The organism is Rufibacter roseolus (assembly GCF_017916365.1).
GTDB classification, from domain to species: domain Bacteria; phylum Bacteroidota; class Bacteroidia; order Cytophagales; family Hymenobacteraceae; genus Nibribacter; species Nibribacter roseolus.
On record NZ_JAFMSU010000002.1, the window covers coordinates 346,030 to 403,700 of the forward strand.

The 57,671-nt window shown below is 52.2% G+C and carries 49 protein-coding genes and 1 tRNA gene (2 of these 50 only partly in view); 21 read left to right on the plus strand and 29 right to left on the minus strand.

What is annotated here, in order from left to right:
* The 6 genes from J3P35_RS10390 to J3P35_RS22190 all read right to left on the minus strand — a co-directional run.
* Positions 1 to 486: the 5' portion of a bifunctional riboflavin kinase/FAD synthetase gene (locus J3P35_RS10390; protein WP_210464545.1), read on the minus strand. It extends 441 nt beyond the left edge of the window; 486 of the gene's 927 nt are visible here — the first part of the coding sequence; it begins with the start codon at positions 484 to 486; its stop codon lies off the left edge, out of view.
* Complete coding sequence (gene truB, locus J3P35_RS10395) at positions 464 to 1,174, minus strand: tRNA pseudouridine(55) synthase TruB (protein WP_210464546.1); 711 nt, start codon at positions 1,172 to 1,174, stop codon at positions 464 to 466. The genes J3P35_RS10390 and truB overlap by 23 nt, the downstream gene beginning before the upstream one ends.
* Before the next feature lie 2 nt (positions 1,175 to 1,176).
* The gene (locus J3P35_RS10400; protein ID WP_210464547.1) at positions 1,177 to 2,016 is read right to left on the minus strand and encodes an undecaprenyl-diphosphate phosphatase; all 840 of its coding nucleotides are present in this window, start codon (positions 2,014 to 2,016) and stop codon (positions 1,177 to 1,179) included.
* Entirely contained in the window at positions 2,017 to 2,232 is a 216-nt protein-coding gene (locus J3P35_RS10405) for a DUF3098 domain-containing protein (RefSeq protein WP_210464548.1), read from the minus strand. It abuts the gene before it with no gap.
* 14 nt (positions 2,233 to 2,246) lie between these two features.
* Positions 2,247 to 3,146 carry a cell division protein FtsX gene (locus J3P35_RS10410; protein WP_210464549.1) on the minus strand — a complete coding sequence of 300 codons (900 nt, stop codon included), beginning with the start codon at positions 3,144 to 3,146 and terminating at the stop codon, positions 2,247 to 2,249.
* 217 nt (positions 3,147 to 3,363) lie between these two features.
* Positions 3,364 to 7,923, minus strand: a complete 4,560-nt coding sequence (locus tag J3P35_RS22190; RefSeq protein ID WP_210464550.1) for a translocation/assembly module TamB domain-containing protein — start codon at positions 7,921 to 7,923, stop codon at positions 3,364 to 3,366.
* Positions 7,924 to 8,031: 108 nt separating this feature from the next.
* On the opposite strand from J3P35_RS22190, the gene tsaD reads away from it, so the two are divergent.
* The 5 genes from tsaD to J3P35_RS10440 all read left to right on the plus strand — a co-directional run bounded on the left by tsaD (position 8,032) and on the right by J3P35_RS10440 (position 14,682).
* Entirely contained in the window at positions 8,032 to 9,036 is a 1,005-nt protein-coding gene (gene tsaD / locus J3P35_RS10420) for a tRNA (adenosine(37)-N6)-threonylcarbamoyltransferase complex transferase subunit TsaD (protein WP_210464551.1), read from the plus strand.
* A gap of 421 nt (positions 9,037 to 9,457) precedes the next feature.
* The gene (locus J3P35_RS10425; protein WP_246850154.1) at positions 9,458 to 10,855 is read left to right on the plus strand and encodes a M14 family metallopeptidase; all 1,398 of its coding nucleotides are present in this window, start codon (positions 9,458 to 9,460) and stop codon (positions 10,853 to 10,855) included.
* Positions 10,856 to 10,946: 91 nt separating this feature from the next.
* On the plus strand, positions 10,947 to 12,020 hold the full coding sequence (locus tag J3P35_RS10430; RefSeq protein WP_210464552.1) for a DUF1611 domain-containing protein: 1,074 nt from the start codon (positions 10,947 to 10,949) through the stop codon (positions 12,018 to 12,020).
* Positions 12,017 to 13,084 carry a mandelate racemase/muconate lactonizing enzyme family protein gene (locus J3P35_RS10435; protein WP_210464553.1) on the plus strand — a complete coding sequence of 356 codons (1,068 nt, stop codon included), beginning with the start codon at positions 12,017 to 12,019 and terminating at the stop codon, positions 13,082 to 13,084. Before J3P35_RS10430 ends, J3P35_RS10435 begins: the two co-directional genes overlap by 4 nt.
* A 365-nt stretch (positions 13,085 to 13,449) precedes the next feature.
* Positions 13,450 to 14,682 carry a nucleoside recognition domain-containing protein gene (locus J3P35_RS10440; RefSeq protein WP_210464554.1) on the plus strand — a complete coding sequence of 411 codons (1,233 nt, stop codon included), beginning with the start codon at positions 13,450 to 13,452 and terminating at the stop codon, positions 14,680 to 14,682.
* Positions 14,683 to 14,873: 191 nt separating this feature from the next.
* On the opposite strand, the gene J3P35_RS10445 is transcribed toward J3P35_RS10440, so the two are convergent.
* The 3 genes from J3P35_RS10445 to J3P35_RS10455 are packed head-to-tail and all read right to left on the minus strand — an operon-like array spanning position 14,874 to position 20,697.
* Positions 14,874 to 16,106, minus strand: a complete 1,233-nt coding sequence (locus J3P35_RS10445) for a hypothetical protein (protein ID WP_210464555.1) — start codon at positions 16,104 to 16,106, stop codon at positions 14,874 to 14,876.
* Positions 16,107 to 16,126: 20 nt separating this feature from the next.
* Positions 16,127 to 17,587, minus strand: a complete 1,461-nt coding sequence (locus J3P35_RS10450; RefSeq protein WP_210464556.1) for a SusD/RagB family nutrient-binding outer membrane lipoprotein — start codon at positions 17,585 to 17,587, stop codon at positions 16,127 to 16,129.
* Between the two features lie 14 nt (positions 17,588 to 17,601).
* Positions 17,602 to 20,697, minus strand: coding sequence for a SusC/RagA family TonB-linked outer membrane protein (locus J3P35_RS10455; protein WP_210464557.1), 3,096 nt, complete (start codon positions 20,695 to 20,697; stop codon positions 17,602 to 17,604).
* 205 nt (positions 20,698 to 20,902) lie between these two features.
* On the opposite strand from J3P35_RS10455, the gene J3P35_RS10460 reads away from it, so the two are divergent.
* Together J3P35_RS10460 and J3P35_RS10465 are read left to right on the plus strand one after the other, a co-directional pair.
* Entirely contained in the window at positions 20,903 to 21,895 is a 993-nt protein-coding gene (locus tag J3P35_RS10460; RefSeq protein ID WP_210464558.1) for an MBL fold metallo-hydrolase, read from the plus strand.
* 231 nt (positions 21,896 to 22,126) lie between these two features.
* Positions 22,127 to 22,360 (plus strand): hypothetical protein, encoded by a 234-nt coding sequence (locus J3P35_RS10465; protein WP_210464559.1) that lies wholly within the window; start codon positions 22,127 to 22,129, stop codon positions 22,358 to 22,360.
* Positions 22,361 to 22,419: 59 nt separating this feature from the next.
* Here J3P35_RS10465 and J3P35_RS10470 read toward each other — a convergent pair whose 3' ends face one another.
* Positions 22,420 to 23,688 (minus strand): serine hydrolase, encoded by a 1,269-nt coding sequence (locus tag J3P35_RS10470; RefSeq protein ID WP_246850156.1) that lies wholly within the window; start codon positions 23,686 to 23,688, stop codon positions 22,420 to 22,422.
* Positions 23,689 to 23,766: 78 nt separating this feature from the next.
* Between J3P35_RS10470 and J3P35_RS10475 the strand changes: the two genes are divergently transcribed.
* From J3P35_RS10475 to cphA, 9 genes are all read left to right on the plus strand, one after another.
* On the plus strand, positions 23,767 to 24,162 hold the full coding sequence (locus J3P35_RS10475) for a thioesterase family protein (protein WP_210464560.1): 396 nt from the start codon (positions 23,767 to 23,769) through the stop codon (positions 24,160 to 24,162).
* Positions 24,163 to 24,636, plus strand: coding sequence for an SsrA-binding protein SmpB (gene smpB / locus J3P35_RS10480; RefSeq protein ID WP_210464561.1), 474 nt, complete (start codon positions 24,163 to 24,165; stop codon positions 24,634 to 24,636).
* A gap of 192 nt (positions 24,637 to 24,828) precedes the next feature.
* Positions 24,829 to 25,608, plus strand: coding sequence for a C40 family peptidase (locus J3P35_RS10485; protein ID WP_246850158.1), 780 nt, complete (start codon positions 24,829 to 24,831; stop codon positions 25,606 to 25,608).
* Between the two features lie 266 nt (positions 25,609 to 25,874).
* Complete coding sequence (locus J3P35_RS10490; protein WP_210464562.1) at positions 25,875 to 26,384, plus strand: HNH endonuclease; 510 nt, start codon at positions 25,875 to 25,877, stop codon at positions 26,382 to 26,384.
* A gap of 21 nt (positions 26,385 to 26,405) precedes the next feature.
* Positions 26,406 to 27,017 (plus strand): hypothetical protein, encoded by a 612-nt coding sequence (locus J3P35_RS10495; protein ID WP_210464563.1) that lies wholly within the window; start codon positions 26,406 to 26,408, stop codon positions 27,015 to 27,017.
* 402 nt (positions 27,018 to 27,419) lie between these two features.
* Positions 27,420 to 29,312, plus strand: coding sequence for a 30S ribosomal protein S1 (gene rpsA / locus J3P35_RS10500; protein ID WP_210464564.1), 1,893 nt, complete (start codon positions 27,420 to 27,422; stop codon positions 29,310 to 29,312).
* A 133-nt stretch (positions 29,313 to 29,445) separates the two neighbouring features.
* Positions 29,446 to 29,516 (plus strand) — tRNA-Cys (locus J3P35_RS10505).
* A 682-nt stretch (positions 29,517 to 30,198) separates the two neighbouring features.
* Complete coding sequence (locus tag J3P35_RS10510; RefSeq protein WP_210464565.1) at positions 30,199 to 31,098, plus strand: cyanophycinase; 900 nt, start codon at positions 30,199 to 30,201, stop codon at positions 31,096 to 31,098.
* A 40-nt stretch (positions 31,099 to 31,138) separates the two neighbouring features.
* Complete coding sequence (gene cphA / locus J3P35_RS10515) at positions 31,139 to 33,778, plus strand: cyanophycin synthetase (RefSeq protein ID WP_210464566.1); 2,640 nt, start codon at positions 31,139 to 31,141, stop codon at positions 33,776 to 33,778.
* Positions 33,779 to 33,970: 192 nt separating this feature from the next.
* Here the strand turns inward: cphA and J3P35_RS10520 are convergent, their stop codons facing one another.
* On the minus strand, positions 33,971 to 34,912 hold the full coding sequence (locus J3P35_RS10520) for a hypothetical protein (protein ID WP_210464567.1): 942 nt from the start codon (positions 34,910 to 34,912) through the stop codon (positions 33,971 to 33,973).
* A gap of 105 nt (positions 34,913 to 35,017) precedes the next feature.
* On the opposite strand from J3P35_RS10520, the gene J3P35_RS10525 reads away from it, so the two are divergent.
* Together J3P35_RS10525 and kdsA are read left to right on the plus strand one after the other, a co-directional pair.
* A complete protein-coding gene (locus tag J3P35_RS10525) occupies positions 35,018 to 35,635 on the plus strand; it encodes a methyltransferase domain-containing protein (RefSeq protein ID WP_210464568.1) in 618 nt (205 codons plus the stop codon).
* A gap of 170 nt (positions 35,636 to 35,805) precedes the next feature.
* Positions 35,806 to 36,618 (plus strand): 3-deoxy-8-phosphooctulonate synthase, encoded by an 813-nt coding sequence (gene kdsA, locus J3P35_RS10530; protein WP_210464569.1) that lies wholly within the window; start codon positions 35,806 to 35,808, stop codon positions 36,616 to 36,618.
* A 97-nt stretch (positions 36,619 to 36,715) separates the two neighbouring features.
* On the opposite strand, the gene J3P35_RS10535 is transcribed toward kdsA, so the two are convergent.
* Both J3P35_RS10535 and apaG read right to left on the minus strand, forming a co-directional pair.
* Positions 36,716 to 37,486 (minus strand): O-methyltransferase, encoded by a 771-nt coding sequence (locus J3P35_RS10535; protein WP_210464570.1) that lies wholly within the window; start codon positions 37,484 to 37,486, stop codon positions 36,716 to 36,718.
* 29 nt (positions 37,487 to 37,515) lie between these two features.
* Positions 37,516 to 37,902: a Co2+/Mg2+ efflux protein ApaG gene (apaG, locus tag J3P35_RS10540; RefSeq protein WP_149091575.1), complete on the minus strand. Its 387-nt coding sequence runs from the start codon at positions 37,900 to 37,902 to the stop codon at positions 37,516 to 37,518.
* Positions 37,903 to 38,008: 106 nt separating this feature from the next.
* On the opposite strand from apaG, the gene ung reads away from it, so the two are divergent.
* Positions 38,009 to 38,671: a uracil-DNA glycosylase gene (ung, locus tag J3P35_RS10545; RefSeq protein ID WP_210464571.1), complete on the plus strand. Its 663-nt coding sequence runs from the start codon at positions 38,009 to 38,011 to the stop codon at positions 38,669 to 38,671.
* Between the two features lie 124 nt (positions 38,672 to 38,795).
* Here ung and J3P35_RS10550 read toward each other — a convergent pair whose 3' ends face one another.
* The 14 genes from J3P35_RS10550 to J3P35_RS10615 form a co-directional block, all read right to left on the minus strand.
* Positions 38,796 to 39,518 (minus strand): class I SAM-dependent methyltransferase, encoded by a 723-nt coding sequence (locus J3P35_RS10550; protein WP_210464572.1) that lies wholly within the window; start codon positions 39,516 to 39,518, stop codon positions 38,796 to 38,798.
* Between the two features lie 276 nt (positions 39,519 to 39,794).
* Complete coding sequence (gene lepB, locus J3P35_RS10555; protein WP_210464573.1) at positions 39,795 to 40,901, minus strand: signal peptidase I; 1,107 nt, start codon at positions 40,899 to 40,901, stop codon at positions 39,795 to 39,797.
* Between the two features lie 10 nt (positions 40,902 to 40,911).
* Positions 40,912 to 41,631: a 4-hydroxy-tetrahydrodipicolinate reductase gene (dapB, locus tag J3P35_RS10560; protein ID WP_210464574.1), complete on the minus strand. Its 720-nt coding sequence runs from the start codon at positions 41,629 to 41,631 to the stop codon at positions 40,912 to 40,914.
* 3 nt (positions 41,632 to 41,634) lie between these two features.
* Entirely contained in the window at positions 41,635 to 42,288 is a 654-nt protein-coding gene (locus tag J3P35_RS10565) for a DUF5683 domain-containing protein (protein ID WP_210464575.1), read from the minus strand.
* A gap of 1 nt (position 42,289) precedes the next feature.
* Positions 42,290 to 43,219 carry a ParB/RepB/Spo0J family partition protein gene (locus J3P35_RS10570; RefSeq protein WP_210464576.1) on the minus strand — a complete coding sequence of 310 codons (930 nt, stop codon included), beginning with the start codon at positions 43,217 to 43,219 and terminating at the stop codon, positions 42,290 to 42,292.
* Positions 43,220 to 43,242: 23 nt separating this feature from the next.
* Positions 43,243 to 44,022, minus strand: coding sequence for a ParA family protein (locus J3P35_RS10575; RefSeq protein WP_149091568.1), 780 nt, complete (start codon positions 44,020 to 44,022; stop codon positions 43,243 to 43,245).
* A gap of 8 nt (positions 44,023 to 44,030) precedes the next feature.
* On the minus strand, positions 44,031 to 44,711 hold the full coding sequence (locus J3P35_RS10580; protein WP_210464577.1) for a metal-dependent hydrolase: 681 nt from the start codon (positions 44,709 to 44,711) through the stop codon (positions 44,031 to 44,033).
* An 841-nt stretch (positions 44,712 to 45,552) separates the two neighbouring features.
* Complete coding sequence (gene yidC / locus J3P35_RS10585) at positions 45,553 to 47,376, minus strand: membrane protein insertase YidC (protein WP_210464578.1); 1,824 nt, start codon at positions 47,374 to 47,376, stop codon at positions 45,553 to 45,555.
* Between the two features lie 15 nt (positions 47,377 to 47,391).
* Positions 47,392 to 49,014: a CTP synthase gene (locus tag J3P35_RS10590; RefSeq protein ID WP_210464579.1), complete on the minus strand. Its 1,623-nt coding sequence runs from the start codon at positions 49,012 to 49,014 to the stop codon at positions 47,392 to 47,394.
* 202 nt (positions 49,015 to 49,216) lie between these two features.
* A complete protein-coding gene (locus tag J3P35_RS10595; RefSeq protein WP_210464580.1) occupies positions 49,217 to 49,927 on the minus strand; it encodes a hypothetical protein in 711 nt (236 codons plus the stop codon).
* A gap of 69 nt (positions 49,928 to 49,996) precedes the next feature.
* Positions 49,997 to 51,478, minus strand: coding sequence for a glycogen-binding domain-containing protein (locus J3P35_RS10600; RefSeq protein WP_210464581.1), 1,482 nt, complete (start codon positions 51,476 to 51,478; stop codon positions 49,997 to 49,999).
* Positions 51,469 to 52,467 carry an aspartyl protease family protein gene (locus J3P35_RS10605; protein ID WP_210464582.1) on the minus strand — a complete coding sequence of 333 codons (999 nt, stop codon included), beginning with the start codon at positions 52,465 to 52,467 and terminating at the stop codon, positions 51,469 to 51,471. Before J3P35_RS10605 ends, J3P35_RS10600 begins: the two co-directional genes overlap by 10 nt.
* 406 nt (positions 52,468 to 52,873) lie before the next feature.
* Positions 52,874 to 53,455, minus strand: coding sequence for a hypothetical protein (locus J3P35_RS10610; RefSeq protein WP_210464583.1), 582 nt, complete (start codon positions 53,453 to 53,455; stop codon positions 52,874 to 52,876).
* 12 nt (positions 53,456 to 53,467) lie between these two features.
* A complete protein-coding gene (locus J3P35_RS10615) occupies positions 53,468 to 54,193 on the minus strand; it encodes a hypothetical protein (protein WP_210464584.1) in 726 nt (241 codons plus the stop codon).
* A gap of 202 nt (positions 54,194 to 54,395) precedes the next feature.
* On the opposite strand from J3P35_RS10615, the gene J3P35_RS10620 reads away from it, so the two are divergent.
* On the plus strand, positions 54,396 to 55,910 hold the full coding sequence (locus J3P35_RS10620) for a hypothetical protein (protein ID WP_210464585.1): 1,515 nt from the start codon (positions 54,396 to 54,398) through the stop codon (positions 55,908 to 55,910).
* Positions 55,911 to 55,982: 72 nt separating this feature from the next.
* Here J3P35_RS10620 and J3P35_RS10625 read toward each other — a convergent pair whose 3' ends face one another.
* Complete coding sequence (locus tag J3P35_RS10625) at positions 55,983 to 57,011, minus strand: threonine aldolase family protein (protein ID WP_210464586.1); 1,029 nt, start codon at positions 57,009 to 57,011, stop codon at positions 55,983 to 55,985.
* A gap of 76 nt (positions 57,012 to 57,087) precedes the next feature.
* Between J3P35_RS10625 and J3P35_RS10630 the strand changes: the two genes are divergently transcribed.
* The gene (locus J3P35_RS10630; RefSeq protein ID WP_210464587.1) at positions 57,088 to 57,267 is read left to right on the plus strand and encodes a hypothetical protein; all 180 of its coding nucleotides are present in this window, start codon (positions 57,088 to 57,090) and stop codon (positions 57,265 to 57,267) included.
* 101 nt (positions 57,268 to 57,368) lie between these two features.
* On the opposite strand, the gene J3P35_RS10635 is transcribed toward J3P35_RS10630, so the two are convergent.
* Positions 57,369 to 57,671 carry the 3' portion of a metallophosphoesterase family protein gene (locus J3P35_RS10635; protein ID WP_210464588.1) on the minus strand. Its footprint extends 195 nt past the window's final position, so the window shows 303 of its 498 coding nt (coding positions 196-498); its start codon lies beyond the right edge, outside the window — the gene reads right to left on this strand; the stop codon is at positions 57,369 to 57,371.

Sequence of the window (57,671 nt, forward strand, 5' to 3'; positions counted from 1 at the left end):
GCCCACGGCGTCAATGTCCTGGCGCGGAATCTCCTCTACGGTGAACCCGTACCGCTGGGCATTCTGCTGCAGGTAGTCAAAACCGCCTTCACGGTTCTTCCCGAAACGGTGGTCATAGCCAATCACCAGTTTCCTGGTCCCGATGGCCTGGATCAGAATCTGCTGGATGTATTCTTCTGAGGAAAGCTGCGCGAACTCACGGGTGAACGGCAGCAGTAATAGGTAATCTACCCCAAAAGCTCTCAGGGCCTCAATCCGTTCCTCAATGGTGGAAAGCAGATGCAGGGAACTGTCTTCGGGGTCCAGCACGGTGCGGGGATGGGGCCAATAGCTAATCACCACGCTCTGCCCATCGCACTGGCGGGCAGCCTCAATAAGCCTGGAAAGGATTTTCTGGTGGCCTATATGGACGCCATCAAACGTGCCGGAGGTGACTACGGCATGGGAAAGGGAAGGAAAGTCTTTAAGCTCCCGGATGACGATCATAGTGCGCCTGTTGTTTTTCGCGGAGCTCCTGAAGTTGATCTAAGCTCATGGCATCCTCCAAACGGTAATTACCTATGCGGGTCCGCACCAATTTGGAGAGGTAAGCCCCGCAGCCTAGTTTAAGACCAAAGTCCCGCGCCAAACTACGGATATAGGTTCCTTTGGAGCATACTACCTTAAAGTGCACTTGGTTGCCCTCCACGCCGGTAAGCGTAAACTCTTTGATGGTGATGCGCTTGGATTTGATCTCGGCTTCCTCGCCACGGCGGGCCAGGGCATAGGCTCGCTCGCCGTTCACCTTCACCGCCGAGTAAATAGGAGGGGTCTGGTCGATTTCGCCCAGGAAAGAAGTAGCGGCCTCTCTTAGCATTTCCTCGGTAAGGTGCTCAGTAGGAGCGGTGCTGTCTATTTCTGTTTCCAGATCGAAGGAAGGCGTAGTGTGGCCCAGGACGAACGTGCCGGTGTATTCTTTTTCCTGCGCCTGGATTTCTTCAATGCGCTTGGTGAATTTACCGGTGCACAGAATGAGCAGGCCGGTGGCCAATGGGTCCAACGTGCCGGCGTGACCTATTTTCTTTATGCGGAGCGCATACTTGGTTTTCTTGACCACGTCAAAGGAGGTCCAGGTAAGGGGCTTGTCAATTAAAAGAATGGCCCCGGCCTCAAAATCATAAGGAGTTTCCTGCATTACTATAACTGAATATCAACCCCCATGGACAATAACAACAGAATCACAAGGCCCACCAGAATGCGGTAGTAGCCAAACAGCTTAAAGCCGTGTTTGGTCAGGAAGCCTACAAAGAACTGGATGGCCGCCATGGCTACCAGAAACGCCACTATATTGCCAACCGCCAGCACCTGCCACTCCTGCGGGGTGATGGAGGCAAAGCCCGCCTGGATCTTGGGGAGGTTAAACTTTACTACGTCTGAAATCTCCAGGTGCAGCAGATCGGTGAGGACGGTGTAGGTAGCGGCGGCCAGCATGGTGGGAACGGCCATGAAAAACGAGAACTCGGCGGCTGATTTGCGAGTCATGTGTTGGGTAAGTCCCCCAATGATGGAAGAAGCCGACCGGGAAACCCCCGGAATCATGGCAATACACTGAAACAGGCCCACCACGAATGCATTCTTGTAGCTGGGGGTGGTCACGGGCCTTGGACCTGCTTTGAACCAACGGTCCACAAAGATGAGGATCAAGCCGCCCAGCAACAGACTGATGGCTACAATCTCCACCCGCTCCAGCATGGCGTTAATCACGTCCTTCAGCACAAAACCAATGGCTAGCGCCGGAATCACGGCCACCATGAGTTTTTTATAGAAGTCAAAGGAATTGATGAACCGTCTCCAGTACAGCACCACCACAGACAGGATAGCCCCAAACTGAATGGCCACGGTAAACATCTTGGTGAACTGAAAAGCACTGATGCCCATCAGGCTGGAGGCGATGACCATATGTCCGGTAGATGACACCGGTAAAAACTCCGTCAATCCTTCCACTATGGCCAGGATGATGGCTTGCCAAATACTCATTTAAACGTTTTTGCGGGGTTTTGCCAGAATGGCGAAGAATTGGATGATGAAACCTGCCACCAAAACGATAGGTCCTAGGGTGAGTCCCAGGAAACCGTAACCATACGGCTCAGTGTCCATTGCCATGAGAATGAACCCAATGGCCATCACCACTAAACCTAAAATCATAATCTGGTAATTGCGCCGACCGAAAGAAAAGGGGGTCTTGTTTTCCATAAAGGATATTGTCTTTAATATAAATCGTCTAGAGAAGCCCGGAGGTACTTTTTAACCGCCCGGTAAGAACTGAAAAAGCCCAGCACCCCGCCCAGAATCAGCAACGCGGCCATGAGCAGCAGCATCTGGCGCTCATCCCGGAGCAGGTAGAGTTCGCTGATCTCGTGGTAGGCGTACTGAAGCAAAGCGTAGAGCAGGATAGAGGCCAGGGCTCCGCTCACCAAGCCCTGAAAAGTGGCCCGATTCAAAAACGGCCGCTGGATGAAAAAGGAAGTGGCACCCACCAATTGCATGCTCCGGATAAGGAAGCGCTGGGAGAAAAGAGCCAGTTTAATGGTGTTGTTGATAAGGATGATGACCACCAACACCAGAATGCCCGCAAAGGCCAGCAGCACGATGCTCACCCGGCGTAGGTTGTGGTTGATGGAATCAATAAGGCTTTCCACGTAATCCACTTCGTACACACCCAGGGTGTTCTGCAGGTCCTGCTTTATCTTTTTGAGGTTTTCAGAGGTAGCAAACTCGGGATTGATGCGCAGGATAAAGGCATCGCGGAGCGGGTTTTCGCCCAGGAAGGTGAGGAAATCCTCGCCACTCTCGTCAATAAATTCTTTGGCGCCCTGCTCTTTGGACATGAACAGGACCTGGGGGTGGTTCTCCTCGTAGGCGATGTACTCTTTGCGGCCCAGCGTCTTTTTCAGCTTCTCCACCTCCAGCGGGGTGATGTCGCGGTCCAGGTACACCTGCACTTCTATATTCTGTTTCACCAGGTTAGAAAGCTTGCCGGCATGGATGAGCAGCAGCCCAAAGGAACCTATTACAAACAACGCCAACGTGATACTGAAGATCACCATGGTGTGCGGGTAATTGCCTAGCTTTTTCTTGCGGGTATGTTTGAGCGGTTTAGCAGCCATAAAAACGTGTGCCGGCAAAAATAGTAATTATTTAGAAGAAGAACGGCGCACCCGGCGTTTTTCCCCTGATTTCTGAAAAAGAGCCCTAAAACCGAGGCCTTGCCCAAGCCTCTGCCGATTCACTTTTTAACTTCCTAAAACCAGCTTCTTCTGTCCTCTGAAAGGTTTTTACGGTCTGATTTAGGGCCGATTTTTCAGAAACAGACCCTAAACCGCCTTACAGGTCCTGGATGCTGGTAGGTGTATCATCCTGGATCTGCAGGATGCGCTCACGCTCGGCGGCGCGTTGGGCTCGCTTGCTCAGCTTGCGGCGTCGGAAAAGCTCCCCGAAACGGTCAAAGTTGGCCTGGTGCAGCACGCTTACGGTCTGGCGGCTGGCGGTGGCGTTCGCCTCAAAGTCCCGCGGGGTAGTCTCGTAGGTAGCCCGCAGCCTCAGCTGGCCGCTCTGGCTCAGGTAATACTCGACTGACCAATCACCGGCGGCGGTGGAGCGGTTGTTGCCCAGGCGGTTGTTGTTTACGCTGCCCTCGCGGGTCACTTTAAGACGCCCCTCCAGGAAAGTATAGCTCAGCCGCAGCTGCACATCGTCCAGAACCTGGTTTCCGTTGCCGCTCACCCCAATGTCCACTTCCAGATTGCTGTCTATCTGTGAGAGCCAATAGCTGAGTTGGTTTGAGAAAAGCTCGCCCACGCTGCTGCCCAGATCCCCTACGCCCAGACCTACCTGTAACTCATCCCTGGCTGATAATCTTTTGAAAGCCAGCAGGGAGAAGACCTGGCGGTTCAATTCCTGTTCATCGTTTCTGATGTTGTTGAGGTAGCGGGTGATCTGGTCCTCCAGCAAACTGGGCGTATCATTGAACTCCAGGTTCAGCCTGATCTGCGGGGTGGTGAGCGGCCCGTCCAGGTCCATCACGGCCGTTACCGGGTAACGGGAACGCGCTGCCGCACTCTGCTGCTGCTGCTCACTCAGATCGGCCAGGATTGGGGCCAGGGAAACCCGTTGGGTGTACTCGGCGGTGATGTTGAGGAGCCCTTCCAGCGGGTCGCCGTTCCAGGTGACGGTGCCGCCGGGCCGTACGTTGAATTCCTTGTTGATTACTCCCAAGAGGGTAAAGTTGTAGCGGCCCTGCACGATCTCGTAGTTCCCGTACATGGCAAACTCCCCGCGGGTGTCAATCTCCATCCGGAGGTTGCCGCGGCCCCGGCCCCGGATAATATCTCCCGTACGCTCGTCAAAGATGAGTTCTATGTAGGCGTTCTCATTCACGTCCAGGTTGAAGTTAAGCCGGATGCCGCTCAGATCCACGCCTCTTTTCACCAGGGTGGTGTCTCGGGCAGTGGTGGTATCCTGGCGGGCAGGGTTGTTGTTCACGAACGTGATGAAGTTCTGCCGTTCCAGGGCGGTGGTGTTGTCCAGCGGAATGGCGATGTTGGTGCGTTCCTCGCTGCGGGCGGTCACGTTCACCTGCAGGTTAGAGGTGGCGCCCAGCGCGGTAACCTCGCCCGTGGCGAAGGCTGTTCCGTAGTACAGCGGGTTATCGGCGCGGGTGGTGTTCAAAACCATGAACTTGTTGAACCGGGCCCTGAGGTCCAGCACCATGTTCTGGAAGCCATCATGGAAAATGCCGCCGTTGAGCACGGCCACGTTGTTATAGATATCCCGCACGCGCACATTCTGGAAAGAGATGTCATTCTCAGTGAAATAGACGCGGTCAGAGAATGTGTACTTGGTTTTGAGGTAATTGAACACAAAAGAGCCATCAGTCACCATGACTGAGCCTTTGAGAATAGGGCCCGTGAGTTTCCCCGAGATCCGCACGCGGCCGTCCATGGTGCCGCCCAAGTCAGACATGATGGTCTTGAGCACGGGCTCCACCAGTTTCATCTGGGCATCGTCTAAGACGGCTAGCAGGTCCAGTTCCTCTTTGCCGCCCCTTGGGTCATAATTACCCGTGAGAGAGAGCACTTTCTTGTTATCTCTGCTGATGCCCAGATCCACGTTCATGCGGTGCAGGCGGTTCTCCCAGTTGGTAGTGCCGGCCACGTTGCCAATGAGCTGGTTCCCGATCATGAACGTGTCTACGGCCAGGTTGGAAGACAGCTGGATTTCATTGTAAAGGTCGCGGATCTGCAATTCTGCGTTTAGGCGGCCGTCTATTTTATCCGGGAGGAGAGGGTTCAGGTTCTCCAGCCGGAAATTGGCCAGGCTCACCGTGAGCAGGTCCTGCGGATTCCGGGACAACACCCCAAAGATGTTTACACTCTGTGGTCCGTTAGACAGGGTCACGTTATCAAAACGCACGGCCCCTCCGTCAAAAACAATGGTGTTGTTGGGCGAGATGTTCCAGACTTTGTCCAGCACGTTGATGTTGGACTGGTTGAAGACCACCTGGATCTGGTCCCGCTCAAATGACACGTTCCCGCTGATGTTGGCGCGGTTGGTGGTGCCCGTCTGCGCGATGTTGCTTGAGAACCTGATGAGGCGGTCGCTCCAGACGCCTTCCACGTATAGCTTCTCGGTGTCGCCGGCACTGCCCAGTTTCTGCCGCTCAGAGGTGATGAGGGTGTTGGCCAGGACATCGGGGCTGTTCCAGAGCTTGGAGGAGGTGACTTCCAGATTATTGCCGTAAAACTCATTTTTGCCATAGAAGATGGTATCAATCTGGCTTACAAGCGTTAACATGGTGGTGGGCCCGTTCCGGAAAGTACCTTTCATGGTAGAAAAGTCAGAGATGGAAACATTGGGCAAAAAGGCGTGCAACACCGGGTTGATACGCCGCAGGTGCACATCCAAATCCACTTCGTAATAAGCCGGGGGAATAGGGGACTTGCGGCGGTAGTAGTTGTCTATCCTTAAAGGGTTGTTCTCCAGGTTCAGGCGGTATTCTTCATAGAGCGTCTCCAGGTCCCGGAAAAAGGTGGAGTAGAGGAAATTACCGCCCAACTGCAGCGCCAGCACCTCAGAGCCCACGTGCAGCTCCCGGATACCATTATGAAAGTGCGACTCAATGGAAAGCGAGTCAATGGCTACCTGCTTACCGCTGTACTGAAGTTTGGTGTTTTTGAAGTTGGCCAGCCCGTAGATCTCGTCCAACTTGATGCCCGTGAAGTCCACATCGGCCACGGTGGAAACCACAATGCCCTGCTTGGTGAACCCCAGCGCCCGCAGGTCGGCGGTTCTGATGTTGGTTTTCAGGTCAAACACCTGGCGGTTGTTCTGCAGGTTGATCTGGCCCGTGGCAGAAAGTTTCAGGTTAGGGTCATTGATGCTGAGGTCTCCGTTGAAAGTCTGGCGGCTCAGATCAGCGTTCACCACAATATTCCGGAAGTTGTAGTTGTTGAGGTTGAGGGCGTTGATCTTGGCGTCCATGTTCAGGCGGGCGGTGGCCAGGCTGAACCCGCTGCCCTGCAATTTGCCATCCAGCGCCACTTTTTTAATCACGCTGCGGTCGCCCAGCAGGCCGCCCACGTCAAAACCGCTGGTGCGCAGGTAACCCCGGTACGCCGAGCGGTCAATGTTGTTCTTGTCGAACTTGAGGTTGATATCCGAGACCAGGTTCCCCAGCGGGGTCTTGAACGAGCCGTTGGCCACGAAGTCATTGTAGAAACCGGTGAATTCGCCTTCCAGCCGCACGGTGCCCGCCCGGGCCGCCATCTCATAGGCTTTGCGGGGAAGGAACTTCTTAATGTCCCTGGCATTGATGGAGCTGGGCCCCAGGTGCAGATCGGCGAAGGTGTTTTTGAAATTGGGCAAACCGTCGGCCGAGACATCGCCGGTGATGTGGGTGTACTGGCCGTAGCGCAGGTCTATGTCCCGGGCATCGAAGTTCCGCACCTTGCCTTTGACCTTGCCAGAGAGCAGTACCTTTTCGTTCACATCTTTCAAAACCGGGGCAAAAAGGGCGACATCGTCTGACGTGATGTAGGTACTGTCAAAGTCAGCGGTCACGTTCATGCTGTCGTTGAAATCCTTGAAGTTCCAGAACTGCCGGTAATCAAAGCGCACGTATTTGGCCAGGTGGCTGTTGTTCACGCGCAGGTTCAGGTTGTCCCACTCCCAGAAAGTAGGGGCGAACGTCATGCGGGTGTCCAAGTCTTTGAGGTAGGTTTTGGAATTCCGGTCCATGGTGGTGAGGCTGGTGACCACTGTATGGATGGTGTCTCCTTTGAGGTTGATTTCCGAAAAACGGCCATTAATCCGCTCCAGATCCATGTGCTGGTAGTCCAGGCCATAGTCGGTGCGGGGCGAGTTGTAGTTGTGGTAGGTGAAAAGTCCATCCTTCAAAACAATCTCATCAATCTTGAAATCGAAGGGCGTTTTAGCCTTGGTGGTGTCTTTGGTGATGAGGTTAGACAAAGCCGTAATGAACGTGCTCATGTTGAGCGTATCGGTGCCTTCGTATTTGATGAGGTTGGCCTCGGGCCGGGTAAGGGTGAGCGAGGCGATGTGCAGCCGGTCGGGCTGGAATTTCACGGTGGGGATGGCCAGAACTTTGTCCCTTCCTACCGGAATTCGCCACTTGTCAGCCTTGAAGAGCTGGAAAAAGCCGATGTTCGCATCCACTTCGCCCACGTAGAAGAGCGTCTTTTTCTGGCGGTCCAGCACCCGCACATCGTTGAGCAGCACGCTCTTGAAGAAACGGATGTCTACGCTCCCGATGGTGACCTGGTGATGGATGGTCTGGGAAAGGGTCTTTGCCGCTTTTTGGGCAACCTTGGTCTGAACCGACGGAAAACGCAGCGCCAGGACGAGGGTACCCGCCACTACTACCACCAGGATTAGCAGGCCCAGAATTATTTTTAACAGAGCTTTTGCTATAACTTGCGGGTAGTTTTTCTTTTTTTCTAGCGTCTCTTCTTGGTCTTGCGTCTCCAACGGATTATGAACCCTACAATTTTAGCAATAGAATCGTCCTGTGATGAAACCTCGGCCTCTGTCATTCAAAACGGCCACGTGTTGTCAAACATTGTAGCCACGCAGGCAATCCATGAGCAATACGGTGGCGTGGTGCCAGAGTTAGCCTCGCGGGCGCACCAGCAAAACATCATCCCCGTGGTTTCCCAGGCTTTGCAAAAAGCAAATATAGCAAAAAGCGAATTAGATGCGGTGGCTTTTACCCGCGGTCCCGGACTTTTAGGTGCCTTGCTCGTAGGCTGTTCCTTCGCCAAATCATTTGCCTTAGGCCTTGATTTACCGCTCATTGAGGTGAACCACATGCAGGCCCATATCCTGGCCCATTTCATTGACGACCCCAAGCCCAGTTTCCCGTTCCTGTGCCTCACCGTGAGCGGCGGCCACACCCAGATTGTGCTCGTGCGCAGCCACCTGGACATGGAAGTGCTGGGCCAGACCACCGATGACGCCGTGGGCGAGGCCTTCGATAAATCTGCCAAACTGTTGGGGCTTCCGTACCCTGGCGGACCCATGCTGGACAAACTGGCTTCCACCGGTGACCCTAACCGATTCCCGTTCCCCATCGTGAACATGGATGGCTACGATTTCTCTTTCAGCGGCATCAAGACTTCCATTCTCAACTTCGTGAAGAAGAACACCGCCGCCGATCCCGACTTCGTGGAGCATAACCTCGCGGATATCTGCGCCAGCATCCAGTGGGCTTTGATTCAGACGCTCATGAAGAAACTGGTGCTGGCCGCCAAAGAGCAGGGCATCAAAGAAATCGCCATTGCCGGGGGTGTCTCGGCGAACTCGGGTTTACGGGCTACTTTACAGGAATACGCCCCGAAACACGGTTGGAACGTCTACATTCCCGCCTTCGAGTACTGCACCGATAACGCCGCCATGATTGCCATGGCCGCCCACTACCAGTTCCTCGCCGGTGACTTCACCACCCAATACGCCAGCCCAGATCCAAGGCTGAAGGTGTAATCGCAAAGCCGTTTTATGGCTGATTTTTGAAAATCGGCCTCAAAACAGCTTCGTGCTTTCACCAAGTACTCTCCATTGACCTTGCGCTGTTTTTCAATACCATCCTGCAGGAAATGGGGTAGGAAGAAGGTGCATCTGGTGCACAGCGGGGCAATTTCTGCGGAAATCTTTTCATGAACCCGGAAATCGTACTTACATTAACGCCCTTAACTTTCTTGGCAGCCCACAGGTAAATCTCTTCCTTAGGCCTTGCCGAGTTGCCACCACTTAAACAGCTTGTGGTTCCATGCGAAAACTTCCTATCTATCTTTTATCTTTCATGACACTTTTGGGTACCCAGTGCCAAAGCAGTATGGTCTCCGGGAAGAGCAATCCTCCGTCCAAGGCCAGCAAAATCTCCGTAAGCAACCAACCAGCGGAAATGGCCCGACTAGTATTTGATGAACACGGGCGCTATAAAGAAGCCAGTATAACCCACCGCCGGTTCAAGCACAAAGACCTGGTGCCGCTGTTGGAGAAGCTTCGGCAGAACCCCTTGTTCCAGGTGCAGGTGGCGGGAAAATCCGTGGAGAAACGCGATATCTACCTGGTAAAGGCTGGTACGGGCAAAAACAAGGTCCTGCTTTGGTCACAGATGCACGGCGATGAGTCCACGGCCACCATGGCGCTACTGGACATCTTCAACTTCCTGCAAGCCTCTGATGAGCTAGACCCCATCCGGCAGGAGATCCTGAAGAACAACACGCTATATTTCGTGCCCATGCTCAACCCCGATGGTGCCGAGCGGTTCATCCGCCGCAACGCCCTGGAGATTGACCTGAACCGCGACGCGTTACGCCTGCAGAGCCCCGAGGCCAAACTCCTGAAATCCCTCCGCGATAGCATTAAGCCTGATTTCGGGTTCAACCTGCATGACCAAAGTCGCCTATATACCGTGGGCACCACCGGCAAACCGGCCACCATTTCTTTCCTGGCACCGGCCTTCAACCACGCCCAGACCGTGAACGAGGTGCGGGAACGGGCCATGAAGACCATTGTGGGCATGAACGAGAGCATCCAGCAGTTTATACCCGGGCAGGTGGCCAAGTACTCAGATGAGCATGAGCCCAGGGCCTTCGGTGACAATATCCAGAAGTGGGGCACCAGCCTCATCCTAATTGAATCCGGGGGATACCAGGGCGATCCGGAGAAGCAGTACATCCGGCAGCTGAACTTCGCGGCAATCCTTTCTGCGCTGCAAATCATTGGCGAGCAAGGCTACACCCGCTATGACAAGAAGGACTACTTCAAAATTCCGCAGAATGAGCGTTACCTGTTTGACGTGGTGCTGCGGAAAGTGCGCTACCGTGACCAGGGCCGCGACACGCTGCTAGACATAGGTATTCTGCGGAATGAGAGCAACGCCAACACGCCCCAAGGCTTTTTCCACCGCAGTTCGGTGGAGGAGATAGGCGACATGAGCGTGTTCTCCGGCTACGAGGAAGTCAACGCCGAGGGCTTGGTCCTGACGCCCGGCAAAGTCTACGAAACCCCACTGGACAACGTAGAGGTCCTCACCCCTGAACGAACCCGCGAGTTGCTGGCCTCTGGCTACACCACCGTAAGGCTTCAGAAAATTCCCGTGGAATACAACCCAGTGGATTTGCCCCTGAACGTGGTGGCAGTGAACGGAAAAGTAAACCACTCATTGGCTTTGGACCGGGGTGCCAACTTCACCCTCAGAACCCCAGACGGGCAGGTGCGCTACGCTATTGTCAACGGGTTCATCTATGACCTGAGCAAAGAGATGCCTGCGCTCTTCCACGGCCTGGTTTTATAATATCTTACTGTTTAGGGGCCGTTTTAGAGAAATCGGCCCCTAAACAAACCTTAAACTCCTTCATTATTCTCTCTCAAAGCACACCTTCACAATGGACGGAAATGCCATTATCCTTACCGATGGACTGCTCAGACAGTATCCTGCCAAAACCGCGCATGGCCTCATCAGGGGCACCGAACGGTTCCGCATCATTGGCGTCATTGACGTGGAATGCGCCGGCCAGGACGCCGGGGAAGTAGTAGACGGCCAGAACCGGAACATTCCGGTGTACGCAGATTTAGCCGATTTCTTGAAAAACAGCCCCGAAAAGGCGCAGTACTGCCTGGTGGGCATCGCCCCGAAGGGTGGGAAACTGCCGGCCAGCATGAAAGAGACCATCGCGCAGGCCATCAGGGAGAAGATGCACATTGTGAGCGGTTTGCATGAGTACATCAGTGACATGCCCGAACTGACCTCGCTGGCGCAGGAACACGGCGTGCAACTCCTTGACGTGCGCAAGCCCAAACCTAAAAGTGAGCTGCATTTCTGGACTGGTAAAATCAAAGACGTTCCGGCCCCACGCATAGCCGTTCTGGGCACCGATGTGCGCATGGGCAAGCGCACCACCACGCGGTTGCTCACCCAGGCCGCCGAAGCCGCCGGCCTCAAAGCCCAGATGATCTTCACCGGCCAGACCGGCTGGATGCAGGGGCGGGGCACCGGCTTTATCCTGGACTCTACTTATAACGATTTTGTCTCCGGCGAACTGGAGCACGCCATCCTGGCCAGTTACGAGCAACACCACCCCGATGTCTTTTTCATAGAAGGTCAGGCGGCGTTGCGGAATCCCAGCGGCCCCTGCGGGTCTGAGTACCTGGTCTCGGGGCAGGTGAAATACGTTGTGTTGCAGCACGCGCCCACCCGCGTGTACTTCGATGACAACGAGGAATGGGGCATCAAAATCCCGCCGGTTTCCACCGAGATCCAGTTGATAGAACTGTACGGCGCCAAAGTGCTGGCCCTTACCTTGAATACTGCCGGTCTTACTTTGGAAGAAGCCCGATCGTTCCAGAAGCAATACCAGGAAGAGCTCAAAATTCCAGTGGTGCTGCCGCTGGAAGACGGCGTGGGTCAGATCATTGACCTGGTGAAAGAAGTTCTGGAGAAAGAGGCCTCTGCGGTATGAAGATAAAGGAAATCAACGTCTGGAAAGCCGATCTGGCCTTGACCCGTCCGTATACCATTGCCTTTAAAACCGTATCGGCGGTAGAGAACGTGCTGGTGGAACTGGTGGCGGAAAACGGCCTCACGGGCATAGGCGCGGGGAACCCTAGCAAAGAGGTAGTGGGAGAGGAACTGTCCCAGACAATGGCCGTGCTGCAACCCGAGAGCCTGGACTGGCTCCTGGGCCGCGACCTGCGGGAATTCCAGGCCATCTGTGCTGAGTTGCCATTGCGCCTGCCCCACAACCCGGCAGCCCGCGCCGCCCTGGATATTGCCCTGCATGATCTTTTCACTAAATTCCTGGGCGTGCCGTTGGTGTCCTTCCTGGGTCAACGCCTGGATTCTCTGCCTACCTCTATCACCATCGGAATCAAATCTGTGGAGGAAACCCTGGCCGAGGCCGAGGAGTACGTGGGCCGCGGCTTTACGCACCTAAAGGTGAAAGTGGGCGAAAGCCTAGCGCTGGATCTGGAACGGCTGGTGAAACTGCGCGAAGCCCACGGCAATAAAGTCACCATCAGGATAGACGCGAACCAGGGCTGGACCACCTATGACCTGGCCAACTTCTGCACCCAGGCCCAACCGCTGGACATTGAACTGATAGAGCAGCCGCTGCCCGCCCCCATGATTGATGACCTGCGGGAATTGCCTGATGCCGTCAAAGATTTGGTGGCCGCTGATGAATCGTTGCTTTCTCCCCTGGATGCGTTTCAACTGGCCACGCCGCCGCGTGCCTGCGGCATCTATAACATCAAACTCATGAAATGCGGCGGCGTGTATGCGGCCCGGCAGATTGGGACCATCGCGCAGCAAGCCGGCATTGACCTTATGTGGGGTTGTAATGATGAAAGCATCGTGAGTATCTCGGCGGCTCTGCACGCGGCCTTCTCCTGCGCCAACACCCGCTACCTTGACCTGGACGGCAGCCTGGACCTGGCCCGCGATGTTGTCTCAGGTGGGTTTATCCTGGAGAACGGAATCATGCGCCCTAACGGCAAACCCGGTTTGGGCGTTGAGCGGATTTAGTGAGTGAGTGAGTGAGTGAGTGAGTGAGTGAGTGGATTTTCCTATGGATTTACCGGTGGCTTAAGCCTTGATGAACGGTTTTCAAGGCGTTTTCTGAAAATGGCCCTATAAACGATCTCGCAAGCAAGTCCCCCTCACGAGATGTAAAACAAGAACAGAAAGAATCCTAATATAAAACCGCAGGTTCGTCCAGGCGCGCTTGCGGTTTTTATTTTCCGGCTGTGTATCTTTCCGTCAGTTTTGCCTTGAATCTGAGCGAAGAAAAGTGCTGGCGCAACACTGAATAAAAAACAATCACTCATTCTCTCAATCTCGCATTCACTCATTCAATTTTACTCAATCACTCATTCAGTCATTCCTTTCGCATGGTTTTAAATTATCTGTGGGTTGCGTTCTTTTTGGTCGCTTTCTGCATTGCGCTGTTTAAACTTATATTCTTACAAGATACCGCCGTCTTTCAGCAACTGGTTGCCAGTACTTTTGACAACGCCAAATTGGGTTTTGAGATCTCCCTGGGCCTTACTGGGGTCATGACCCTTTGGCTGGGCCTGATGAAAGTGGGGGAGCGCGGAGGCATCATCGCCATTTTCGCGAAAGCCGTAGGGCCCTTTTTCAACCGCCTTTTCCCCGAGGTGCCCAAAAACCACCCGGTGTTCGGTTCCATCCTGATGAACTTCTCGGCCAACATGCTGGGCTTGGACAACGCCGCCACCCCGCTGGGGCTTAAAGCCATGAAAGAGCTGCAGGAGTTGAATCCCAGCGAAGACACCGCCTCCAATGCACAGATCATGTTCCTGGTGCTCAATACCGCCGGTCTTACCTTAATCCCCATCAGCGTGCTGGTGTTTCGGGCACAGATGGGCTCGGTAGATCCTTCCGCGGTGTTTATTCCTATTCTGCTGGGTACTTTTTTCTCTTTGCTGGGCGGTTTGCTGGCCGTGGCCATTTACCAGCGCATTAACCTGCTGGACAAGGTGATTTTGCTTTACCTGGGCACCATGGGACTTTTGATCGGAGGGCTAATCTATTATTTCAGTACCATCTCGCAGGAAAGAATTGCGTTAATTTCCTCGGTAGCCAGTAACATCATCCTGTTTTCGGTGATCATTTCCTTTATCGCGCTGGCTTTGGTGCGGAAGGTGAATGTTTACGAGGCCTTTATTGAAGGCGCGAAAGAAGGCTTCGGGGTGGCGATCTCCATTATCCCTTATCTCATTGCCATGCTGGTGGCCATCGGGGTGTTCCGGGCATCCGGGGCTTTGGATATCCTGGTGCAGGGAATTGGGGCCTTGGTGGGCTTCCTGGGGCTTAACACCGATTTCGTGCCGGCGCTTCCCGTGGCGCTTATGAAACCCCTGAGCGGCAGCGGTGCCCGTGGCCTGATGGTGGATGCCATGAAAACCTACGGCGTGGATTCTTTCGTTGGGAACGTAGCTGCCGTGATTCAGGGCTCTACTGAGACTACCTTCTACATCCTGGCTGTTTACTTTGGCTCCGTGGGCATCCGGAAAACCCGCTATGCCGTGATCTGCGGCCTTATCGCCGATTTGGTGGGTATTGTGGCGGCCATCTGGCTGGCGTACCTGTTCTTTCATTAATAGAAAATGTTTCAAGTCTGTTTTGCCGAAAGTACCCGCAAAATAGATTAGCTAAAGAGCCCGGGCCAGCAAAATACTCATGCTGGCCCGGGCTCTTTTCTTTTAGCAAAGTGAATGGCACGCCGCATAATTCACTTCGCTAAAAGAAAAGGCTCCCATTTGGGAGCCTTTTCTGTAAAACAGAGCTAAAACTACAGGTACTTCACGGTGAAACTCATAGAAGCCGGAGAGCCGGTGCCCGGGGCTTTGGTGATGCTGGTCACGGTGAAGATGGCAAATTGGTTCTGGCCTCTAAGCTTGGCAATGTACACGTCGCCCACGCTGGCGTTGGCAATGGTGGCACTGGCCGTGGCGCTGCCCCGCAGATACTGGTAGGCGATGGAGTTATGGTTGGCCGCATTGTAAACTGCCGCCGTGGATTTCACAAAACGCGTCTCGTTTTTGCTGCCCAAAGTAAAGGCGCTACCCGATGCCGAAGTGACCACCAGGTCCTTGTCTGCATCACTGCCGGTGGCCGGTACATTGGTGCGGGTCAACAAGTTGTAGGCGGCCGCATCCGGGGCCGCATTGTCAAAAGTCACCATGCCGGTAGTCTGGCCAGAGAGCGGGCTGGGATTGGTAACCTGCAGCGTAGAAGAAGCCGAGGCGGTCAGCTTGGGTCTCCGCGATACCACCACAAAACGGTAGGTGATGGATTTGCCTGCGGTGCCCGCCGGGATTTTCACTCCGAAGTTCCGGGTGAGGGTATTGCCCGTGAGCGCCTCCCGGCGGACCAACTGCTCTGCCTCGCCCTCCACGGTGGAATAAATCCTGAGGGAATCCAGCGGGCGGTACAGTTCCGTCGTGCTTTCGTTCAGGGCGATGTTGAAGACCACCGAGTCTCCCTCGGCGGTGACGCCGTTGGAAGGCACATTGAGAACACTCTTCACCGCGATGGTTGGTTGGGCCAGGCCCACCTGCACGTAGAACGTTCGGATGAGGTTCAGTCCGTTTTCGTTCAGGATCTCGGTCTCCACCTTGATCACTGATCTGCTGGGGGCCTGCGGCACAGTGTAGTTGATGATGAGCGTGTCCAGGCGGTCAGTAGCAGAAAAGGCAGGTTTGTAGGGAATGGTCTGCACTTTGGTGCGGGTGCCGGCGCCAATAGTCTCGTACACGTTGATCTCCTTCACCGGGCTCTCTGAGAAGAAGCCCAACTCAAAGGAAATCAGTTCACCGGAGGCGTAGCTGTTAGGGGCCGTGGCCGAGGTGGAGATGGTGATGCGGCCGTTGGCCAGATCTATGAGGTCATTGCCGCTCACCGGCACGCTGCCCTTGTCCGTGGGGGTGGTGTTATCCTTGATGAAATCGGGCTCGTCATAGCAGGAGGTGAGGGCTGTACAACCCAGGACCAGGAGGAAGATATAGCTGATGATTCTTTTCATGTCTTTAGGTTTTTGCGCTTTTATTGATCCCACCACATTCTTTCGGCCAGGCCTTTGGTGGCTTTCCCAACCTCATCGGCGTTGCGGGCAGCCTCAGACTCTGGGTAAAGTACCCGCCGGATGAACTGGCCGTTCAGCGCCGGGTTATGCTCGGCGGGCAGGGCCATGCCAGGGTAAATGTCCGGTGAGTAGTCGTACCGGCGCACATCCACCCAGGCCTCAGGGTTGAGGTAGAGCGCAATGAGCTTCTCCTTCATGATCAGGGACAGCGTAAGGTTGGCAGCCCCTACCGCCACACGGGGGTTGCTGAGGTAGGCCTCGCGGTCTGCGGTAGCCACACCGAGTTTGTCCATGTGCGACCTGATGCCCGCCAGATAGGCTTGGTAGGCTTCTTCGGTGCTGCCGGTGGAGGAACTGGTGCCTCCGTTGGCGATAAAGCGGGCCTCGGCCTCAATAAACTTCATCTCGCTGTACGTCACCATTAAAAGGGGAGAAGCAGGCTTGGCGTAGAAGGTGTTGGCGGTGATGTTGGTATTGCCGCCCGTGCCGGCGCCGTTCCGGTAACCGGTGTACGGAGCCGCGCTGGTGCCTCTGTCGGCCATTAGCGGCAAGCGTGGATCTACCAGACCCGGGATGGCGGTTCCGTTCAGTAGGTTCACCAAGGTCTGCGACGGGGCCACAATGAAGTTACCCGTGGTGGTGCCTATGGCGATGTTCCGGTTCCAGGGATTCAGGTTACGGTCGTTGAAGATCACCTGCATGTCATCGGCGTTGGAAGAAAAGGCCTTGGCCACGAAACCCAGTGCCGCATTGGCAGCAGAGGTGCCTTGTTTTTCTACCAAGTGAATGGTGTAGCGGGCTTTGAGTGCATTGGCGGCTTTGATCCATTTGGCGGTGCTGCCTGCGTAAATCAGGTCATCGGCGGCGGGCTTCAGGGTGGAGTTTGGTTTCTGGAGCTCTACAATGGCCTCGTCCAGTAAAGTCTGGATGGTGGTGTACAGCTGTTCCTGGGTGTCGTACTGGGGTGTCAGCTCGGCCGGACCCTGGAAGGCATTGGAAAAAGGTACGTCACCCCAGGTATCGGTGAGTAAACCCAGGTTCAGGGCCTGCAACACCTTTGAAATGCCCACATAGTAAGAAGAGCCTTCATCCGCGGCCTGCTGCACCAGCAAGTGCAGGTTGTTCAGGTTGTTCAGGTAAATGGTGTTCCAGGCGGTATTCACCCGGACATCAATGTGCCGGTCTGCGATCTGCGGGCCAGAGGTATAGGCGGCCAGCTGCTGCGAGAACAAACTGGTGTACTGGCCCAACTGGTAGTGCGCATCGGCGGTGGATACCTGGATGGGGGAGAGCAGCGCGTCTGAACTCACCGTATTCGCCCGGTTTGGATCATCGTTCACGTCCAGGAATGAGTCACACCCCGCCAGCGGGAGCAATGCCATCAACCCGATTCTTATGTATTTTCTGGAAATATGTAGCATAGTCTGTAGGGGGATTAAAGGGTTACATTCAGGCCAAAGGTGTAGCTTCTTACCGCCGGTATACCATAGCCGGTATAACCTAGGGCATTGCTGCCAGAGCCATAGGTGGGGGTTTCTGGGTCAAAGCCTTCAAATGGCGTAATCAGGAAAAGGTTGTTGCCGGTTACGTTCAGGCGGATGCTCTTGAACGGCGATTTACCAATCACACTGGCTGGCAGGGTGTAGGAAAGCTGGGCGTTCCGGAGGCGCACCCAGGAGGCATCCTGGAGCAGCACGTCTGAAGCATCATTGAAACTGTTCCCGTTGCGGTAGAAATTCTCATCCAGCACCACCGGAATGGTATTTGGCTCGCCGTTGGCATTTACCCCATTGAAGATGATCTGCTGGTAGCGGTTCTCCGTTCTAATGTCAATCCCGTTTCTGATGCGATTTCGCATACTTACGTCATAAACGTCACCGCCCTGGCGGATGTCAATGAGCGCTGTCAAACTCAGGCCTTTCCACGTGATGGTGTTGGTGATACCGCCTTGCCAATCTGGTAAAGCATTGCCCACCTTGATCAGCGGCGTGGCCGGACTCAAGGTAGGCAAGCCGTTGGTCCCGATAATGAGGCGGCCCTGGTCATCGCGCAGGAAAGGACGGCCGTACAGGTCGCCGGCCGATCCGCCCACTACCAGTTTGTTCATGATGCGGTCATCCTGGAAGATGATCTCCGGCACGGCAGGCGTAATGGAGAGCACCTTGCTTTTATTAGTAGACCAGTTCAGCACCACGTCCCAGGAAAATTCATTGATCTTCACCGGGGTACCCGATACCAGCAATTCTACCCCGGTGTTCTGGATCTCGCCGGCGTTGGTGGTATAGCTGAGCAGACCGGCCGTTACGCTGGTAGGCACCGGAATAATCTGGTCTTTACTTCTGGACCGGTAATAAGTGGCGTCCACGGTTAAGCGGCTCTGGAAAAAGTGCAGCTCAGACCCGAATTCAATGGAAGTGGTGGTTTCGGGTCTCAGTTCGGGGTCACCCACGGCGGTGCTTACCACAAAGCCGTTCCGGTTACCGAAGGGGAATCCTGTGGCCGCCCCAAAGTAAGTGCCCACCTGGTAAGGCTGGGTGTCTTTTCCTACCTCAGCCCAGGAGGCCCGCACTTTCCCGAAATTGAAGAACCGGTTATCCTCTAATCCCAGTAGTTCAGAGAAGATGAAGCTGGTGCTCACCGATGGGTAGAAGAACGAGCGGTTCTTTTTAGGCAGGGTAGAGGTCCAGTCATTCCTGCCGGTCACGTTCAGGAACAGCATGTTGCGGTAATCTAATTTGGCGTCAAAGAATGCCCCAATCAGGCGCCGGTCCCTGATGGCGTTGGTGGTAAAGATGTTGGCCGTATTGGACAAATGGTGGAACAAGGGAACCGTGAAGCGCTCACCCCGGGTGTTGAGGATATCTGAGGCCTGGTTCTCTATGCTGTTTCCCAGCATGAGGGAGGCATTGAGGTTCTCTGAGAATGAGTGCTCGGCGGTCAAAAAGGCGTTGGACGTAATCTCCCGGTAATTGACCCGTTCCTCAATGATAAAGCCCCCAGTGCCAGCCGCAATGTCCAGCGTAGGCGCTCCCTGGAAAATAGGACCCGGCACCAGGCGCGTGCGGTTATCGCTGTAAACGTCGGCGCCCAGTTTGTAGTTGAAGCGCAGCCAGGGCAGGAAATCATAGTTGAACCCTATGTTCCCAATGACCCGGTTCACATCGTCTTTCAGGGTGCTGTTCTCCGCGAGGTAACGTGGGTTATCAATAACGCCGGGCGAATACACCTTCATGGTACCATCGGGGTTAATGTAATCGTTCACGTCAAAAGTGGTGGTATGGTACGTGAGCGCCGACATGATGCCTTTGTCACCAGAGGCGGCTTTGTTCCCGCCCGACTGGCTGTAGCTGACGGTACCGTTCACCGCGAATTTCTCAGAGAAGTTCACGTTCCCGCCCACTTTTACCGTGGTCCGTTTCCAGTCTGAGTTGGGCACGATGCCCTCCTGGTTGTAATGCGAAGCCGAGGTATGGAAAGTGGCCTTCTCATTCCCGCCCGATACGCTGAGGTTGTTGTCAAAGCGAGTGCCGGTCTGGAAGAAGTTCTTGAAGTTGTCATAGAAGGGTTCATCTGTGATGAGCGGCCCGAAGGTCTGGAAACGATTAGGCGCACCGGCTGAGGTAACCCTGAGGCGGCCCCCCAAACCTTCGCGGTATTTGGTCTGGTATTCGGGCGTTTTATTGATTTCGTCTACCCCGAAGTTGGTGCTGAAGTTGACGGTGGTGGCGCCGGCGCGCCCCTTCTTGGTGGTGATGATGATGGCGCCGTTGGCTGCCCGCAAACCGTACAAGGCGGTGGCCGCGGCCCCTTTCAGCACCGTCATGCTTTCCACGTCTTCGGGGTTAATATCGGCGGCCCGGTTGGTAAACGCGAAGGATTGCTCATTTCCGCCGGCTTCGGCGGTGGCCACCGTACCCGCGCTGGGCAGCTGATTGCCCGCAATGGTCTCGTTGCTGATGGGAATACCGTCAATCACGAACAAAGGCTGGTTATTGGCTCCCGGCGAGAGGGAGTTGATGCCCCTGATCTGGATGCGGGAACCGGCCCCTGGCGTACCCCCGGTGCCCAGCACCTGCACCCCGGCCACCCGTCCCTGCAGTGAGTTTACCACGTTGGGGTTGCGGGTTTGGGCAATCTGCTCGGCGCCCACCTCCTGCACCGAGTAGCCCAAGGTTCTTTTCTCCTGCTCCCGCCCGAAGGCCGTCACTACCACTTCATTCAGTTGCTGCACGTCCGGCACCAGGGAAACGGTGATGGAGGTTCTGCCGTTGATGGGTACTTCCTGCGTGGTGAACCCAATAAAAGAAACCACCAGGGTAGTGGCGGCAGCGGTGGTAGACACGGTGTAATTACCGGAGGCATCGGTATTGGTGCCGCTGGTAGTGCCTTTCACCACCACACTAGCCCCAATCACGGGTGTGCCGTCGGCGGAAGACAGTACCCGGCCGGTAATCTGCCGTTCCTGGGCTGCCAGTTCCTCCATGCAGCAGAAAGCACAAAAGAACAAAAGCAATCTGTAGAGTTTTTTCATGTGCGTTGGGATTTGTAGTGAGGGAAATGATTTGGTTATAATTTAGAGATTCTGGCGTAGAATCCAATAGTTAGAATGGATTAATTGGCTGATCCATAAGTATGTAGGTACAATTAATTAGATGTTAATCTACTTTTTTAAGTTAATTTAGCCCCTATTAAGAAAGGGGTGCCGAGAGGGAAATCTTAGTTCAGTATAATTTGACATGACACAAAGCTTTTTATTGAATCCCGATCTAAGGGTCATCCGCGAAGACTGGAAAGGCAACCCACTTAATGATGGCCGCTTTGTAGGGGAATTCAAGCAGGGAAACCAGTCCATGCTGCTGGCCTTGCGTTGGAAACTGACCAAAAACCCGCAGAGAGCCGAGAAAAAATCTGATAACTGGCTACCTGGGGTAAGAGACCCAAGGGCTTTTTTGCAAGGAAAAGAAGACGGAATGGTGTGGCTGGGGCACGCTACGTTCTTCATCAGGCTGGGCGGCGTCACGTTTCTCACTGACCCGCTGTTTTACGGGGTTTCCATGCTCAAGCGCAAAGTGCCTTTCCCGGTGCAGCTCCATGAGTTGCCGCACATAGACTACGTGCTGCTGTCCCACGGCCACTTTGACCACTGCGACAAAGCCAGCCTCAAAACACTAGGCAAAACCCATTCCTTTACCGTGCTCACCTCCCTCAAAATGAAGAGCCTGATCCAGAGCTGGCTGCCATCTAACCCGGTGCAGGAAGCCGGTTGGTACCAAGAATTCCAAACTAAGGAGAACGGTCCCCGGGTGTTTTACCTGCCGGCCTACCACTGGCACAAGCGCGGCATGACAGATAACAACAAAATCCTGTGGGGCAGTTTTATGCTGCAAACCTCAACGCATACCCTGTATTTTGGCGCAGATTCTGGTTATGACCAGCACTACAAAGAAATCCAGAAGCTGTTCCCTAAGATCGACATCTGTATTCTGGGCGTGGGGGCATATAACCCGGCCTTCATCATGCAGCCCAGCCACACAAACCCCGCCGAGGCCGTGCAGGCGTTCAAAGACCTCAAAGGCGGTACCCTGGTGCCCATGCACTTCGGAACGTTTGATTTGTCTGATGAACCCATCGGGGAGCCAGTGCGCTGGCTTAAACGCCTTGAGGCCCAGGGGGAGATTTCGGGAAAACTCAGAATTCTGGACATCGGCGAAGCCATGCCTTTGAGCTGAAAGGGAATCCAAAGCCACTTGAGACTATCTGAGATCGGGCATTCATCTGATAAGGCAGAAATGGCAAATGCCTTGTTTTAGGCCTGTTTTTGGAAAAGGAGCTTAAAAATGGCGGTGGCTTTTTTAGCATTTAAATGCTGCCACATGCATTCCCATCTATAAAAAGGTATCTGTTCTGCTGCCATTCCGTATGAAATAAGGTATTGAGTAATCACTTTAATCTTAAAGAAGATGGCAAACGAAACGAATAAGAACCGAGACGATCGTAAAGATAAATTAGGCAACCCAAGCTCCGGCAAAACCAAGGCCCCCGGTGAAGGCGCTCCGCTGCGCGGCGATGTGCCTGCCACAAATCCGCATACCGGCGAAGCACCGGGCACTACGCCCAGCGGCACTGGCCGCAGAGGTAATATCAGCTCCGAGGACGGAGGCGATATAAGCGGTAACTCTGCCGGAAGCCACTAAGGACTTTCCTCCTTAAAGTAAGACGGCCCCACCTAGACTATCAGGTGGGGCCGTCTTACTTAGTTTTGGGCGGTTTTGTCATAAACGAGCCTGAAACGGCTCAGATCTGGCGCGTGCTTTCTTTTGCGCTGCAGTTCATGGTCATACACCACCTGGCCCAGGTCGCGCAGGAAAGGGAAGCCAATTTCATCGTACTCATACTTGCCGTCGTTGTAGATGCCGTCTTCGTTCACGTGTACGGTGGTGGTGAGCAGGAACTCCACGTTGTTTTTGAAATCAACCACGTAGGCATTATCCGTCAGGAACCCGAACGACTGGCCAATCTTGTTGAAGATGCGGATGTGGTCCGGGATTCTCTCGGTGCGGGGCGGCCCCCCGAAGAGCAGGTACTTCACAAAGGCATCGGGGTACTCTTTCTCGGGGTACTGCGGGTAAGTCGTCTCGCGGGGCAACTGCGACATGTACTGGTACAGGAACCGGTAATCGTCTGGGGTGAGGTTGAAACGGTTCTGGGCCGGTACCGACTCAGGGAACAGCAGGGCACGCAGCATCTGGTGCTGGTCTTCCAGGGCAAAGGTGTTTGAAAAGGCAAAATCACGGGGCTCCATCACCAGTTTGTCATCGTTGGTCATGTTGCCTTTGCCCAGGAGAATGGGGGTGGGGTTCTTGTAGTCTTTGCTGCTTTTCACCAGGCCCTGCTGGTAAATCACCTTTCCGTTCTGCATAAAACGCACCGGGTTGGTGTACTTGTCCAATTCAATAGGCAAAAACCTGGATAGCCTGATGGGCAGCCGGATGCTCTTATAGCCTTTCGCTTTGAGACCTTCGTTCAGGGGTTCCTGGCCTATGAACTCATAAAGCCGGTTATAGGCGTCATTGTCAGAGGTAACCAGGATCTTCTTAATGTAGTGCGCGATGGACGGAAAGCCCGTGGCTGAGGTGGAATCCTGTAACACTTTGGTTTGTCCCTGGTAGGCGCTGTCAGTGAGCATGGTGGTTTCCTTATTTAAGTCGGGCACCTTAAGCGTGTTGATCTTCTCCAGCGCCATGAGGGACGCGGGGAGTTTCACGGTGCTGGCCGGGTTGAAGTATTCCTGCGCGTTTACCCGGTAGCGGTAGGTTTTGAAAGAAGGTTTGTTGTTTTTGTCGCGGTCAATCTGGGTGTAGAGAATCTGGATTCTGTATTTCTCCGGATGGGCGAGCAGGGTCTTGAATTTTTCGGGGTGCTCTTCCAACAGGCGGCTCAGGGATTTGTCGGTTTTGGCCTGGCCCAGCGCCAGGGTAGCGCCCAGCAACAGCAGGGGCAGAGAGAGCAAATACATTTTCATGGTAAGCGTCGATATTTAGCCGGATGGGGTTGAATATGCGTAGAAAATCTTAATCTTCGTTCCCAGGAAAACGAAAATATGCAGAACCCTTTTCAAGAAGGAGATTCCAAAACGTACCACAAGCCCGTAACCGAGGCTGATTTTGCACAATTTGAAGCGGGGCTGGTGCACCCGGTCTGTTCCACCTTCGCGCTGGCGCAGGCCATGGAATGGGCCTCAAGGCTTTTTGTGCTGGAGATGAAGGATGAAGATGAGGAAGGCATTGGCACCATGGTACACATTGACCACCACAGCCCCGCTTTTGAAGGCGAGACCTTAATTGTGGAGGCCGTTTTCAAGACCTTGCAACAGAACGAACTACGCTGTGACATCACCGTAAAGGCTGGTCAGCGGCTGGTGGCCTCCGGGCAAACCGGCCAAAAAATTTTGAAAAAAGAGAAGATCCACCGACTTTTGAAGAACAGTAGAAACTAAATGGCGAAATCAAAAGAGAAAGACAGGCTGCAGAAAACGGTAAATATCTCTAACCGGCGGGCATCCTATGAATACCAGTTTCTAGTGAAGTATACCGCCGGCATCATGCTGCGCGGCACCGAGATCAAATCCATTAGGGAAGGAAAGGTGAACCTGTCTGACGGGTACTGCACCTTCCATGGCAATGAATTGTTTCTGCACCAGATCACCATCTCCAAATACACCGAGGGTACCCACTACAACCACGAGCCCACCCGCGATCGCAAGCTGCTCTTGAACAAACGCGAGCTGAAACAGCTGAAGGATGGCGCGCAGGAGCAAGGGGTAACCATCATCCCCACCCGGCTCTTCATCTCAGACCGCGGTTTCGCGAAGGTGGAGATCGCCCTGGCCAAAGGTAAAAAGCTCTATGACAAGCGCGAAGACATCAAAGAGCGCGATGTCAAACGTGAAATGGCCCGCGAACGGTATTAATTAAGAATTAAGAATTAAGAATTAAGAATTAAGAATTAAGAATTAAGAATTAAGAATTAAGAATTGGCTTTTCTCCATTTCGATTAAAATCCTGAAGAATCAGCTTTAAGGCTTCCTGTTTTTGCGCCTTAGCACATTCTCAAATCAGCATATTAGCACATCAGCACATTTTCAAATTAGCATATTAAAACATTGAACTTCGGGATTTGCAAATTGAGTCTGGTGCCGGTGCGCCGGGAGCCTTCTGATAAAAGCGAACAGATCACCCAATTGGTTTTTGGCGAGTGCTATGAGGTGCTGCAAACCCAGGAAAAGTGGATCCAGGTAAGGAATGCCGCCGATGACTACGAAGGTTGGATTGATTTCAAGCAGCATTTCCCCGTTTCTGATGCTTATTTTCAGGAATGGCGCAATACCAGCCATGCCCGTTCTATGGACCTTGTGCAGACTGTGAGCAGTGAGGAGGGAGTTACGCCTATTGGGATGGGAAGTGTGTTGCCTTTCTTTGACGGTATGAGCATTAGGGTAGGAGAGGAGCGCATGCTCTACAACGGCCGGGCCTCCAACCCCAACTTGCCTTACCGTGAGAATTTCCTGCAGAAAATAGCCCTCCAGTTCCTGCGCGCGCCTTACCTGTGGGGCGGCAAATCTATCTTCGGGATTGACTGCTCGGGTTTTGTGCAACAGGTGTACGGGGTGTGTGGCCACCAGCTCCGCCGCGATGCCTACCAGCAGGTTGTCCATGGGCAGGAAGTGCATTTCGTGGCCCAGACCCGCCCCGGTGATGTCGCTTTCTTTGACAACGAGGAAGGCCGCATTGTGCACGTGGGCATTGTGCTGGAAGACCAGCGCATCATCCATGCCTCCGGGGAGGTGCGCATTGACCAACTGGACCACCACGGCATCTATAACCGCGAGCGTAAGCGCTATTCCCACAAACTGCGCATCATCAAAAGAATTCTCCCTGACTAACTCCGGCTTCTCTTTTATTTCCGAGGATTATTTGCTGGTTTGTCAAGCAGGTTTCCGGTTGTGAGTCTGTAATCATTTATAGAATAAACTGGAACACCTTAGCCCGCAGACTTAAGGTACTGAGCCTCAAAAAAGTTAAAAATCAGCCTCAAATCAGGTGAGTTGAGTTAAAATTTGCAACACGAATCCCTGAAAATCAGTTAGTAAAATCTGTTGTTATGTTATTTTACGTAACTTACGGAAGGATCTACTGAGCAGGAATTCGTATGAATGATAAGGTACTCTTACTTAATCAAGATTACTCCGCCATTGCCACGTGCAGTCTGCACAAGGCATTTGTCTTGATTTATCTCCAGAAAGCAGAACTCATTGCGGAAGATCAGTTGAATGTGTTGCGCACGGTGCGCCAATCCTTTCCCCGGCCCCTGGTGATCCGGCTGCATCGCTACGTGCGCATGCCCTACAAAGGCATCTCACTTACGCGGCAGAACATCATGCGCCGTGACCGCAACCAGTGCCAGTACTGCGGCTCCACCAGAAATCTCACGCTAGACCACATGGTGCCCCGGTCCCGCGGCGGAGAGAGCACCTGGTACAACCTTATCACCGCCTGCGCCCGCTGCAACTCCAAAAAAGGAGATCGCACCCCAGAGGAGGTTTCCATGAAACTGTCCCGGAAACCTTACAAGCCCTCGTTGGTATCTTTTCTCAGGGACAGTATTCAGGACACAGACCACGTCTGGATCCCATTCCTGGCCGAACGCGCCAGAGCCTAGAAATTGACTAAAATTACCCCTATGTATAAACCTATTGTATTAAGCTTATTCTTGGCAGCCGGTTTGCTGCCCTTTGCCGCAGAAGCCCAGGTTGCCCCTGCCAAAGAGAAGGCTGCCAACGTGAAGGAAACCAAAGCAAGTCCCTTGTACTTCCTGAAAACTGACTCGGCCAACGTACCTCTTTCTGCTGCGGCCATCCAGGTAATGGATAAGGAGTGGATTGAATCCATCACGGTGCTGAAAGACAAGAATGCGGTAGAGCAGTTCGGGCCAAAGGGCAAGGACGGTGTAATCCTGATTGAGATAAAGCCAGCGCAGGAGCGCACTTTCCTGCAAACCTTAAAGGACCCCAAATACACAGCTGCTGCGGAGAAGAATATACGATTAGACGGTGGAGTAGGCAAAACCATGGCTGATCCTTTGTACTTTATCCAAACCAAAGCCGGGGAAGTGGCCGTGAGCAAAGAAGCCATCTCCAGCCTTAACCCAGAATGGATCAAATCTATTAATGTCTTGAAGGGGGCTGAGGCCGAAAAACGGTTTAAAAAGCAGGGAGAGAACGGGGTGATCTTAATCACCCTTGCTGCGGAGAAGGAACAGGATGTTCTCAACCAGCTTAGAAACAAAAACTAAAGTAGTTCACTTGAAAGCAGGAGGCGTTTAGCGCCTTTTTCTTTGAAAACAGGTCTAAAACCCTGAATTTAAGATCCTCTAACTGTTGGCAGTTTCTGCGGGATAGCTACCGCAAGTTGAATATTGTTTAAGGTTAACTAAAGCCGTTTTAGGCCTCCTTTTCTGAAAAGGGGCTTAAAACGGCTTTTCATTTATAGGGCTTTCTCAATGTATTTGGTTTTCAAAGAGATTTGCAGAAGTGTGGGCGCAAATCTTGGATAGCGGAAGAGGTTTTTGTACCTTTGCGCCGCGTTCAAGGTGAATGCCCCTGGCCCAATGTCTGGGAAAGGGATGTAAAATAAGCTGCGGCTTGGCAAGTGGTTCTGTGTCATGTCGTTATATTTTGTGAACCAGCATAGCAATATGGCAAATTTAGAAGATTTTGACTGGGGCAAATTTGAGTCTCAGGGTTTCGGCGGCGCGTACTCTCCTGCAGAGCGTGCTGAGATGGAACAAATGTATGCCGACACCCTGAACACCGTTCAGGAAGAGGAAGTGATCAAAGGTACCGTTGTTGGTATCACCGATCGCGACGTGATCCTGAACATCGGCTTCAAGTCTGATGGTCTGGTACCGGTTTCAGAATTCCGCGACATGCCGGACCTGAAAATCGGGGACGAGGTGGAGGTATTCATTGAGGACCAGGAAGACCCTAATGGCCAATTGATCCTGTCCCGCAAGAAAGCCAAAATCGTGAAAGCGTGGGAGATGATCTACGGCGCTTTGGAGAACGACACTGTACTGGAAGGCGTAGTGAAACGCAGAACCAAAGGTGGTCTGATCACCGACCTGTATGGCGTAGAAGCCTTCTTACCAGGTTCACAAATTGATGTGAAGCCTATCCGCGACTTCGACATTTATGTAGGTCGTAAGATGGAAGTGAAAGTGGTGAAAATCAACGCCGCTTTTGATAACGTAGTAGTATCGCACAAAGTCCTGATCGAAAAAGATTTGGAGCAGCAGCGCGCCGCTATCCTGAACAACCTGGAAAAAGGTCAGGTTCTGGAAGGTGTGATCAAAAACATGACCAACTTCGGTGTGTTCATCGACCTGGGTGGTGTAGATGGTCTGTTGCACATCACCGATATTTCATGGGGACGCATCAACCACCCGCAAGAGGTGTTGGAGCTAGACCAGAAAGTAAACGTGGTAGTGTTGGATTTCGACGACGACAAGAAACGTATTTCTTTGGGTATGAAGCAATTGACTGCTCACCCTTGGGATGCTCTTCCTGCCGAAGTGGAAGTTGGCTCACGCGTACGTGGCAAGATTGTGAACGTAGCAGATTACGGTGCGTTCTTAGAACTGATGCCAGGCGTAGAAGGCTTGATTCACGTATCAGAAATGTCATGGTCTCAGCACCTGCGCAACCCACAAGACTTCATCAAGCAAGGTGACGAGATTGAGGCTGTTGTGTTGACAATGGACCGCAATGACCGCAAAATGTCTCTGGGCATTAAGCAATTGACCGAAGATCCTTGGACCAAAGAAGATGTATTGACCAAATATGCAGTTGGAACTAAGCACACTGGTGTGGTTAGAAACCTGACAAACTTTGGTCTGTTCATTGAACTGGAAGAAGGTGTAGACGGTCTGGTTCACGTGTCTGACCTGTCCTGGACTAAGAAAATCAAACACCCATCTGAGTTCGTGAAAGTTGGTGACAGATTAGACGTAGTGGTTCTGGAGCTTGATGCTGCTGCCCGTCGTCTGGCCCTTGGTCACAAACAACTGGAAGAGAACCCATGGGATACTTTCGCTACCGTATTCAACGTAGGTTCTACGCACAAAGCAACCGTGTTGGAGAAATCTGACCGTGGTGCTACCCTGGAACTGCCTTACGGTATTGAAGGATTCGCCTTCCCTAAAGGTCTGGTGAAAGAAGACGGTTCTCCGGTTGAAGCTGGTGAGCAAGTAGAATTCAAAGTAACTGAGTTCTCTAAAGAAGATCGTAAGATCATCTTGTCGCACACTGCCGTTCACACTGCCCAGCCAGAAGACGCCAAGCGTAAGAAGTTTGAGAAGAAAGATGCTCCTGCTGCCGGCGCCCCTAAAGCTGCCGCAGCCCCAGCTATTCCTAAGAAAGAAGAAGTACGTTCTACTTTAGGTGACCTGGACGCCCTTTCTGCTCTGAAAGACCAGATGATGGAAAGCGAAAAAGAAGCCGGTGAGAAGAAATTAGCCGCTGCCGCTCAGGCCCGTGCTAGCAAGTCTACCGATGCTGCTGACGCTGACACAACTGAATCTGCTGAGTAATTCATAGGTAGGAAACTACCAGATTTGGAAAGAGCCTCCGCAAGGAGGCTCTTTTTTTTACACCTTTTTTGAAAAAAGTTGCCTCAGGGTTGTGACCGTATTAATTCCTGTCTATATTTGCACTCCCAATCACGGTAACGTGGCCGAGTGGCTAGGCAGAGCTCTGCAAAAGCTCGTACAGCGGTTCGAATCCGCTCGTTACCTCTCCTGAAAAAGCCTGCTCATTTTGAGCAGGCTTTTCTGTTTTCAGGCCCAAAACGTCTCTTCTATAAACCAGCCTATTTCTCCAACTCAGTCTCCGGCAAAACAATTCAGACCATACAATCCGGAACACCCTTCTAATTCATCCCCTATTTATTTGCCTTTATTTTTTGCCTCTTCCTTTAATAGAGATATTCTGTATTTTGTTTTATCCTTCTATATAAATTTATATAGCTCGCTTTTAAGTGCACCTAATTACAGTAAGTAACTCATTATCAATTACCCTTGATTTACTTCGCAAATCAAAGCCAATAAAAGACAGAATTACCTAACCATACCAGCAAGTGCCGGTTTGGGTGTAAAGTATAGTTATATAACAAATTGTGAATCTTGTCGCATTTTAGCCGGAGTTTATTACACATTTTTTAAACTTATACGTATAATTTAGTATATACTTTATTTTTGAGCTGTACTTAACCTTCATCTAAGTAGTTTCCGCAGCTTTTTTTACGGTAAATCCTATATATTCTAATTCTGTAATCTTTTGGCTTGGTTATGCGTATGCCGAGACATCCGCCAGGACCATATTAGGTTAAAAAGCTTTCAATTTCCCTTTAAAAAGAAATAGGTAAAACAGAAATAAAAGCTGAGACTTTTGGCTCTGGCAATTGATAATTGCAGGAACATGAGCAAAAAACAAACAGAAAAGGCAGGGTCTAAAAGCGATAATTTAAGGCAAGCTATTGAGGGTAAGGTGCCTAGTGGAACATTGATTGCCATAGGTGGTGCAGAAAACAAAGGAGACGAGCCAGAGGATGACTCCATGAACTCAGAGAATGCCAACTTTGAGAAGACTGAGATTCTCAGTCGGTTTGTAAAAGAGTTAAAAGGAAGAAATCCTTTGGTGCTGGTTATTCCTACGGCATCGTCTTTACCAGAAGAGTTGGGGCCTTCTTATGTGAAGGTTTTCCATGATCTCAAGGTGAAAAACGTGGAAGTGGTGGATATCCGCAACCGGGAAGATGCCTGTAAAGAAGAATACATAGAGTTGGTAAGGAAAGCGGCCGGAATCATGTTCACAGGCGGCGACCAACTCAAGCTTACTTCTATTCTGGGTGGAACGGATTTCATGCGCCTGATCAAAGAACGGTATTACAACGATTCTTTGGTGGTGGGCGGCACCAGCGCAGGAGCGGCCGCCATGTCAACCCAGATGATCTACCAGGGTATGAGCGGGGCTGGCTTCATCAAAGGATCGGTGAGTATTACGGCTGGTCTGGAGCTTTTGAATGATGTGGCCATTGACACCCATTTTATAACCCGGGGCCGTATAGTACGTATGGCGCAGATGCTGGCCACCAACCCAACTTTTATTGGGGTGGGGCTTGAGGAAGACACCGGAATAGTAGTGAAAGAAGGAAAAGAACTTGAAGTAATAGGAAGTGGCCTGGTGGTAATTGTAGATGGCCGCGGCAGTACGCATACCAATATATATGAGGTGGAGGAAGGTGTTCCTGTCACCATGAGAGACCTAAAGGTGCATCTTCTGGGAAAAGGAGATACGTACACGCTGGAAATTTTTTAACTATTCAACATCGCCGCATTCATATTAGATTAAACAATCTATGAAAATCGCTGAACTACGCATTATGCGAGGACCAAACTATTGGTCTGTAAAACACCCCAAAATTGTAGTGCTCAAACTGGACATGGATGAATTTGCCGGGGTGCTCACCACCGATATCCCCGGTTTCCCTGACAGGCTGGAAACCATGTTCCCCGGAATGGTCCTGCACCGTAGCACCGAAGGCCAGGAGGGAGGCTACCTGAGAAGAGTAAGAGAAGAAGGCGTACCGCTGAGCAATGTAGTGGAGCACGTGGCATTGGAGCTGCAAACCCTGGGCGGCATGAACTCAGGCTTCGGCCGTACTTACCCCGCCCCACAGCCAGGTTTTGAATACGTGGTATTTTCTTACCAGGAAGAGAAAGCAGGGGAGTATGCGGCGGAGGCAGCCATCAGGGTCACCACGGCCCTCGCCAGAAATGAACCATATGACATTACCCCGGATGTAGAGGAACTGCACGAAATCCGCGAAGATGAACACATCGGGCCCAGTACTTATTCCATCGTCTCTGAGGCGGTGGCGCGGGGCATTCCTTATATCCGCCTGAACAAAAGCTCTCTTATTCAATTAGGCTACGGCGTGCACCAGAAGCGCATCCAGGCCACTATGACCTGCCGCACGGCTGCTTTTGCCGTGGAGATCGCCGGCGATAAGAGCGCCACCAAAGACATGCTGGCCGAGGCTGGCGTACCGGTGCCCAAAGGAGAGATCGTGTACACCGTAGAAGAACTCAGGGACGCTATCCAGTGGCTTGGGTACCCCATTGTGACCAAACCCCTGGACGGAAATCATGGCAAAGGCGCCGGTATCAATATCCGGAACTGGGAAGATGCCGTGGCTGGCTTTGAGGTAGCCCTGCAGTACTGCAAGGCTGACAAAGCCGTCATCGTAGAACAGTTCATCGAAGGCTATGACTTCCGGTTACTGGTGGTGAACAAGAAGTTTGTGGCGGCGGCTAAGCGCACTCCTGCCATGGTGGTGGGCGACGGCGCCTCTACCGTGCAGCAACTCATTGACCAGGTCAACAGCGATCCTCGCCGCGGGGTAGGCCACGAAAAGGTGCTCACCCGCATCAACGTGGACAAAGACACCTACGGCATGCTGGAGAAGAAAGGCTACACCTTGGATACCGTTGTGCCCGCAGGGGAGCAGCTCTTCCTGAAAAGCACCGCCAACCTCTCTACCGGAGGTACCGCCACCGACGTGACCGACCTGATTGACCCCTACAACGTACTGATGGCCGAGCGAATTGCCGGCACCATTGGCCTGGATATCTGCGGGATTGACGTGGTGACCTCAGATATTGCCATTCCGTTACCCGAGGCCCGCGGTGCTGTGATTGAGGTGAATGCCGCGCCCGGCTTCCGGATGCACGTATCACCTACTGAGGGCTTGCCCCGCAACGTGGCAGATCCGGTGATTGAGATGCTCTTCCCGGACAATTGCCCTTCCCGTATTCCGATCATCGCTATCACAGGTACCAACGGTAAAACCACGACTACGCGCCTCATCGCGCATATGGTGAAATCGGTGGGCTACCAGGTTGGTTTCACTACCACAGACGGCATCTACATACAGGATACACTTTTGGAGAAAGGCGACACCACGGGCTCTAAAAGCGCCGAGTTTGTGTTGCGGGACCCTACCGTAAACTTCGCGGTATTAGAGTGCGCCCGGGGCGGGATGCTGCGCTCAGGCTTAGGCTTCCAGCAGTGCGACATTGGCATTGTAACCAACGTGGCCGAAGACCACATGGGCCTCCGTGATATCAATACCCTGGAAGACATGGCCCGCGTGAAAGCCGTGGTGCCCAAAAGTGTAAGCAAAACCGGCTACGCCATCCTCAACGCCGATGATGACAACGTCTTCAACATGGCCAAGGAACTGGAATGTAAGGTGGCTTTCTTCAGTATGGACGAGAATAATCCGCGTATCCTGAAGCATGTGGCCGAGGGTGGTTTGGCGGCCGTGTTTGAGAATGGTTTTATCTCTATTTTCAAAAACACCTACAAAATACGGGTAGACCGCGTAGCAGATATTCCGCTTACTTTTGGAGGGCGCGCCAAGTTCAATATTGAGAACGTATTGGCTGCTACGCTGGCCGGTTATGTTTCCCGCTTTGAGATATCAGAGATCAAAACGGCGCTGCGTACGTTCCTGCCATCGGCCACCAAGACACCGGGCAGAATGAACATGTTCAAGTTCCCAACCTTTGAGGTGCTCGTAGACTATGCTCACAACCCGGCCGGTATGAAAGGGGTGGCTGACTTCCTGCAGAACGTGGATGCCCGCAAGCGCGTGGGTATTGTGGCTGGCGTAGGTGACCGCCGCAACGAGGACATGGTGGAACTGGGTAAAATGGCGGCGCAGATGTTTGATGAGATCATCATCAGGTCAGACAAAGACCTGCGGGGCCGCACCGCCGAGGAAATCAACCATTACGTGATCCAGGGCATTGAGCAGGTTGACCCTAACAAACCTTATAAGGTAATCGGTCAGGAAATGGTGGCCATCGCCTACGCCCTGGAGCACGCAGAACGCAACTCCTTCATCACTATCTTCTCAGAGGATATTCCGGAGGCCATCAGAATGATTGAGAACTTCAAAGTAATCCAGGACCGGAGAGTGATGGTAGACTAGTCTTTAATGTGGAGATTTGGAGATGTGAAAATTTGGAGATGATTGAATTAGCCATTTACAAATTTCCACATCTTCAAATCTCCTAATCACTTAATCTCTCAATCACTCAATCATTCATTCACTCAATCATAAAAATAGCCCCGAAACGTACCAACGTTTCGGGGCTATTTTTATGATCTGAAGTAGAAGCGGCTATTTCAACGTGAAAGATGTGGTGCCGATGAGGTAACCGTCGGCGTAGATCTCAATTAGGTGCTTGCCGGTTTTGTATGGGGTGCCTTTGGAGTAGATGAAGGAAACCTGCTGTTGGGTGTTGTCAAACACGATGTCGCGCTTGGCGGTGTAGAACTGCTCTTTGCCCTCAAACTCAAAGGTGCCGGAACCGGTAGCCAGGTTGTACAGCGCCGATCCGTCTGGCTCAATAAGGCGCATAAGGATCTCTTTGCTTTCTTTGGGGGCCACTTCGTTCTTGCCTAACCGGAACGAAAGCTTGATTTTGTCTACGCGCTTGGCTTTGTATTCTTCTTCGGTGTCTTCTTTCTCTTTGCCCTTGGCGTTAATGACAGAAACCATGATGTTCTGGGCTTCCAGTTTAGAGGCCAAGCTCACTTTTTCCTCCAGGGCTTTTTTGTCGGTGGCCAGGGTGGTGATGGAATCGGTGAGTTTGTTTTGGGTGGTTTTCAGGCCTTTTACCTCGGTGAACAGCTCTTCATTGTCATCGTGGAGTTTGGCCACTTCTTCATCTTTCTTTTTAAGCGCCAGTTCCAGGCTTTGGGCCTTCTGCTGGAAGCGTCTCTGGTCGGCTACGGTGAAAGAGCTGTTTCTGAACGAGCGGAGCTGCGCCAGGTCTGCGTTGATGGCCGCGATCCTTGACTCCAGGGAGTCGTTGGTGATGCCCATGGCGCTCAGTTCGGCGCTTTGCTTCTCATAGCTAGCCTTCAGGTCTTCGTAGACTTTGATCTGGTTCTCCAGCTCTGTGCTCTTTACTTTGATAATTTCCTTCTGCTCCTCGTTTTCCTGGGTTTTCTGTTGCTGCATGTAAATAAGGATACCGTTAATGCTGAGCAGCACAATGATGAGGCCTACTACTAACAGTTTGCGGTTGCTATCCTTTTCGGGTGTTTCAGTCGACATAGCGGATGAAGGTGGTTTAGGGTTTTTAAGGCACTACCTATTCTTACAAAAATACGTTTTCATCTATCCTTTGCAAATAAGAGGGTAAAATACTTACTTCCGGGCATGAGTGAAAAAGACAATTTAGACCACGCGTATTGGGAGCAAAGGTATAGGCAGAATAACACCCAATGGGATGTAGGCGATATCACCCCGCCAATAAAGTCCTATATTGACCAACTGCCGGATAAGGGTATCCGTATCCTGGTGCCGGGCGGCGGCAACGGCTACGAAGCCGAGTACCTGCACCAGAAGGGTTTCTCCAATGTCTTCCTCCTTGATTTCGCGGCATCACCGCTGGCCAACTTTCAGGCTCGGGTACCGTCTTTTCCTTCAGACCATTTACTGCAGGAGGATTTCTTTCATTTAACGCCGGGCCAGTATGATCTGGTATTGGAGCAGACGTTCTTTTGCGCCCTGCCCAGAGAAATGCGCGCCAGTTATGCCCGCCAGGTTTTCGATGTGCTTAAGCCGCAGGGCAGGTTGGCTGGGGTCCTTTTCTCCGAGGAATTCCAGAACCCTGGTCCGCCGTTCGGGGGCTCGGCCATGGAGTACCAGGCGTACTTTGAGCCGTATTTCCAGTTCCTACGCTTTGAGCCTTGCCTCAATTCCATCAAGCCACGGCAGGGAAGGGAGTTGTTTATAGAATTGGAGCGCCGACCCAGGCCGCAGTTTATCGCGTAGAATTCTGTACTTTTGAGCCGAATGGATCATCAGGCCGTAGCATCCAGATAGTTGGCGAAACTATCTAATATGTTTTGGGCCCGATTTTATTAAATCAACCCCAAAAGGATCTTTCTGTATTTGTTGAGTACTTCTAGAAGCTAATTCTCAAGACCTATTCTTTTTACCATATGACGATTAACATTCCCAAACTAAAGCATACAGAGTCGGGCAACTTCTTTTTAATGGCCGGCCCTTGCGCCATTGAAGGCGAGGAAATGGCCATGGGCATTGCCGAGGAGCTGGTCCGGATCTCTGACCGCCTGCAGATTCCCCTGATTTTCAAGGGATCTTACCGCAAGGCTAACCGCTCCAGAAAAGACTCTTTCACCGGCATCGGTGACGAGAAAGCCCTGAAGATCCTGGCCAAAGTGGGCGAAACTTTCGGTATCCCCACGGTAACGGATATCCACGAGACCCACGAGGCTGCCATGGCCGCCGAGTACGTAGATGTGCTGCAGATCCCGGCTTTCCTGTGCCGCCAGACCGATCTGCTCATCGCGGCGGCCCAGACCGGCAAAGTGGTGAACATCAAGAAAGGTCAGTTCCTGTCAGGGGAGTCCATGAAGTTTGCCGTGGAGAAGATCCAGGAATCCGGCAATCCCAATGTGATCCTGACGGATCGGGGCAATTCCTTCGGGTATTCAGACTTGGTAGTGGATTTCCGCAACATCACCATCATGCGTGGAAACCAGGTGCCGGTGGTAATGGACGTGACCCATTCGTTGCAGCAACCCAACCAGTCCTCAGGGGTAACCGGCGGCCGCCCAGCCTTGATTGAGACTATCGCCAAAGCCGCCATTGCGGTAGGCGCCGATGGTCTGTTCATTGAGACCCACCCAGAGCCGCTCACTGCCCGCTCAGACGGAGCTAACATGCTGCCTCTAGCCGAGTTGGAAGGCCTGATGCGCCAGCTTATCAGAATTAGAGAAGCTATTCGTTAGAAAAGAGGATACCCCCGGCGAGAATAAGAAAACCTGTTTAGGGCTGTTTTGCAGAAATCAGCTTCTAAACGGGTTTTTGATTTTTATAATAAGCGAATCAGAACCTTAAGGTGAAATGCTGTTTGGGTTGGTTTGTCCGGAAGAAAACCAAGCCTAGGTAAAAAAGGTCTACAGTGACCAGTACCTGCGGGTGCTGCTTTATTTTTTGCCAGGCCTGAGCCATCTCGCCTGACCAGTAGATGTCATCCAGGACAAAGACGCTGCCTTCGTGGGCTTTGGCAAGGCAATCTTCAAAGTACCGCACGGTAGGCTCGTACCGATGATTTCCGTCAAAGAATACAAAATCCACTTTGTCCAGGCTGGCTAAGGTTTGGGAAAGCGTCACATCCAAATTGCCCTCTACCAGTTTTACCTTCTCCAGTCCAAGCTTTTTGAAGTTTTTCCGGGCCTCCGCGGCAATGGCAGGGCAGCCCTCAAAGGTATACAGGTCAGCAGTTTTACGGGCCAGGCCCAGATAGCTGGTAGTCAGCCCCAAAGAAGTGCCCAGCTCCAGAATGGTGGCGGGTTTGAAGTGGTTGGCCAGCCGGAACAGCAACTGCCCTAGCCGCGCAGGCTTGGCGGCGGTGCGGGCAATATCGGCTATCTTCCGCTGGCGGGTAGCGCTGGTGTGGGAACCGGCGCCAAAGTCGGTGACCTGCAGCACCGTCTGGTTTTGCAGCAAATCCTCGCGCAGGCTTTCCACGGCGTCATAGGCAGGGAAATGCCCCTCGTGATGGATGATGTGACAATAGAGGTTGAAAACGAAAGGGGAGTGCAGACCATGCGCATTCCCTGAACGCCACCAGAAGGAGGCGTACCTGTAGATCATGGCGGCGTGCTGCAAAGCCAGAAGCGGGATTAGTTTAACTTATAAGGAATAATGAGGGTGAACTCCGGGATGGTCACGTAGAACTGCCGGCCGTCTACCAGCCGCTCCATGAGGTAAGTACCCGCCATTTTCCCGATGCTGGTTTTGAGGTTACAGCCCGAAACGTATTGGTGGCTCTCGCCGGGTTCCAGCACCGGTTGCTGGCCTACCACACCTTCACCCTCCACCTCGCGTACCTCGTTGTTGGAATCAAATATGTGCCAGTGGCGGCGTAATAACTTTACCGTAAATTCGCTGTTGTTCTGGATAGTGATCCTGTAGGCGAAGACAAAGTGCTGCTGGGCCGGACTGGAATAGTCAGGGAGATAATTTGTCGTGACGTTGACAGTGACTCCTTGGGTTGTTTTCGTATCCATGCGTGCCTTATTTTGGTATATTGGGAACAGGCTTTCTGGCCATTTAGTTTGACCAGCCGGATTCTAAAGTAAAAATACGCAAAAACCGTTAACCTATACCTCCCTTATGCAGGTAAAAATTGAAAGTAGCTGGCAACAGGTACTCCATGATGAGTTTGAGAAACCCTATTTCCAGAACCTGATTGAGTTTGTGAAATCGGAATATAGTACTACAGAAGTATATCCGCCGGGCAAGCAGATTTTCCATGCCTTTGACGAATGCCCCTTCGACCAGGTGCGCGTGGTCATCCTGGGCCAGGACCCGTACCATGGCCCGCGGCAAGCCAACGGACTTGCTTTCTCAGTGGCTGAAGGAATCAGAACGCCACCTTCTTTATTGAACATATTTAAAGAGATAGAGGCAGACCTTGGTAAACCCATTCCGCGCTCGGGGAATCTGGAGCGCTGGGCAGAGCAGGGGGTATTGCTGCTGAACGCCACGCTCACGGTACGTGCGCACCAGGCCGGGTCCCACCAGAAGAAAGGCTGGGAAGAGTTCACCGATGCCGTTATCAAGAAAGTCTCTGACTTGAAAGAAAATGTGGTGTTCCTGTTGTGGGGCGCCTACGCGCAAAAGAAAGGTCTCATCATTGATGAGAAAAAGCACCTGGTGTTAAAGGCAGCCCACCCATCACCTTTCGCCGCTGACAAGGGTTTCTTTGGGACGAGCCATTTTAGTAAAGCCAACGCCTATCTGCGGGAGCACGGCCTACCTGAGATTGACTGGTAAAAGCTAAGCCTGTTTTCAGGCTGATTTTTGCAAATCAGCCTGAAAACAGGCTTTTGAGTTTGATCCAAACTGGTCTCTCGCAAACACCTCAGACCCCAAACTTTGACCGCAGCTTTAGGGTCTGCTACTTGATAGCGCCAAAAGCTGCAAAGCAAGCGTTTTTGTGCAGAATCTCGGTGTGTTTGAATCCTACTCTGCGTAAGAGGTCAAGTTGAAAGGTGACTGAGCGCGGGGAATCTTCTTTTTCAATGTAGGCCAGCACATGGTCTCTGTAGTCTTCTCCGCCTACACCCGTTAAGTAATCTGCATAGCGGCTCCAGAAAAGTTGGTGGATACCAGGATCATCATGCACTACCAGGTCTGAAATCCAGAAGGAGCCACCGGGGGTGAGCAAGTTGTAGAGTTTCTGGAATACAGCTTCCCACTCGGCCTCCTCCCTCAGGTGATGGAGTACGGCCCCAGCCAGAATGATGTCAAAACGTTCCTCTTGCAGGTTTACTTCTCTGATATCTCCCTGAATCGTTGTTATTTCCCCCTTTGTTTCTGGCTTAACCCGTTGTTGTGCCCTTTCCAGCATTGGGTAACTGAGGTCCAGCAGCGTACAGTTGAGATCTGGTATTCTGGAGAGCATTTTCAGGGTGAAATTACCGGCGCCGCAACCAAGGTCCAGCAGATGGGTTGCCTTTGGGGTGGCATACTGGGCAGCGGCCGTCATTAGTTCCAGACAGAGCGGGGCGTCAATGGTGGAGAGTTGCCCCGTGTCTAAGTTGGAGAAGCGATCTACATCCTGGTTGAATCTTTCCTCTATCTCTTTCGGGGAGGATTTTTCATGTAATGCTATGGTCATCGCAGAAGATTTGAATGGTACAGCTGATTATAGTATACCAGTACAATCTACAATTTTCAAGCTATAAAGAGCACCGTTTCTCTCCTTGTTTCTAAAAATCAGCCCTAAAACGGAATGCCCAACTTAGGTGAACCGCCAATGAGGGAAAAGTTGGATAAACCAGTAAGAAAGGTGCCAAAGAAAAACCCCTCCTTAAGCACTCAATTGTTGAGATCACTTTAGGAGGGGTTTTCAATTCAGGGTTACTTTATTTCAATAATCCCAAAGGTTAATGAGTTATTCAATGCCTTTGAAGATGCGGCTCCAGCGGATTTTGTTGAACAGGGTCTCTGTAGGGTCAGCAGACATCCAGATCAGGACGGCCTTTCCTACCACGTGGTCCTCGGGCACAAAACCCCAGTAGCGGGAGTCTTCAGAGTTGTGGCGGTTATCGCCCATCATCCAGTAGTAATTCTGCTGGAAGGTGTATTTTTTGATCTCTTGGCCTTTGATCAGGATTTTGTCATCTGAGACAGTCACTTCATCTTTGCCAAAACCTTCGTATTTCCTGATGGCCATCTCGTAAAAAGGAATGGTCTGAGGGGTGATGTTCACCGTCATGCCTTTCTTGGGGATGATAAAAGGGCCGAAGTTGTCTTTGTTGTAAGGGTACATAGACGGCTTGAACGGGAAAACATCTGCCCGCACAGAGCCAATGCTGTCTTTGTACAAAACCACTTCTTTGATGAAGTCAAAGCCTTTGAGTTTGGCCGCCGTTGCCGGGGTGGTATGCACAACGTAACCCACGCCCCCGAAAGCCTCCTGCACATCTGTGATGTCGTTCTCCTTGAAAAACTTCTCGTTGATGGGCGTGGTGGTAAGCAGACCGTAGGCGTACTGCACTCTTTCCGGCTCAGGTACCAGTTGGTCATTAATGTACACCTGCATGTCCTTCATCTGGATCTTATCGCCGGCAATACCAATGCAGCGTTTAATGTAATTCATCCGGAGGTCAGTGGGGTGGGCCACATCGGCAGGCCAGTTGAACACCACCACGTCATTGTTCTTCACGGTGGAAAAACCGGGCAGGCGGTAAGATTTCAGCTGGATGGCATCTGAGTAGGAGGGAATGTTGGTGCCCCAGATGGTTTGGTGCGTCAAGGGCACCTGCAACGGTGTGATAGGCGTGCGAGGCCCGTAGTGCAGTTTGCTCACGAAGAGATAGTCTCCCACCAGCAAAGACTTCTCCATGGACGGCGTAGGAATGGTGTAGGCCTCAAAGGTAGCCCACCTGATTAAGGTGGCCGCTACAACGGCAAAAAGAATGGCGTCTCCCCATTCTCTAAAAAAGCCTTTCTTCTGTTTGGGCTTGGTTTCTTTCTTGGTCCAGAATCGGATACTCATGTAATCAAGGTTAGAGTTGTAGCAGATCAGTCATGCCGTAAATACCTGGCTGGCGACCGGGCAACCACTCAGCGGCCAAAAGAGCGCCAGAGGCAAATCCTTCCCTGCTGTGGGCAATGTGGTGTAACTCAAAGGTATCGTTTTCTGAGGTGTATTGCACAATATGTGTTCCTACAACTTCACCTTCGCGTTCAGAGACCACACCCAATAAGTTAGGTTCCTGTGACACGTCATTGATCCAACCCTGTTTCTCTGGAAAGTGCTTCAGAATACCATCGGCAATGGAAAGCGCGGTTCCGCTGGGTTTGTCCAGCTTGTGCACGTGGTGAATCTCCTTTACCTGTACGTTATACTCTGGGTACTGCTGCATTTTCTGGGCCACGTACTCGTTGAAGTGGAAGAAAAGGTTCACGCCCACGCTGAAGTTGGAGGCGTAGAAAAGCGTACCCTGCAGTTCCTGGCATTTGGCTTTCACCTGTGGCAGATGCTGCAACCAACCGGTGGTGCCTACTACCACCGGAATTTTTTTCTCAAAGCAAGTGAGGATATTGCCCAAGGCCGCGTCTGGGCTGGTGAATTCAATAGCCACGTCTACCTGGTCTGCGGTATAGCCAGAAAGTTTATCGGCGTCATGTACGGTGAGAGCTCCTACTATTTCATGGCCTTTGGCTACAGCAAGGCGCTCAATAGTTTGGCCCATTTTGCCGTAGCCAATGAGTAATATGCGCATAGTTTATTTAAGGTTCAGTTGGAGGGTAAGGCCTGCCGAGTAGGAGGTGGTACCGCCCATGTGCTGAAGATTGGGTTTTAATTGAAGGGAAAGCTCCTCGCTTACGTCAAAGGCTTTGAGGTGGGCATCTACGTGCGCCTCCATAATGTTCAGGCCCCAGGCCACAACCCCCAGGATGATGTCCAGGTCACGGTACTTCCGGAAGAAATCGCGGGAGCGACGCAGGTTAAGGGTGCCCTGGTTATTGGCCAAGTCTGCCGAATACACACCGGTGGTGTTGGCGTAAGCATCTACGGTGGTGGAGTCACCGTCCAGCCTTATCCGCAGTGCCTTGGCAAAGTCCTGGTACTTGCGGTTGTTGTCATAGATGAAGAACCCAATGACCCCACCGGCGGCGTACACCAAAGGAATTTTCCAGTAACTTTTATTGTAGGCCTGGCCCAGGCCGGGCAGCACCGCAGAATAGAATGCGGCTTTGGCAGGGCGGCTCCATTGGCTGATGGGTTTCCATTTCCGGGTGGTATCTGGCGCCTCCACCGCTGCCGGGGTAGCCACCCGGGCGGAGTCTGCCCCGGTGGTCACCACCTGCGCGGTGCTGGTGAGGCTAGTGCCTAAAGAAATACCCACAAAGAGAAACAGGGCCGCGAGCTGCCGCATGTTAGGCGTAGTTTAAGATTTCCAGAATACGGTTGAGCTCATCTACAGACACAAACGGGATTTTAATTTCCCCTTTGCCTTCAGCAGAGGCTTTCACGTGGATGCGGGTGCCAAAATAGGAAGACAACCTGGATTCCACACGTTTCACTTCATTCTCAAACGGATGCAGGTCTAATTTCGTCTGTGGGTCTGGTTTTTTGTTCGCCAGGTTGATATTGCGCACCAGTTCCTCCACTTTCCGCACAGACAGTTCTTCGTTTACAATCTTGCGGTATACCTCCAACTGCTTGTCCACGTCCTCAATGTTGATGACGGCGCGGGCGTGGCCCATGGAGATGAGGTTGTCCCTGATCCCGATCTGGATATCTGGCGGTAATTTGAGCAGACGCAGGTAGTTGGTAACGGTGGTCCGTTTCTTGCCTACACGCTCGCCCAGTTCCTCCTGTTTCAGGCTACACTCAGAAAGCAGGCGCTGGTAACTCAAGGCAATCTCAATAGCGTTGAGGTTTTCCCGCTGGATGTTCTCAATCAGGGCCATCTCCAGCATCTGCTGGTCATCGGCTTTGCGGATGTACGCCGGAATGGTTTCCAGACCAGCCATTTTGGCGGCCTGGTAGCGGCGCTCCCCAGAGATCAACTGGTAAGCATCGGCGCTTAGCTGACGAACCGTGATGGGCTGGATAATGCCTTGGATGCGGATAGACTCAGCCAATTCTTCCAGGGCCACTTGGTCAAAGTGGGTACGCGGCTGGAAGGGGTTGGTCTCAATCTGGTTTAAGCTGATATCTGCGATGGTGTTGGCAGCGTTAGGGGTGGATGATGTTGATTCTGGTTGTTCTGCTGGGGCTTTACGATCATATTGCCCCGTGATAAGGGCATTGAGGCCTCTTCCAAGGCCCCCTGCTTTCTTCTTGGCTGAATTATCAGACATGTAAATATTTTAGACTAATGGTACTATTGGGCAACTGCCACACCGTTCTTCTCCACAATTTCACGCGCCAGGTTCAGGTAGCTGATGGCTCCCTTACTTTCCGCGTCGTGGAGAATGGCCGGCACTCCAAAACTAGGAGATTCACTCAACTTCACGTTTCTAGGGATGATGGTGTCAAACACCATCTGCTGGAAGTGCATCTTCACTTCCTCTACCACCTGGTTAGACAGGCGCAGACGCACATCGTACATGGTCAGCAGCAGACCTTCAATCTCCAGGTCTGGGTTCAGCCTTGACTGGATGATCTTGATGGTGTTCAGCAGCTTGCCCAGACCTTCTAGGGCGAAGTACTCACACTGCACCGGAATAATCACCGAGTCTGCAGCAGTCAAAGAGTTCACCGTGATAAGGCCCAGGGAAGGAGAGCAGTCAATGATGATGAAATCATATTTCTCCTTCAGCGGCACCAACACCTGCTTCATCTTCTCCTCGCGGTTAGGCAGGTTAATCATCTCTACCTCAGCGCCTACCAGGTCAATGTGGGAAGGGATGAGGTCCAGAAAATCAATAGGAGAGGTCAGGATGATGTCCTCGGTTTTCACGCCGTCCACCATGCACTCATAGATGCTGTTCTCAATGTCTTTCGGGTCAAACCCGATGCCAGAGGTGGCATTGGCCTGCGGATCAGCATCTACCAGCAGGGTTTTGTACTCTAATGCGGCTAAGCTGGCTGCCAGGTTAATGGCCGAAGTGGTTTTTCCCACCCCGCCTTTCTGGTTAGCAACGGCAATTATCTTTCCCATTCTTCAGGTTACAGTTCTAAAGTTTGACCAATCTCCATCAAAATCAACTCCTTCTGCTGGCGCCGGGCAAGTTCCAACGCCTCCACATGATCAATTTCTATGTACGGGAAGGTGTCATAATGCATCCCGATGATTTTTTTCACATTCACGTAGTTGGCGGCTATCAGCGCATCTTCCACATCCATGGTAAAGTTGTCCCCAATGGGCATCAGCGCGAAATCCAGGTGGTAGCGGTCCCCGATGAGTTTCATATCCATGTGCAGGGCCGTGTCACCGGCAAAGTAGAAGGATTTCTCGGCGCTCTCCACCACAAAGCCTGCTGCTGATCCGGCGTAGGAACCGTCTGGCAGGGAACTTGAGTGGATGGCGTTCACCATTTTAACCGTCCCGAAGGGCAGATGCACCTTACCGCCGGTGTTCATAGGGTGAACGTTTTCAATGCCCTTTTTCTGATACCAGCTCACAATCTCAAACGTGGCCACCAGGGTGGCACCGGTTTTATTGAGCAGGTACTCTGCGTCTGCCACGTGGTCTGTGTGCCCGTGGGAGAGCAGGATGTAATCGCATTCTATGGAATCAATATCAATCTCCGAAGCCAAAGGGTTGGGGGTGATGAAAGGGTCAAACAGAACCTTGGTACCACCCATGTCAAAGAGAAAGCAGGATTGTCCGTAATAAGTGATTTTCATCTGTGTAAAGGCAAGGTAGACGATTAACTACAAGATCGAGCATACGCTTTTACAAAGATAAGGTAAAATGGAGAGAGACTTATTAACACTTTTAAGTTATTTATCCCCATTTTAGGTTAAAATCTGGCTTGGCAATCAGGTTGAATCAAATCAGCATAGTTGCTTGATCTTTATCTTCTTAGGTGCGCTGGCAAACGGTGTTAGTGAGACTATTTCTTGAGGTGGCAGGCACCTGTTTCCTTGATGTTCCACGGCTTTACAGGCTTTCTTGCTACGGGTACAGGCACCTGCCAAATTGGGTGCTGGATAATCGTTTCGGGCTCACTTTAGGGCATTCTTACATGGGAAGACAAGAGATCAGCTAAACAGGTCTGTGCTGGCTTCCCCCTTTGCAAAGCATTGCCCTAAATGCCGTTTTAAGCCCATTTACGGCAAAATAAGCTCAAAACGGTTGTCTATGCATTCTCGCTTGGAATCCGTGTTTTAGACCGCCTGAATGGCTTTCAAAATGGGTTCGTCTAGATTGGGATAGTGCGAAACCGGGAAAGTAGGGATTCCCCTCTTTGGAGTAGATAGGGGTGGTTTTTTGATCTTGGCAGAAGCCCGGCTAGAGGCTGATCTGTTTCAATGGCTTACAAGTTGATCGAGCCTTAAACAGCCCAAAACAACTCAACCACAAATCAAAATGATTGCCTTGAAGTGGGTGATTGAGTTAAAGTTGTTTTAAGTCCGTTGTCTTGTAAACAGTTGTAAAACAGGAAGGTATCGATTGGGTGTAAAGGCGTATAAAACAAAAAAAGCCCGGTACAAACCGGGCTTTTTCTCATTGGTGAAGTTGATCTTATTTGGTGCCTTTCTTGCGTTTGGCTTCTTGTTCTGCGGCTACTTTCATGGCTTCCTGAAGGCGTTTCTGGAAGCCTCCTTTTGGCTCCTTGCCTTTGTTTTTCTCCTGGTAATCCTCCAGGTTCTTCCGGATCTTGGCGTCGTCTACGAAGCGTCTGATCAAGGCCTGCTGCCCGAAGGTAACGATGTTAGAAACGAAGTAATAGAAGCTCAAACCGGCCGGGAAACTGTTCAGCACGAACATGAAGATCACCGGCATGAGGTAAGAGTAAAACTTCATTGGGCCCTGCACGGTGCTCACCTGGTTGTTAGACCATGTGTACAGAATGGTAGAGGCAGTCATCAGAAGCGTGAACATACTCACATGGTTTCCATAGAACGGGATAGTGAACGGCAGCATAGCGAATACATCGTAGGTGCTTAGGTCGTGCGCCCACAGGAACGGCTCCTGGCGTAACTCAATAGAGTTAGGGAAGAAGTTGAACATCGCGAACAAGATAGGCATCTGCAGCAACATAGGAATACAGCCGCTCATGGGGTTCACGCCCATCTTGGAGTACAGAGACATGGTCTCGGCCTGCGTCTTCTGCATGTCGCCGTCGTTCTTCTCTTTGATGGCATCAATCTCCGGCTTCAGCACCTTCATCTTGGCCATGGAAATATATGACTTGTACGTCAGCGGGCTCAGGAGCAGTTTGATGTAGAGCACCAGCAGGATGATGATGATGCCGTAAGAAGGCACAAAATCCTCCAGAAAGTCAAACGCCGGGATGATGAGGTACTTGTTCACGTAGGAGAAGATGCCCCAGCCTAGTTCCAGGTTGCGGTCAAAGCCTTCTGACACGTTCTTCAGCACATCGTAGTCATTCGGGCCGAAGAAGTAAGTGAAGTTGGCTTTTCCGGTCAGAGCATCGGCTGCCGGAATGGTCAGCTTGGACCGTAGGGTTTTCACCTGCGTGGTGTCTGCATCGTTGGGTTCAACCGTTAACTCAGCATTGGCGAAGCTGTTCTGCGCGATGATGGCGGCGGTGAAGAAGTTCTGCTTGTTGGCCACCCATTTCACCGGCTCCTCCAGTTTCTCCGTCTCGGTCTCCGTGGCGCTGGCTGAAAGCTTGTCAAAACTCTCGTCGGCGGTGTAGTAGTTGATGGTGGAGTGGCTGCGGTTCTGCTTGATGTCTTTCTCCAGGCGCTTCAGCTTGTCGGTCCAGGTAAGGAGGATAGGCTGCTGGGCTATCAGGGCTTCCATGCCTCTGAAGTTCAGCTGGTATCCAACCTCGTAAGAATCGTCCTGCAAAGTGTACACCTGCTCAATAGATTGGCCTGGAGCCACCTGTGCGGTGAAGGTGATGGCCTTGGCCGGTTTTTCGTTCACCGTGAGGTTAGATACCGCCGATGGCTGGAAAAACAGGTCTGACAAACGGATGGTTTTGCCGTCTTTGGTCTGGAAGCTGAATTCCTGCTGGCTTGTCTGGGTGTCAAACAGCACCAATGGCTTTTTATCCCAGGTTTTGTAATTCTTAAGCTCTACTTCCTCTACTTTACCTCCCTGGGTGCCCAGAGACACGCGAAGCACTTTGTTCTCCAGTAAGGTGGTCTGGTTCTGTCCGGTAGCCAGCGCCCCGAAGGCCCCTAGCTGTGCCGCACGCTGGGCGTTGGCCAAAGAATCATTTACCGGTGTCTGGTTTGGGGTTGCCGCGGCGGCGGTAGTAGACTTTGTTACTTTTTGCGCCGGTTGTTCTTCCGGCCCTTTCATAAAGAAAATACTGTATACCAGTATGAGAATGGCAATCAGGCCCATGCCTATTGCTGAATTTTTATCCATAAGTGATAAGAAGGGTTATTTGTTTTTGTTTTTAGACTGGGTAATGGCGGCCTTGATGAAGCGCACGAACAGTGGGTGCGGGGCAAGCACCGTGCTTTTCAGTTCTGGGTGGAACTGGGCGCCCACAAACCAAGGGTGGTTCTGCAACTCAATCACTTCCACCAGGCCGGTGTCTGGATTGATGCCCGATGCCACCATACCAGCCTCCTCAAAGGCCTGCAGGTACTGGTTGTTGAATTCATATCTATGCCGGTGACGCTCTGAGATATGGCTTTTCCCGTAGGCGTGCTGGGCCTTGGAGCCTCTCTTCAGGTCGCAGATGTAAGAACCCAGGCGCATGGTGCCGCCTTTCTGGGTTATGTTCTTCTGCTCCTCCATCATGTCAATAACAGGATAGGGAGTGTTAGGGTTCATCTCAGTGGAGGCGGCGTCTTTCAGACCCAGCACGTTGCGAGCAAACTCCACTGCCGCGCACTGCATACCCAGGCAGATCCCGAAGAACGGAATGTGGCTTTCGCGCACGTAGCGGATGGCCTCCAGTTTACCCTCAAAGCCACGCTCGCCGAAGCCAGGGGCCACCAACACCCCGTTCATGCCTTCCAGGTGCATGTGCACGTTCTCGGCGGTGATGAACTCAGACTGGATGGATTTCAGGTGTACTTTGCACTCGTTCGCTGCGCCCGCGTGGATGAAAGACTCTATGATGGATTTATAGGCATCCGGAAGCTCCACGTATTTTCCTACCAGGGCTATGCTGACTTCCTCGGTGGGGTTCTTCAGGCGGCCCAAAAATTCTTTCCAGGAGTCTAGGTTGATGTCCTGGCGGCTGGTGAGTTTCAGTTTCTTGATCACGCGCTCGTCCAGCTTCTCTTTTTTCATGAGCAGCGGCACGTCATAGATGGTCTCGGCGTCCAGCGACTCAATCACGGCGTTAGGGGCTACGTTGCAGAACAACGCGATCTTGCGGCGCATCTCAGAAGGAATAGGGTGCTCAGAACGGCATACCAGGATGTCTGGCTGTACGCCGGACTCAGACAGGGCTTTCACCGAGTGCTGGGTTGGTTTGGTCTTGAGTTCGCCGGCGGCTTTGAGGTAGGGAAGCAGGGTGAGGTGAATCACCACGGTGTCATTGGGGTTCAGGTCCCAACGAAGCTGGCGCACCGCCTCAATAAAGGGTAAAGACTCAATATCGCCCACGCAACCGCCAATCTCGGTGATGACCACGTCAAACTCTCCGGTCTCGCCCAAGGCCAGCATGCGGCGCTTGATCTCATCAGTGATGTGGGGTACCACCTGCACGGTTTTGCCCAGGTACTCACCTTTGCGCTCCTGCGTGATCACGTTGTGGTAGATCCGGCCCGTGGTCACGTTGTTTGCCTGCGAAGTGGGGGTGTTGAGGAAGCGCTCGTAGTGGCCTAAGTCAAGGTCGGTCTCGGCGCCGTCTTCGGTTACGTAGCATTCCCCGTGTTCATAGGGATTCAGCGTACCCGGATCGATATTGATATAAGGATCGAATTTTTGGATGGTTACAGAGAAACCTCTCGCTTGCAGAAGTTTAGCCAAAGAAGCGGAGATAATGCCTTTTCCTAGTGAAGAAGTAACACCTCCCGTAACGAAAATGTATTTAGCAGAAGCCATAAGTTGAGTTTGTCTTATGGACTGCAAAGTTACTCTAAATTATTTGAACAGCAGGGAAAATGTTTGGCTTTGCCCTGAAAGTCCAACTTCTTAAAACGATACAGGGCGTTTTATAGCTGTTTTCACAGAATCAGGCCTGAATAGGCTTCCAAGGCTGTAGGCAGTCAGAATCTGCAAAAATCAACCGGAGGTCAATACCAGCTTAGCTGTTTTTGAGGAAGTCCTGCAGGCGCTGGCCCATTTCCTGGAGGGTGAGCATCACGGCCTCCTGCTGGATGCGTCTTCTGGCTTCCTGCTGGTCCAACTCGTTCTCCTTTTTCTGACCAAGCATGTCTTTGGTGATGATGACCGAGAAAGGCACTATGCCGGTTCTTACGTCCAGCAGGAGCGCCTGCGTAGTGGCAAAGGCCTTGATGTCAGACTTGGAAAAGAGCTTGTACTGGGAGTACATGTCATGGGTAGAGGAATAGACCAGCACTAAGTCAGCCTGCATCCGCACGGCAGCTTCCCGCAGACCCGTGAAAGTGACCGGCTGAGGCAGAAGCAGGTCAGGGACAATGGTCACCTTGGTTACTTTCCCGGATTTCTTCAGGTGGTCTTCCAGAAGATCGGCGTAGGCTTGCTGGCTTTTCTGGTAGGTCTCATCGGTCCACTGGTACCTTTTTACCGCGGCGTTTTCCAGGTTCACCACCGCCACCCTTATGGGGGATGGCAGCTTGTAAGGCGCATGTAGCATCCGCTGGATGTTCTCCTCTGTAATGGTGGAGGCCTTGTCATTGAAGAGGGACTGGGTCAAGGGATCCACAAAAGAAATAAGCCCCTGTTGTTCCAAAGAAGGTCTCACCTCTGGTTGGGTAACAGTACAGGCGCTCAGCAGAAGGCAGGAAAGGACAGCAGCGAGGTTTTGTTTCATGGGTGTTTTGCGCAAAATGGCCTTAAAACAGACAAAGTCTGGCTGGAAAATCCTTGTTAAAATAAACAACTATTGTTCAATCCAGATAATGGAGTTTCCGGTGTGGTGCTCGTTCTGTTCCCAGAGTTTGTTGTCCGGGTCAATGATCCAATCGCCGTCTACAATGAATTTATAGCGGTTCTTACCTATGGGTAAATGGACATTGAAAACCCAGTCGTTTCCTTCTTTTCTCATGAGCAGCGCCTTGGGGTCCCAGTTGTTGAAGTCCCCGGCCACATAGACTTCCTTGGCCTTGCCGTAATTCTTCAGCCGGAAAGTATGGTTGGGGGAGATGATGAGGTAAGAGTTGCCCGTACCCTCGGGGTTGCCCACTTTCAAGGGATTGGCCGGGTCCAGGATCCATTGGTTGTCCACCTTGAACTTGTAGGAGTAGTTTCCCGGCCCGATAGAGTAAGGAAGCTCCCAACCAGTGGCGGTCTTTTTCATGGGCAGCTCAAAATCCCGCCAGTTGTTGAAAGAGCCCGCCAGGAAGACCGCTTTGGCCGAGGTATAGCCATCCAGTTTGAACAAGCGGGTTGGCCCCACCCGCAGGATGGAGTTGACGCTGTTGTGTTCGTTGGGAACGGTTTCGGGGTTGGTGGGGTCATGGTGCCACTCTCCGTCTACTATGTACTTGTAGATATGCGTGCCATGGGATAAAAACAGAGGCAACTCCCAGCCTTTGGCGGTTTTGTTCATCAGGAGGTCGCGTTCGCGCCAGTTGTTGAAGGAACCCGCCAAATACACGCGCTTGGCATTGGGGTAGCCCGGAAGCCTGAAAACCGTATTAGTCTTGTAATACACAGAGTTTACGTTCCCCCGGCCGTCATTCTCCCGCAGTTGGTTGTCAGTGTCAATGGTCCAGTTGCCGTCCACCACAAACTTGTACCAGTGCTTTCCGGCCTGCAGCGGAACGCGAGCGATCCAGCCGCTGTCAGTTTTGGCCATGGCCAGCTTGTTAGGGGCCCATAGATTGAAACTGCCGGCCAGAAACACGTTCCTGGCTTGCAAGGCATTGCGGAGGTAAAAAGTGACTACAGAGTCTTTCTCTGGGAAAGCCTTCTTGTTTTTGAACCGGTTATGGCCAAACACCACATTCTGGTTGATGACCGGGAAAAGCGCCTGCCGGTACCCTTCTTTGTCACTGAAGATGATGCGGTCTACTGGGTCTTTGATATCCTCAAACACCATGAGGGGCTTGCTGAACACCACCACTTGGTTGTCGTTCTGCTCCATGCGCCAGCCCTGCTGAAAGAGGGAATCGGCGGATTGGGTTCTGAAGAACTGTTTCAGGCCAACGTCTGTGAGGTTGAACTGCACCAGGAAAGAGTCAAGGGCGGCCGGGGAGATCTTCTTGCTCAGCTCAATGAACATCTTGCCGTCTCTGACCATGTATTTTTTAACCGGCTCCTGGGCATAGGTCTGCACCTGCAGGGCCAACCCCAACAAGAGGGTGCACCAGCAAAGGCGGAGAAGCCGCAGTAGACAGGACCGGTTTGTGTTTATTTCCATATGTATAATTCGCGCCTCACAAAATTAAAGCCTATTTTATTATTGTTCACTGCCAGGAAGTCAAACCCCAGCACCCCATTGATACACCCGTTGTAGGAAAAGCAGGTGTTCTCCAGGCTGGTGATAAGCACCGGCAGCGAGGGGATGTCCTGGGTACCGAACCTCACGTTCTTCATATCGCCGCGCAGGGCCTCTATCTTCCGGTTGCCCGTGCCGCTCAACAAGACCCTGCCGGTAATCTCTACGTTCTCAAAGACCTTGTTGGGCAGACGGCTGTCCAGGATATTGGTCTCAGCGCCGCAATCAATGATGAAATCAATTTTCTTGCCAGCCATCTCGGTATGGGCAATGATGCGGTTGTCCTTCAGGTCAATGGGGATGTTGTGGTAAGTGGAAGTGTCCCGCAGGAAAGCGCTTCGGTACGTATCAGCTTCCTTTTTGCCTATCTGGTGCAGGTAAATGAGGCTTCGCTCGTAATCTATGATCATCTCACACTGCCTGAACAGTTCCATGCCCAGCAGCCCTAATATCTTAACCCCTTTGGTGTTCTCTAAGTGCCCTAAACTGGTTAAATCTGCCTTGAGCCGGTTGTAGCGGAGGGTGCCCAGGGTGAAATTCTTTACCACCGTTTTACTTACCCCAGCGGTGGAGCCGGTAACACTGGTCCGCTGCGCGCCGCTGTCCCGGGTCTTGGGGTAATCCCGGAAATAGGTGAGGTTGAGGACCAGGTTCTGGGCGCCGGTATCCAGAATGAAGTTGCCCAAGGTGGTATCGGCACGGGCCTGCAGCAGGATCAGGTTGCCGGCTCGGGTGAAGGGAATTACGGAGGAGGCAGAATCATCCCCGGCAAAAAGGAAGGGGATGGAAAAGGAGGAAAGCGTTCTACCCAAAGCTGGCAGAGACATTTTGGGGTGGTTGCGGGGTTTGCCGGTCTCCTTTGTTTTCGCATCCACCACGCCATTGCCCAACATCAGCAGGAGCAATGCCACAAGCCTCACCATTATGGAACGGAACGGAAAAAACATATAGAAAGGAGGTTGCTTTATGCTGTAGGGAAGTCTGGAGCCAGTATTTCGCAGGTCTGGGTTTGCCAAAGCAAAGTAGCATAAAAGATAGCAAAATCTTTATATTAGTGAAACAACCTTTTTGTATTTAACACAACATTAACGCCCTTGTCCTTTCCGGTTTTAGCTGAGGGAAATCTATTGACCGGTTCTCCTGGCAGAGAAAAAAGGAAGACATTCTTTGATTTCTGGTTACCCTATTTGCCTAAAGAAATGCCCTGCGCTTTGGGCCTGTTTTAGAAAAGCAGGCTCAAAGCGCAGGGCAGTTGAAAAGTTTTAACTCTGTTTCCCGTGCGTTTTTTATAAAACGCCCCCTGAACGGCAAATTCAATTACTGTCTGGATGGCATGGAGGCCAGTATAGCCACAAACGCGGCCAAGGCGATGCCTCCGCCAATGGCCGCTTTGCCTACTTTGCGTTTGTGGGCCTGGTGCCGGTAACCATTGTAATAATACTGGTCGCTTAGCAGGGCAGGGTTGGGTACTTCCTTGGGATTGACTTTGGGCGGAATGGCCGCGATGAGCACGGTGCCCGGGATGCCCAACAACAGCGTTGCCCCTATAGACCCTAACACGGCATTGGTGCCCCTGTAATACTGCCGGGCATCCATCTGGCCCTGCCGGTACATATCCTGAGAAGAAAGAACAGGTGTGGTTCCTTTCTCCTCTACGGGTGGGTGCATCAGTTCATTTTTACCGTTGGCGTACTTCACCATGAAAACCTCTTTGCGGGCGAGGGTGAAGAGGCTGTCGGCAAACTTGGCTGGTTGGGTGTACTGCACCTTGTCTGGGGTAATCTCCAGCACTTTGGCTTTTATTTCCTCACCCGAGGTTTTGAAGATAATATCCTGAGCCAGGGTCTGGTTCAAGGCGCCTAAAAAGAAGAGCAGGAACAGGTAAGTAAAGGCTTTCATAGGTGTACGCAGTTAAAATTGTCTTGAATTGAACCCGAACAAAAGGCTGAACCGCACGCCGCCATTACCGGGTACAAAAGCCAGGTTCACGGGGAAATTGACTCCCTCAGATTTAAAGTTGGTACCAATGGCGAAAGCCACCCCGGCACTGGCGGGCGTAAGGTTGGGGCCCACCCCAAACTCAAAGCCTTTGGGTCCGCGCAGGCCCACCATGGCATTGAGGCTGGGCACAAACTTGTTTTGCTCCAGGCCACCTACCAGCGGGATGAACTCAAACAAACCAGACATGCCCTTGGAGGTGGTGAAAATCCGGGTTTCAAATTGCCAGCCAAACTGCGTAAGAAAAGGATTAACATTGAATTCCTCCTTGGCTTTGTCAGCGAGGGAACCGGAGATGAGGGTGAACCCCAACCTGGGCCCGCTTAACTTCACGTGGGGCATCAGTTGGTTTTCAGAAGTGGTGCCAGAAAGGGTAGGGACATTGTTACTCACCGAGGGCACCGGCGCGTTGAAGGTTTCCTTGCTGCCATTGGCATACTTGATCATGAACACCTCCTTTTTAAGGATAGAGATGAGAGGTCCCTCCAGGTAATCAGCCCGTTGGTACTTCACCAGATCAGGAGTGATCTCCCGAATCTTGGCCGAAATCTCCTCGCCGTTTCGCTTAATGATCAAATCCTGCGCCTGGGCCATAACCCAGTAGAAAAGGACCACCAGCAAGAGTAAAGCTTTTTTCATAATCGTTCAGGTAATGGTTAAACTATAAGGTGCAGTGAAGGTAGATTGGGAGTTCAGGAAAAGAATATTAAGTTTATGAAATCCTTACTTTTGTATAAGCTTATAATATGGCGTAAGTATTTGAAAAATAGATTAAAGTGTTTATTTTATCTTACTTTAAAAACTCACGTGAACTCTTCTAAACCTTCACTTACTACTATCAATGGATGATTTGAGAATCACCATTTCCACATTGTCCCCGGAGGGTGTGAAGGAGTTCGCCTCTTTTATTCAGCGGCACAAGAAAAGGAAGGACAGGAAGGATTATGAGTTGTTCAAGTTGCTGCTGCAAAAGCAGAAACTGAGTCCGGCGCAGATCATGGACAGGCTGTATGGTCCGGAGCCGAATCCATCGGCGTACTACGCGCTGCGCAAGCGCCTCATGCAGCACCTCACCGATTTTATTGTGCTCAAGCGCATGCAGGAAGACCCCACCGCAGATTCCAGCATTATGGGAGCGCTTTCCATGGCCCGATACCTGTTTGAGGCGCAGGCAGACCGCCTGGCCTGGAACCTTCTCCGGAAAGCCGAGCACCTGGCCGCCGCCCATGAGCAGTTTGATCTCCTCAACTCGGTGTACAACCTCCAGATTGAAAGGGCAGACAGCGAGTTCGCCGACGATTTGGACCTGATTATCAAAAAACGGAACCAAAACAAGGCCGCCGCCGATGAAGACGAGCGCGCAAACATTGCCAGTAGTATCATAGGCAAGCAACTGGAACGCTCCCGGCGGGAGGGGCGGGACCTCCAGTTTGCGGCCACCATCCAAGCGGTGCTGCAAACCTACGGGCTTACCGAGGCGGTGAGCCAACGGCCGCCGCTGTTCTTCAAACTCATGTCTATTGCCCGGGCCGCCGTCCTGGCCCGCCGCGACTACTATACCTTTGAACCTTATATAATAGAGCGTTATCGGGCCATGGCCTCCCACCTGAATATGACCCAGGCGCACCAGTACTACAAGATCAGGTTACTGTACATGATTGCGCACGTACTGTACCGCAACCGCAAGTTTGCCCAGTCAAACGGGTACTTGGAGGAGATGCACGCGGTGCTACAGACCCAGGGCAGAAGTTATCTCACCGCGTTCTACCCCAAATATCTTTTCCTTAAAAGCGCCAACGGGGCCTTCCAGCGGAACCTGCCGCAGGCCATCCAACTGCTGGAAGAACTGCTGCAGGCTAAAACCATCACCTTGCCGCACCGTGACATGCTCACCGCCCGCATGGGCCTGAGTTTTCTGTATTTCGCGCAGGGTAATTTCCAGAAGGCCAACAACCTGCTGGTGTACATCAATCACTCAGATAAATGGTGTGAGCGGATCATGGGGCGGGAGTGGGTGCTCAAGAAGAACCTGGGCGAGCTAATTATCCAATACGAGTTCGGGAATCTGGACCTGGCTCTGGACCGGGCAAAAGGCATCCGGCGCAGTTATAAAGACCTGCTGTCTCTTCCGGCTTACAGCAATGCCAGTTCTTTCCTGCAACTCATCACCTATTTAATAGAGCAACCTGATTTGGCCACCCGCAAGCTGTTTCTGCAACAGGTAGAATCCATGCTCACGTTTGTGCCCGCCGAGCAGGAGGATTTGCAGGCCATGAGCTTCTATGCCTGGCTCAAGGCCAAGATGCAGGGCCGCCGGTATTATGACGTGCTGCTGGAACTGGCCCATGCTTCTTAAAAGATAAATTCCCGTTTAGGACCTGTTTCTAGTGAAACTGGCTCTAAACGGGGACTTGGCATACGGGGAGGCTTAGGCCTTGAAATCTGAAATGGCGTTGATAATGCCGGAGATCATGTCATCTGTCAGGTCCAGGTGGGTCACAAACCTGATTTGCTGCGGCCCGAAGGTGGTGGCCAGGATGTTTTTGGTCTCCAGGTAGCTGATGAAGCCATCGGGGTTAACCTCAGGGGCCAGGGTGAAGATGACGATGTTGGTATCCACAGAAAGCACCTCGGTTACGTAAGGCGCAGCCTCCAAAGCTTTCCCTAAGAGCTTGGCTCTGTCATGGTCTATCTGCAAACGTTGAATGTTGTTTTGAAGGGCGTACAATCCGGCTGCCGCCAGAAAACCAGCTTGCCGCCAGCCACCGCCTAAGGCTTTGCGCACTCTTTTCGCCTGTTCAATCATGCGCTTCGGTCCCAGCAGCAGGGAGCCTACCGGTGCGCCCAATCCTTTTGAAAGGCAAACCGAGATGGTGTTGAAGTAGCGGCTGTATTCCTTTGGGTTCTCACCGGTGGCTACCAAGGCATTGAACACCCGGGCTCCGTCTAAGTGCAGAGGCAGATTATTCCGGCGGCAAACTTCTGAGATAGCGGCAATTTCCTCTACCGTGTAATAAGAACCGCCTCCTTTGTTGCTGGTGTTTTCCAGAGATACCAGGCTGGTAACCGGATAGTGGATATTGTCTGGGTTAATGGCCGCTTCAATTTGCTGCGGGCTCATCCGGCCGCGTACTCCCTCAATCAGTTTGACAGAAGCAGCGGAGTTAAAGGCAATACCACCCACCTCATATAAATAGATATGGCTGGTGCGGTCACAGATCACCTCGGTGAGTGGCTGGGTATGCAGTTTGATGGCAATCTGGTTTGTCATGGTACCGGAAGGGCAGAAGAGGCCGGCTTCCATGCCAAATAGGCTGGCGCCGTATTCCTGTAACTCGTTCACGATGGGGTCTTCACTGTACACATCATCACCCACCTGGGCCTGGAACATGGCTTCCAGCATAGCCGGAGTGGGTTTGGTAACGGTGTCGCTCCGGAGATCAATCAAAGGATTCATGTGTTTTTTTAAGCTGAACTATTGAGAATGTAAAAGTAATAACTTACTTTTGCGATTCAATTTTAAATATTGACCGATGGCAGTTACTAGATTAAAAAGAAAAGACCGTAAGAATAAAGCAAGACAGAACAACAAAGTGCGTGTGATCAAGCAATTGTTGTCTACTCCGGTAATTAAGAACGTGGATGTTGAAGAGCTGAAAGCTCGTTTCACTTCTGCTCCAGCCGCTAGCGCGGAAGTTGCTACAGCTGAGTAATTCTGCGTTTTTTCGTTCGCCTACTGCCTTTCGGCAAACTGTACGCGATTACTCTTACTACAAGATAGTTGAAAGTGTAACCTCTGTTGGTTACACTTTTTTTATGCCCTTTTGCCAAGCTCAATAGCCTGGAGTTTCTGCACCTTTCCGTCTTGTACCTCAAACCGCATCATGGTGCGCATGGTGTGAAAGCCGTGCCGCCCGGCCGCTCCGGGATTAAGGTGCAACAGGTTGCCGTGCTTAGGGTCCTGCATTACTTTCAAGATGTGGGAGTGCCCGCAGATAAACAGGCCAGGTGGATTTTCTTTGATCATCGCGCGCACCTCTGGCGCATATTTGCCGGGGTACCCCCCGATGTGAGTCATCAACACATCCAGCCCATTGCAATCGAACCGCAGGTTCTT

Coding starts and splice junctions, on each gene's coding strand:
- J3P35_RS10595 (WP_210464580.1), bottom strand. CDS start 49,927: ATGAAACAAAACCTCGCTGCTGTCCTTTCCTGCCTTCTGCTGAGCGCC.
- J3P35_RS10455 (WP_210464557.1), bottom strand. CDS start 20,697: ATGAAAAAACTCTACAGATTGCTTTTGTTCTTTTGTGCTTTCTGCTGC.
- J3P35_RS10490 (WP_210464562.1), top strand. CDS start 25,875: ATGAATGATAAGGTACTCTTACTTAATCAAGATTACTCCGCCATTGCC.
- smpB (WP_210464561.1), top strand. CDS start 24,163: ATGGCGAAATCAAAAGAGAAAGACAGGCTGCAGAAAACGGTAAATATC.
- J3P35_RS10465 (WP_210464559.1), top strand. CDS start 22,127: ATGGCAAACGAAACGAATAAGAACCGAGACGATCGTAAAGATAAATTA.
- J3P35_RS10470 (WP_246850156.1), bottom strand. CDS start 23,688: ATGAAAATGTATTTGCTCTCTCTGCCCCTGCTGTTGCTGGGCGCTACC.
- J3P35_RS10510 (WP_210464565.1), top strand. CDS start 30,199: ATGAGCAAAAAACAAACAGAAAAGGCAGGGTCTAAAAGCGATAATTTA.
- truB (WP_210464546.1), bottom strand. CDS start 1,174: ATGCAGGAAACTCCTTATGATTTTGAGGCCGGGGCCATTCTTTTAATT.
- J3P35_RS10610 (WP_210464583.1), bottom strand. CDS start 53,455: ATGAAAGCCTTTACTTACCTGTTCCTGCTCTTCTTTTTAGGCGCCTTG.
- J3P35_RS10495 (WP_210464563.1), top strand. CDS start 26,406: ATGTATAAACCTATTGTATTAAGCTTATTCTTGGCAGCCGGTTTGCTG.
- lepB (WP_210464573.1), bottom strand. CDS start 40,901: ATGAGTATCCGATTCTGGACCAAGAAAGAAACCAAGCCCAAACAGAAG.
- J3P35_RS10630 (WP_210464587.1), top strand. CDS start 57,088: ATGGCAGTTACTAGATTAAAAAGAAAAGACCGTAAGAATAAAGCAAGA.
- J3P35_RS10425 (WP_246850154.1), top strand. CDS start 9,458: ATGGCCCGACTAGTATTTGATGAACACGGGCGCTATAAAGAAGCCAGT.
- J3P35_RS10475 (WP_210464560.1), top strand. CDS start 23,767: ATGCAGAACCCTTTTCAAGAAGGAGATTCCAAAACGTACCACAAGCCC.
- rpsA (WP_210464564.1), top strand. CDS start 27,420: ATGGCAAATTTAGAAGATTTTGACTGGGGCAAATTTGAGTCTCAGGGT.
- J3P35_RS10625 (WP_210464586.1), bottom strand. CDS start 57,011: ATGAATCCTTTGATTGATCTCCGGAGCGACACCGTTACCAAACCCACT.
- J3P35_RS10535 (WP_210464570.1), bottom strand. CDS start 37,486: ATGATCTACAGGTACGCCTCCTTCTGGTGGCGTTCAGGGAATGCGCAT.
- J3P35_RS10550 (WP_210464572.1), bottom strand. CDS start 39,518: ATGACCATAGCATTACATGAAAAATCCTCCCCGAAAGAGATAGAGGAA.
- J3P35_RS10410 (WP_210464549.1), bottom strand. CDS start 3,146: ATGGCTGCTAAACCGCTCAAACATACCCGCAAGAAAAAGCTAGGCAAT.
- J3P35_RS10580 (WP_210464577.1), bottom strand. CDS start 44,711: ATGAAAATCACTTATTACGGACAATCCTGCTTTCTCTTTGACATGGGT.
- J3P35_RS10405 (WP_210464548.1), bottom strand. CDS start 2,232: ATGGAAAACAAGACCCCCTTTTCTTTCGGTCGGCGCAATTACCAGATT.
- J3P35_RS10520 (WP_210464567.1), bottom strand. CDS start 34,912: ATGTCGACTGAAACACCCGAAAAGGATAGCAACCGCAAACTGTTAGTA.
- J3P35_RS10600 (WP_210464581.1), bottom strand. CDS start 51,478: ATGGAAATAAACACAAACCGGTCCTGTCTACTGCGGCTTCTCCGCCTT.
- kdsA (WP_210464569.1), top strand. CDS start 35,806: ATGACGATTAACATTCCCAAACTAAAGCATACAGAGTCGGGCAACTTC.
- dapB (WP_210464574.1), bottom strand. CDS start 41,631: ATGCGCATATTACTCATTGGCTACGGCAAAATGGGCCAAACTATTGAG.
- J3P35_RS10435 (WP_210464553.1), top strand. CDS start 12,017: ATGAAGATAAAGGAAATCAACGTCTGGAAAGCCGATCTGGCCTTGACC.
- J3P35_RS10450 (WP_210464556.1), bottom strand. CDS start 17,587: ATGCTACATATTTCCAGAAAATACATAAGAATCGGGTTGATGGCATTG.
- J3P35_RS10620 (WP_210464585.1), top strand. CDS start 54,396: ATGGATGATTTGAGAATCACCATTTCCACATTGTCCCCGGAGGGTGTG.
- J3P35_RS10440 (WP_210464554.1), top strand. CDS start 13,450: ATGGTTTTAAATTATCTGTGGGTTGCGTTCTTTTTGGTCGCTTTCTGC.
- apaG (WP_149091575.1), bottom strand. CDS start 37,902: ATGGATACGAAAACAACCCAAGGAGTCACTGTCAACGTCACGACAAAT.
- J3P35_RS10460 (WP_210464558.1), top strand. CDS start 20,903: ATGACACAAAGCTTTTTATTGAATCCCGATCTAAGGGTCATCCGCGAA.
- J3P35_RS10615 (WP_210464584.1), bottom strand. CDS start 54,193: ATGAAAAAAGCTTTACTCTTGCTGGTGGTCCTTTTCTACTGGGTTATG.
- J3P35_RS10570 (WP_210464576.1), bottom strand. CDS start 43,219: ATGTCTGATAATTCAGCCAAGAAGAAAGCAGGGGGCCTTGGAAGAGGC.
- J3P35_RS10430 (WP_210464552.1), top strand. CDS start 10,947: ATGGACGGAAATGCCATTATCCTTACCGATGGACTGCTCAGACAGTAT.
- J3P35_RS10445 (WP_210464555.1), bottom strand. CDS start 16,106: ATGAAAAGAATCATCAGCTATATCTTCCTCCTGGTCCTGGGTTGTACA.
- J3P35_RS10525 (WP_210464568.1), top strand. CDS start 35,018: ATGAGTGAAAAAGACAATTTAGACCACGCGTATTGGGAGCAAAGGTAT.
- J3P35_RS10590 (WP_210464579.1), bottom strand. CDS start 49,014: ATGGCTTCTGCTAAATACATTTTCGTTACGGGAGGTGTTACTTCTTCA.
- yidC (WP_210464578.1), bottom strand. CDS start 47,376: ATGGATAAAAATTCAGCAATAGGCATGGGCCTGATTGCCATTCTCATA.
- tsaD (WP_210464551.1), top strand. CDS start 8,032: ATGAACCCTACAATTTTAGCAATAGAATCGTCCTGTGATGAAACCTCG.
- ung (WP_210464571.1), top strand. CDS start 38,009: ATGCAGGTAAAAATTGAAAGTAGCTGGCAACAGGTACTCCATGATGAG.
- cphA (WP_210464566.1), top strand. CDS start 31,139: ATGAAAATCGCTGAACTACGCATTATGCGAGGACCAAACTATTGGTCT.
- J3P35_RS10575 (WP_149091568.1), bottom strand. CDS start 44,022: ATGGGAAAGATAATTGCCGTTGCTAACCAGAAAGGCGGGGTGGGAAAA.
- J3P35_RS10400 (WP_210464547.1), bottom strand. CDS start 2,016: ATGAGTATTTGGCAAGCCATCATCCTGGCCATAGTGGAAGGATTGACG.
- J3P35_RS10565 (WP_210464575.1), bottom strand. CDS start 42,288: ATGCGGCAGCTCGCGGCCCTGTTTCTCTTTGTGGGTATTTCTTTAGGC.